This is a genomic window from Pseudomonas sp. IT-P260 (assembly GCF_949768395.1).
In the GTDB taxonomy this organism is placed as follows: domain Bacteria; phylum Pseudomonadota; class Gammaproteobacteria; order Pseudomonadales; family Pseudomonadaceae; genus Aquipseudomonas; species Aquipseudomonas parakoreensis.
In genome coordinates, this window is sequence record NZ_CATKPO010000041.1 from 223668 (window position 1) to 281338 (window position 57671).

55 protein-coding genes (2 of these 55 cut by a window edge) are annotated in these 57671 nt (G+C 59.6%); 7 read left to right on the forward strand and 48 right to left on the reverse strand.

Annotated features, from left to right (window positions below; genetic code table 11):
• The 16 genes from ACM6HV_RS22205 to ACM6HV_RS22280 form a co-directional block, all read right to left on the reverse strand.
• Nucleotides 1-1670: the 5' portion of a phage tail tape measure protein gene (locus tag ACM6HV_RS22205; RefSeq protein WP_414905302.1), read on the reverse strand. It extends 583 nt beyond the left edge of the window; only the first 1670 of its 2253 coding nucleotides appear in the window; its start codon is at nucleotides 1668-1670; the stop codon falls past the left edge of the window.
• Nucleotides 1671-1798: 128 nt separating this feature from the next.
• Entirely contained in the window at nucleotides 1799-2380 is a 582-nt protein-coding gene (locus ACM6HV_RS22210) for a phage tail assembly protein (protein WP_145597702.1), read from the reverse strand.
• Nucleotides 2381-2551: 171 nt separating this feature from the next.
• Nucleotides 2552-3058 (reverse strand): phage major tail tube protein, encoded by a 507-nt coding sequence (locus ACM6HV_RS22215; RefSeq protein ID WP_204895009.1) that lies wholly within the window; start codon nucleotides 3056-3058, stop codon nucleotides 2552-2554.
• Entirely contained in the window at nucleotides 3058-4224 is a 1167-nt protein-coding gene (locus tag ACM6HV_RS22220) for a phage tail protein (RefSeq protein ID WP_414905303.1), read from the reverse strand. The genes ACM6HV_RS22215 and ACM6HV_RS22220 overlap by 1 nt, the downstream gene beginning before the upstream one ends.
• 2 nt (nucleotides 4225-4226) lie before the next feature.
• Nucleotides 4227-4412, reverse strand: a complete 186-nt coding sequence (locus ACM6HV_RS22225; RefSeq protein ID WP_047291936.1) for a hypothetical protein — start codon at nucleotides 4410-4412, stop codon at nucleotides 4227-4229.
• 101 nt (nucleotides 4413-4513) lie between these two features.
• Complete coding sequence (locus tag ACM6HV_RS22230; RefSeq protein WP_047291934.1) at nucleotides 4514-4942, reverse strand: hypothetical protein; 429 nt, start codon at nucleotides 4940-4942, stop codon at nucleotides 4514-4516.
• A 1-nt stretch (nucleotide 4943) separates the two neighbouring features.
• On the reverse strand, nucleotides 4944-7334 hold the full coding sequence (locus ACM6HV_RS22235) for a phage tail protein (protein WP_414905304.1): 2391 nt from the start codon (nucleotides 7332-7334) through the stop codon (nucleotides 4944-4946).
• Nucleotides 7335-7970 carry a phage tail protein I gene (locus ACM6HV_RS22240; protein WP_414905305.1) on the reverse strand — a complete coding sequence of 212 codons (636 nt, stop codon included), beginning with the start codon at nucleotides 7968-7970 and terminating at the stop codon, nucleotides 7335-7337.
• Nucleotides 7967-8962 (reverse strand): baseplate J/gp47 family protein, encoded by a 996-nt coding sequence (locus tag ACM6HV_RS22245; RefSeq protein WP_414905306.1) that lies wholly within the window; start codon nucleotides 8960-8962, stop codon nucleotides 7967-7969. The genes ACM6HV_RS22240 and ACM6HV_RS22245 overlap by 4 nt, the downstream gene beginning before the upstream one ends.
• A complete protein-coding gene (locus tag ACM6HV_RS22250; protein ID WP_003222189.1) occupies nucleotides 8959-9291 on the reverse strand; it encodes a phage baseplate protein in 333 nt (110 codons plus the stop codon). The genes ACM6HV_RS22245 and ACM6HV_RS22250 overlap by 4 nt, the downstream gene beginning before the upstream one ends.
• A gap of 14 nt (nucleotides 9292-9305) precedes the next feature.
• The gene (locus ACM6HV_RS22255; protein ID WP_414905307.1) at nucleotides 9306-9914 is read right to left on the reverse strand and encodes a phage baseplate assembly protein V; all 609 of its coding nucleotides are present in this window, start codon (nucleotides 9912-9914) and stop codon (nucleotides 9306-9308) included.
• Nucleotides 9915-9917: 3 nt separating this feature from the next.
• A complete protein-coding gene (locus ACM6HV_RS22260; RefSeq protein WP_414905308.1) occupies nucleotides 9918-10439 on the reverse strand; it encodes a hypothetical protein in 522 nt (173 codons plus the stop codon).
• 72 nt (nucleotides 10440-10511) lie between these two features.
• Complete coding sequence (locus ACM6HV_RS22265) at nucleotides 10512-10853, reverse strand: phage holin family protein (protein ID WP_003222183.1); 342 nt, start codon at nucleotides 10851-10853, stop codon at nucleotides 10512-10514.
• 145 nt (nucleotides 10854-10998) lie between these two features.
• Nucleotides 10999-11436, reverse strand: a complete 438-nt coding sequence (locus ACM6HV_RS22270) for a tail fiber assembly protein (RefSeq protein ID WP_414905309.1) — start codon at nucleotides 11434-11436, stop codon at nucleotides 10999-11001.
• Nucleotides 11437-11657: 221 nt separating this feature from the next.
• Complete coding sequence (locus ACM6HV_RS22275) at nucleotides 11658-11966, reverse strand: hypothetical protein (protein WP_414905310.1); 309 nt, start codon at nucleotides 11964-11966, stop codon at nucleotides 11658-11660.
• Between the two features lie 27 nt (nucleotides 11967-11993).
• A complete protein-coding gene (locus ACM6HV_RS22280) occupies nucleotides 11994-12737 on the reverse strand; it encodes a helix-turn-helix transcriptional regulator (RefSeq protein WP_095138375.1) in 744 nt (247 codons plus the stop codon).
• Between the two features lie 200 nt (nucleotides 12738-12937).
• On the opposite strand from ACM6HV_RS22280, the gene mutS reads away from it, so the two are divergent.
• Both mutS and fdxA read left to right on the forward strand, forming a co-directional pair.
• Entirely contained in the window at nucleotides 12938-15520 is a 2583-nt protein-coding gene (gene mutS, locus ACM6HV_RS22285; protein WP_414905311.1) for a DNA mismatch repair protein MutS, read from the forward strand.
• 163 nt (nucleotides 15521-15683) lie between these two features.
• Nucleotides 15684-16007 carry a ferredoxin FdxA gene (fdxA, locus tag ACM6HV_RS22290; protein ID WP_003222178.1) on the forward strand — a complete coding sequence of 108 codons (324 nt, stop codon included), beginning with the start codon at nucleotides 15684-15686 and terminating at the stop codon, nucleotides 16005-16007.
• Between the two features lie 613 nt (nucleotides 16008-16620).
• Here fdxA and rpoS read toward each other — a convergent pair.
• The 8 genes from rpoS to ACM6HV_RS22330 form a co-directional block, all read right to left on the reverse strand.
• Nucleotides 16621-17628, reverse strand: a complete 1008-nt coding sequence (gene rpoS / locus ACM6HV_RS22295) for an RNA polymerase sigma factor RpoS (protein ID WP_095138373.1) — start codon at nucleotides 17626-17628, stop codon at nucleotides 16621-16623.
• A gap of 105 nt (nucleotides 17629-17733) precedes the next feature.
• Nucleotides 17734-18615, reverse strand: a complete 882-nt coding sequence (locus tag ACM6HV_RS22300; protein WP_115986308.1) for a peptidoglycan DD-metalloendopeptidase family protein — start codon at nucleotides 18613-18615, stop codon at nucleotides 17734-17736.
• A 212-nt stretch (nucleotides 18616-18827) separates the two neighbouring features.
• Entirely contained in the window at nucleotides 18828-19463 is a 636-nt protein-coding gene (locus ACM6HV_RS22305) for a protein-L-isoaspartate(D-aspartate) O-methyltransferase (protein WP_169841266.1), read from the reverse strand.
• 41 nt (nucleotides 19464-19504) lie between these two features.
• Nucleotides 19505-20254, reverse strand: a complete 750-nt coding sequence (gene surE / locus ACM6HV_RS22310; RefSeq protein ID WP_414905312.1) for a 5'/3'-nucleotidase SurE — start codon at nucleotides 20252-20254, stop codon at nucleotides 19505-19507.
• Nucleotides 20242-21300, reverse strand: a complete 1059-nt coding sequence (gene truD / locus ACM6HV_RS22315; protein ID WP_414905313.1) for a tRNA pseudouridine(13) synthase TruD — start codon at nucleotides 21298-21300, stop codon at nucleotides 20242-20244. The genes surE and truD overlap by 13 nt, the downstream gene beginning before the upstream one ends.
• Nucleotides 21297-21770, reverse strand: a complete 474-nt coding sequence (gene ispF, locus ACM6HV_RS22320; RefSeq protein WP_027611044.1) for a 2-C-methyl-D-erythritol 2,4-cyclodiphosphate synthase — start codon at nucleotides 21768-21770, stop codon at nucleotides 21297-21299. The genes truD and ispF overlap by 4 nt, the downstream gene beginning before the upstream one ends.
• A gap of 44 nt (nucleotides 21771-21814) precedes the next feature.
• Nucleotides 21815-22660: an S-formylglutathione hydrolase gene (gene fghA, locus ACM6HV_RS22325; protein ID WP_414905314.1), complete on the reverse strand. Its 846-nt coding sequence runs from the start codon at nucleotides 22658-22660 to the stop codon at nucleotides 21815-21817.
• A 66-nt stretch (nucleotides 22661-22726) separates the two neighbouring features.
• Entirely contained in the window at nucleotides 22727-23839 is a 1113-nt protein-coding gene (locus tag ACM6HV_RS22330; protein ID WP_027611042.1) for an S-(hydroxymethyl)glutathione dehydrogenase/class III alcohol dehydrogenase, read from the reverse strand.
• 118 nt (nucleotides 23840-23957) lie between these two features.
• Between ACM6HV_RS22330 and ACM6HV_RS22335 the strand changes: the two genes are divergently transcribed.
• Nucleotides 23958-24854, forward strand: coding sequence for a LysR substrate-binding domain-containing protein (locus tag ACM6HV_RS22335; RefSeq protein WP_414905315.1), 897 nt, complete (start codon nucleotides 23958-23960; stop codon nucleotides 24852-24854).
• A gap of 143 nt (nucleotides 24855-24997) precedes the next feature.
• Here ACM6HV_RS22335 and ispD read toward each other — a convergent pair whose 3' ends face one another.
• From ispD to rpsB, 23 genes are all read right to left on the reverse strand, one after another.
• Nucleotides 24998-25705: a 2-C-methyl-D-erythritol 4-phosphate cytidylyltransferase gene (ispD, locus tag ACM6HV_RS22340; RefSeq protein ID WP_414905316.1), complete on the reverse strand. Its 708-nt coding sequence runs from the start codon at nucleotides 25703-25705 to the stop codon at nucleotides 24998-25000.
• On the reverse strand, nucleotides 25702-25980 hold the full coding sequence (ftsB, locus tag ACM6HV_RS22345) for a cell division protein FtsB (protein ID WP_007964293.1): 279 nt from the start codon (nucleotides 25978-25980) through the stop codon (nucleotides 25702-25704). The genes ispD and ftsB overlap by 4 nt, the downstream gene beginning before the upstream one ends.
• Nucleotides 25981-26151: 171 nt before the next feature.
• Nucleotides 26152-27441, reverse strand: a complete 1290-nt coding sequence (eno, locus tag ACM6HV_RS22350) for a phosphopyruvate hydratase (RefSeq protein WP_041072316.1) — start codon at nucleotides 27439-27441, stop codon at nucleotides 26152-26154.
• A 156-nt stretch (nucleotides 27442-27597) separates the two neighbouring features.
• On the reverse strand, nucleotides 27598-28443 hold the full coding sequence (gene kdsA / locus ACM6HV_RS22355; protein ID WP_007954807.1) for a 3-deoxy-8-phosphooctulonate synthase: 846 nt from the start codon (nucleotides 28441-28443) through the stop codon (nucleotides 27598-27600).
• A gap of 4 nt (nucleotides 28444-28447) precedes the next feature.
• Nucleotides 28448-30079, reverse strand: a complete 1632-nt coding sequence (locus ACM6HV_RS22360; protein ID WP_003222153.1) for a CTP synthase — start codon at nucleotides 30077-30079, stop codon at nucleotides 28448-28450.
• Nucleotides 30080-30353: 274 nt separating this feature from the next.
• A complete protein-coding gene (gene tilS, locus ACM6HV_RS22365) occupies nucleotides 30354-31682 on the reverse strand; it encodes a tRNA lysidine(34) synthetase TilS (RefSeq protein WP_414905317.1) in 1329 nt (442 codons plus the stop codon).
• Between the two features lie 132 nt (nucleotides 31683-31814).
• Nucleotides 31815-32762: an acetyl-CoA carboxylase carboxyltransferase subunit alpha gene (locus ACM6HV_RS22370; protein WP_041072320.1), complete on the reverse strand. Its 948-nt coding sequence runs from the start codon at nucleotides 32760-32762 to the stop codon at nucleotides 31815-31817.
• Nucleotides 32763-32901: 139 nt separating this feature from the next.
• Nucleotides 32902-36423 carry a DNA polymerase III subunit alpha gene (gene dnaE, locus ACM6HV_RS22375; protein WP_086792161.1) on the reverse strand — a complete coding sequence of 1174 codons (3522 nt, stop codon included), beginning with the start codon at nucleotides 36421-36423 and terminating at the stop codon, nucleotides 32902-32904.
• A gap of 76 nt (nucleotides 36424-36499) precedes the next feature.
• Entirely contained in the window at nucleotides 36500-37126 is a 627-nt protein-coding gene (gene rnhB / locus ACM6HV_RS22380) for a ribonuclease HII (RefSeq protein WP_025110878.1), read from the reverse strand.
• Between the two features lie 8 nt (nucleotides 37127-37134).
• A complete protein-coding gene (lpxB, locus tag ACM6HV_RS22385; protein WP_414905318.1) occupies nucleotides 37135-38265 on the reverse strand; it encodes a lipid-A-disaccharide synthase in 1131 nt (376 codons plus the stop codon).
• A 2-nt stretch (nucleotides 38266-38267) separates the two neighbouring features.
• A complete protein-coding gene (gene lpxA, locus ACM6HV_RS22390) occupies nucleotides 38268-39044 on the reverse strand; it encodes an acyl-ACP--UDP-N-acetylglucosamine O-acyltransferase (RefSeq protein WP_047291883.1) in 777 nt (258 codons plus the stop codon).
• The gene (gene fabZ / locus ACM6HV_RS22395; protein WP_003222142.1) at nucleotides 39041-39481 is read right to left on the reverse strand and encodes a 3-hydroxyacyl-ACP dehydratase FabZ; all 441 of its coding nucleotides are present in this window, start codon (nucleotides 39479-39481) and stop codon (nucleotides 39041-39043) included. Before fabZ ends, lpxA begins: the two co-directional genes overlap by 4 nt.
• 106 nt (nucleotides 39482-39587) lie before the next feature.
• A complete protein-coding gene (gene lpxD / locus ACM6HV_RS22400; RefSeq protein WP_041072330.1) occupies nucleotides 39588-40643 on the reverse strand; it encodes a UDP-3-O-(3-hydroxymyristoyl)glucosamine N-acyltransferase in 1056 nt (351 codons plus the stop codon).
• A gap of 3 nt (nucleotides 40644-40646) precedes the next feature.
• Entirely contained in the window at nucleotides 40647-41150 is a 504-nt protein-coding gene (locus tag ACM6HV_RS22405; protein ID WP_003222140.1) for an OmpH family outer membrane protein, read from the reverse strand.
• Nucleotides 41151-41195: 45 nt separating this feature from the next.
• Entirely contained in the window at nucleotides 41196-43586 is a 2391-nt protein-coding gene (gene bamA, locus ACM6HV_RS22410) for an outer membrane protein assembly factor BamA (RefSeq protein WP_041072332.1), read from the reverse strand.
• A 74-nt stretch (nucleotides 43587-43660) separates the two neighbouring features.
• Entirely contained in the window at nucleotides 43661-45013 is a 1353-nt protein-coding gene (gene rseP / locus ACM6HV_RS22415; protein ID WP_414905319.1) for a sigma E protease regulator RseP, read from the reverse strand.
• Nucleotides 45014-45067: 54 nt separating this feature from the next.
• On the reverse strand, nucleotides 45068-46258 hold the full coding sequence (ispC, locus tag ACM6HV_RS22420) for a 1-deoxy-D-xylulose-5-phosphate reductoisomerase (RefSeq protein ID WP_145597660.1): 1191 nt from the start codon (nucleotides 46256-46258) through the stop codon (nucleotides 45068-45070).
• Nucleotides 46255-47061: a phosphatidate cytidylyltransferase gene (locus ACM6HV_RS22425; RefSeq protein WP_095667395.1), complete on the reverse strand. Its 807-nt coding sequence runs from the start codon at nucleotides 47059-47061 to the stop codon at nucleotides 46255-46257. The genes ispC and ACM6HV_RS22425 overlap by 4 nt, the downstream gene beginning before the upstream one ends.
• The gene (gene uppS / locus ACM6HV_RS22430) at nucleotides 47061-47816 is read right to left on the reverse strand and encodes a polyprenyl diphosphate synthase (protein WP_041072340.1); all 756 of its coding nucleotides are present in this window, start codon (nucleotides 47814-47816) and stop codon (nucleotides 47061-47063) included. The genes ACM6HV_RS22425 and uppS overlap by 1 nt, the downstream gene beginning before the upstream one ends.
• 13 nt (nucleotides 47817-47829) lie before the next feature.
• Nucleotides 47830-48387 carry a ribosome recycling factor gene (gene frr / locus ACM6HV_RS22435; protein ID WP_008019552.1) on the reverse strand — a complete coding sequence of 186 codons (558 nt, stop codon included), beginning with the start codon at nucleotides 48385-48387 and terminating at the stop codon, nucleotides 47830-47832.
• On the reverse strand, nucleotides 48384-49127 hold the full coding sequence (gene pyrH / locus ACM6HV_RS22440; RefSeq protein ID WP_011332683.1) for a UMP kinase: 744 nt from the start codon (nucleotides 49125-49127) through the stop codon (nucleotides 48384-48386). The genes frr and pyrH overlap by 4 nt, the downstream gene beginning before the upstream one ends.
• Nucleotides 49128-49339: 212 nt before the next feature.
• Nucleotides 49340-50203 (reverse strand): translation elongation factor Ts, encoded by an 864-nt coding sequence (gene tsf / locus ACM6HV_RS22445; protein ID WP_025110889.1) that lies wholly within the window; start codon nucleotides 50201-50203, stop codon nucleotides 49340-49342.
• Between the two features lie 203 nt (nucleotides 50204-50406).
• A complete protein-coding gene (rpsB, locus tag ACM6HV_RS22450; RefSeq protein WP_003222119.1) occupies nucleotides 50407-51144 on the reverse strand; it encodes a 30S ribosomal protein S2 in 738 nt (245 codons plus the stop codon).
• 373 nt (nucleotides 51145-51517) lie between these two features.
• On the opposite strand from rpsB, the gene map reads away from it, so the two are divergent.
• From map to ACM6HV_RS22470, 4 genes are all read left to right on the forward strand, one after another.
• On the forward strand, nucleotides 51518-52300 hold the full coding sequence (map, locus tag ACM6HV_RS22455) for a type I methionyl aminopeptidase (RefSeq protein ID WP_145597658.1): 783 nt from the start codon (nucleotides 51518-51520) through the stop codon (nucleotides 52298-52300).
• Nucleotides 52301-52341: 41 nt separating this feature from the next.
• Nucleotides 52342-55044, forward strand: coding sequence for a [protein-PII] uridylyltransferase (locus tag ACM6HV_RS22460; RefSeq protein ID WP_047291863.1), 2703 nt, complete (start codon nucleotides 52342-52344; stop codon nucleotides 55042-55044).
• Between the two features lie 207 nt (nucleotides 55045-55251).
• Nucleotides 55252-56451, forward strand: coding sequence for a succinyldiaminopimelate transaminase (dapC, locus tag ACM6HV_RS22465; protein ID WP_095667396.1), 1200 nt, complete (start codon nucleotides 55252-55254; stop codon nucleotides 56449-56451).
• A 261-nt stretch (nucleotides 56452-56712) separates the two neighbouring features.
• Nucleotides 56713-57360: a hypothetical protein gene (locus ACM6HV_RS22470; protein WP_414905320.1), complete on the forward strand. Its 648-nt coding sequence runs from the start codon at nucleotides 56713-56715 to the stop codon at nucleotides 57358-57360.
• A gap of 21 nt (nucleotides 57361-57381) precedes the next feature.
• Here ACM6HV_RS22470 and ACM6HV_RS22475 read toward each other — a convergent pair whose 3' ends face one another.
• On the reverse strand, nucleotides 57382-57671 hold the 3' end of the coding sequence (locus ACM6HV_RS22475; protein WP_041072355.1) for a Na+/H+ antiporter. It continues 1342 nt past the right edge of the window; the window shows 290 of its 1632 coding nt (coding positions 1343-1632); the start codon falls outside the window, past its right edge — the gene reads right to left on this strand; it ends in the stop codon at nucleotides 57382-57384.

The following is a 57671-nucleotide window of genomic DNA, read 5'->3' on the forward strand; positions in this document are numbered from 1 at the left end:
GCCATCTCGCCGACCATTTTCACGCGGGTTATCGCATCGTCAAACATCGGGGCGATTTTGGCCGTCATCGTGCTCAAACGTCCGCCTCGACCGGCGCCAGAGGAAGGAACACGAGACCGCGCGCTGGAAGATGCGCGTCGACCGGGGCGCTTTCTTTTAGGCCCCTCGCCGCCGCCGTCGTCACGGCCATTGATCACATCGGCAATATCAGCGGGCAATCGCGCCGTCGCCAGACGCAACAGTTTCGAGTTGACCGCATCCAGCACCGAGGCGACCCCGGTCTTCAGTACACCACCGACGAACGGCATGGCGGCCACACCGGCCAGCGTGAGGCCAGCCGCCAGGAACGGCAGTGCTTCAGCAGCTGAACTCAAGCCATTGACCACTGCCGTTAGCGACACTGCCAGCGCGTCAGTCACGGGCGCGAGTGCATTTCCCACCGCCGTCGACAAACGATTAAGACTCGCATCCAGCGCATTCCAGCGCCCTTGCGACGTATCGCCAAAGGCTTCGGCCGTTTTCGTCGCGGCACCGGCGCCGGAACCCAGTTCCGACGTTGCGTATTGGTGCTTGTCGGACACCCGAGTGAAGGCGGTCTTGACGTCGTCGGGCTTCTTCAGCAACTCAAGAATGCTGGTACTGCTCTCGCCAAACAGTGTCTTCGCCGTGGCTGCACGTTCGGGTACGGATTGTTTGCCAAGTGCTGCGAGTACCGAATCAATCGCACCCGGCGCATCCGTGCGCATCTTCTCACGCAATGATTCGGGGTCCAGGTGCAACCGGGTCATCGCCGAACGCTGTTCGGTTGACGCAGCATTTTCCTTGCCGAAGACCGAGGTAAAGCTCTTCAACGCCGTACTCGCAGCGTCCTTGTCGGCCCCGCTGTTCAACAGCGCAGTGGCAAATGCTGCAACCTGTTCCGGTGTCATTCCCGATGCAACAGCGCTCTCGCCAGAGCGTTGAACGACCGCGCCGATATCGGCAGGTTTAGCGTCCAGACCGCTGCTGCCCAGATAACTGACCGCATCGGCCAGATCCTGACCTTGGTATCGATCCAGCTTCAAGGAGGAACGCCAGACCGCAAGCATTTCCCCCGCGGCCTTGACGTCGAGCCGGAAGGCCGTGGCATTGATCGCCGCGTCGCCGGAGTACGCTCTCAGCTCTGTCGCTCGCTGATCACCCTTGGCGCCGTCGGCAATACCAGCTCGCGCCCCGACCTGCTGGATTTGCAACAGATCCGCACCCGTCGCGCCACTGGCTGCAACCGACCGCTGAGTCGCGAGTTCCAGCGTTTGCTCCGAATGCGCTTGAAGCTGGTCTTTGTTGAGTCCAATCAACTGATTGAGCTCAACCAGCGCCATCTCGTTAGCCATCGCCGGCTGCAGTTTTTTCGGGGGGGGACGCTGCTCGATTTCCGCCTTGAGTTTTGACTTCGGCTCACTGTTGGCGGCTGGCGGCGTCGCGATGACCTTGAACAACGACTGCTGGCTGACCAGCAGCTCGCGCAGCTTGATCTGCTCCTGCGTCAGCAACCGAATGTCCTGGCTTGCCAACGCCAGTCTCAGGTTCAGATCCTGCAGCGGTTTGCCGAGGTTATCGGGCAACGTAAATCCGCCGTTTGTGTTGCCGCTCTCACCGGCGTATGCGAGCGCATATTTACTCTCTGCCATGCCGCTCTACTCCTGTTTCACGCCAAGGCGAGTGATCGCTATGTCGTAGCGGCGCAACGCCTTTTCGGCGTCCCATTCCAGAATCTCCGCCTCACTTACCGGGTAAATGAGCGGGACGATATCGAGGATTACTTCGATGTCGCGTTCCGAAAGTAGGCCGCCGGCTGGTTTAAAAAATCGTCGATGCGCACCTGCAATTGGGTCCAGTCAGGGACGCTCAGTTGGGCCAGATCGGGGATCATCAGGCCGGTGCAATGCGCGGTGATGAATTCGGCGCGTTCCTTGGCCGTTTTCAGTTTCTTCATCACTTTGGTGGCGCGCAGTGCGGGCATTTCCAGTGACAGCGAGGTCACGGTGCGGCCGGTCACGGCGAGCGGTTGCAGCAGCTGCACTTCGTCAGGATCGTCGGACTTTTCCGCGTCCTCGACCTGTTCCAGAAAGTACGACGCCGGACGGGTCGACATCTCGTGCACGTACTGGGCGATGCTCACGTAGTCCGGGCGTTTGAGCTGGTCGAGCTCCTTGACCGACAGGCCGGTGGCGAGCAGCGCCAGTTCGAAGAACTGATCGTCTTCATCATCACCGGCGCGCTCCAGCGCTTCTTTTTGCGCGGCGTAGAACAGTGGCTTGAGCTGGATCTGCTCGATCTGCGCGCCGTCGTCGCCGGTGATTGGCGACAGCAGGTCATGCTGGGGTGGCATCCACGACATGTATGAATTCCTTGGTGATTCTTGAGGGGGGTGTTGCGCAAAGGGGCCAGTCACCCGGCCCAGTGTGGGAGCGAGCCTGCTCGCGAAAGCGGTCTTACAGCCACATAAGTAGCGAATGTGACGGCCTCTTCGCGAGCAGGCTCGCTCCCACAGGTTTTGCGGTGTAATGAGTTACGGCATCAGCACCGCACGGCGCGCATCACCGAGGATGTCAACGCCGTTGAGCACGAACTTCTGGGTGCGCACGTCGATGTCGATTACCGGGATGCCGTTTTCCAGGCGGTTGTAAGTGCGGCAGGACAGCTCCAGGTTGGTCTTGGGTTTTTCGCCCATTTTCACGGCGGTTTCTTCAAGAGATTTCAGCTTGCCGCCGACCGTGTGATAAGTGAACCAGGTGTTGCCGTCCTGATCCTGACCGGCTTCACGCACGTTCAGCAGGATGTCGTCGCCCAGCTTCACGCCCAGTGCGAGCATGACTTCGGCACCCAGGCCCTGCAGGGTCAGCTTGGCGTTGAGCGCTTTGCCGCCCTTGGCCATTTCTTCGACGATGAAACGGCCGCCACGCATTTCTTCCACGTCGAATTCGATCTTCGGTGGCGTGAATTCCTCAACGGTCGCCGACAACGGCAGGCCTTGCAGAGTGGCCGCGATGGCCTGTCTTACGCGGTTGGTAAACATTAGAGAACGTCCTCCAGGAACTGCTCGATGATTTCATCGCGGGCGTTGAGTTGATAAACCATGTGTTCGTTCGGCGCGTAGCGGCCGTAGTCGATGACCACGTACCAGGTACCGTTCTTGTACTTCTCGACGCTGTTGAGTTCCGGGTGCAGGTACACGCTGCCGCCAGGAATGGTTTCGTCGGCGACCAGGGTTTGCAGCCAGTCGTTGATGCGCTTGACCTCCTGATCCATGAACGACTTGGTCAGGTTCTTGGCCATGGCTTTCTGACCGGCCTTGACCAGCTTGCGGCTGATCGCATCTTCGAGGCCGACGTAGCTGATGAACTTGCCGGTGATCGAGCGGTTACCCAGCAGCGAGAAGCCGCCGAGCACCGTGCGGGCGTAGTAGCTGATACCGTAACGGTTGAGCAGATCGCCTTCGGTGGAAGTGTCGAGAATGTTGTACTCAACAACCCGGGACACGTCTTCGGCGTAGGTCACCTGGTTGCCCGGGCTTTCCCACTGCTTGACCTTGGCCAGCGCGGCAATCGCCAGGCTCGACGGTGCGAGGAACACGTTTTTCTTCGCCGCTTTCGAGTACACCACCGGCATGTTGTGCACCACCAGGCAGCGGTCGAAACCGAGGTCAGCGCCGCCCAGTTCCTGGCTGTAAGTCACTTGATCAGCGACCGAGGCGTCCTTGCCGTCCAGCACCACACGGGCCTTGATGCGCTTGCCGAACGAGGCGAACTCGCTGGCTACCGCTTTGGTGCCGGTGAAGCCCGGCGCGCCGATGATGGTCAGGTCTTCCGGGACACTGCCCAGTGCCGCCAGACCGAGCTTGCGGCCGGTGGTTGGATCGACACCGCCGATCACTGCGTTGACGGTGTCGGCCGGGGTCGCGCCCGCTTCGACGATCACTACGTAGACCGGCACCTTGACCACTTTGAGGATCTGGTAAACAGCGTGATACAGCGTGCCCTCTTCGGCACCGGTCGGATCGAGCAACGCGTGAGTGGTGAAGCTGTTGATGCGGAACGGGGCGTTACGCGGAATCAGCGGATCGGCTTTCGGCGCGGTGCCGACCAGACCGATGACGTTGTCACCCAGGCCACCCATGGCCTCGGGGGATTCGGTGGCATTGACGGTAATGCCGTTGTGCTCGAAGTTCAAAACCTCAGCCATGGTTAGTCAGCCTTCTTGGCAGCGGCCTTTTTGGCCTGGGTGGTAGGTGTTTTAAGTTCCAGTCGACCGGCGCTGTGCAGCGCACTGGCCTCGACGTCGAGCAGATCCAGGTCTTGACCGACGCTCGACCAGTGCCCACCGCCGGTGGGGAATGGAACGAGCACGGTGTAGGTTTGGCGGGTTGCCATTTTTCGTTTCTCCATAAACGGGAAAGCCCCTCGTGGGGAGGGGCTTTGGCGGGTGTTGAATGTATTGGGCGGACAAGAAAACGCCCCGGGGTGCGGGGCGTTTACTGAGGCTGCGCAGCGATCCAGGAGGGCACGACCGGACGCGATTCTGGCGATGGAAAAGCTGCCGATTGGGGCCAGTCGCGCAAGTTGCGAATGTAGATCAACAGTTCACTAAACTGCTCAGTTGTCAGCGATGCTGTCTGGTTCAGATCGAGTTGGTCGCGATGACGTTCGCGCAACCAAAGAACACTATTGATCTGTTTGTCTCGCCAACTGCGTTCCTGCTTTGCTCTCTCCTTTGAAGTCAATTCCGGCGGATCAATCAAGATCGGCAGTCCGTTTTCATCCTGACTTCGGACTTTTCCGAACTCGGGATTGGCAAAGACTTCCTGATAGAGGGCATCACTGATTTGAATTACGTCATCCGGCATCACCGAATGCACACGGTCCAAATAAGTGCAGTCTGTTGATTTGCTGTAATAACGCATTTTAGTTACCTATGGCCAGATAGCGGAGGTTCGTCGTCGCCACGTTACTCCAAGCGGTGAAGCCGGTCGTTACTGGACTTACACCCAAAGGATGAGCCCCCCCACCCCCATCAGTAGCTATCATTTGAAAGACGTTGTTACGGAAGGCAATTGGGAAAGTGAAGTTTGCGGATGTCCCCGGCATGTTCGCCAACCCCCATTGCAGCATCAAGCCACCGAGCCACGAGGGGAAAATGATGTATCCATTGGTGGCGAGGCTGATCTCGAATCCGAGGCGCAGTTTTTTTGGCGATACAATGACTGTATCGTCGGTTCCTGCGTTGGTTTGATTCTGGGTAGCGACTTTCGCTGTGCCTTGGTTGGTTTCAGTGGCCTGTTGCGACAGAACGGCCAGAGCCGCGATATCGATGCCTCCCTGATTGACCGCTGCGTTCCAGGCCTTGATGCACCACATGACGGCGAGGTTGCGGGGGCGGGTTTCAGTTCCGCCAGTGTTCACCGTATTCTGGGCGTTCACCATCTGCATAGTGGAACCGCTATCTACCGTGGAAAGAAATGCACCCACTGAGATACTCGCTGCCGCACCATTAATATTGCCTGCCTGCCAATTACCTGCGGGATCAAAGGTCGCAGCAGTGCCATCAAAATAGCGGTGGTTGTGCGCAGCAAATGCCTCTGCTTGAGTCGTGCCGACACCCCTTCCAGCATCCACACCACGCCCATGGTCCCAGCCACGCAGGAACTCACCGCGCGACTCCGGCAAGCGGAAGTTACCCGCCCCCTCGTTACCCTTGTTGTAAGTGGTACCGAGAAAAGCCGCCAGATCCGGATAAGTCGCAATGCTCTGTACGCTGCCATCCAGCTCCAGATAACCGGGAGCGACGATGCCTGTCGGGAATGCCAGAACAGCGCCCACCGGAACGGCGGATTTGAGCCGTTCGACTTCCTTCGCCAAGGCCGCTACATCGATGGTTCCCTGATTGATCGGGGCGTTCCAGGCTTTGATGCACCACATGACGGCGATGTTGCGGGGGCGTGCCTCCGCCCCACCCGATGCCTTTGTTACAACATCGTCCGTATTGTTGTATTGCTGGAGATAGTTCCGCCTGATGTCGCCGGCCATGAAAATATCGGCGATAACGTCGTAGGTCGTCCCGTGAATATGGGATTTGTTGTCGTCCGCCTGCCAACTACCAAGACCACGTCCAGCATCCACCCCACGCCCATGATCCCAACCACGCAGGAACTCACCACGCGCCTCAGGCAAGCGGAAGTTCCCAACCCCCTCATCCCCCTTATTGAACTTGCCGCCCAGATAAGCGCTCAAGTCCGGGTAAGTCGCGCTGCTCTTGACGCTGTTATCCAGCTCCAGAAAGCCCGGCGGCGGTGCATCCACCGGGAACGCGACAATCGAACCCACCGGCAACGCCGATGCCTTGGCAATCAACGCCTCAACTTCAGCCTTGGTGTAAGAATCCTTGATTCCAAAGCCGGCGAGGGTTTCTGGGTTAGCCCCGGCAGTCGCCCGACCATATTCATCAACCGTCAGACTCTTGTAAATCCCGGCCGCAATCCCGGTACGCCCGGCGAGCATCTTGAACGTGAGTGCGGTGGTACCAAGGGTAATCGGCGCATTGGTGGTCAGGTGCCACAGCGAATCGCCGTTCGCCGTACCCTCCTCGACCATGACCGTCAGGCCAGGCGTGACCTTGGCACTGGTATTGGCATCCGCCGCCCGCACCCAGTCGCCATTAGCGACGACCCACAGGCCGTTGTCCTTGGCCTGGGTCTGGTTCGCCAGCAGCACGCGGTCGCCAGCAATCACTGCGACACCGTCTATTTGCTGCGCACCGTTCAACACGATATTGGTGCTTGCGGCGACACGCACCGACTGCTTGCCATCGAGCTTGCCGAGTTCTTCGGCGAGGTAACTCATGACCCAAGCGCGGGTGGCTTTGACCACCGTGTCATCAATCAGCAACGTCACCAGCGACGCATTGCTGGTCTCGAAAATCGAGCGAATATAGAACTCTTTACCCGACCCCGACGTCGCCAGCACCGGCTTGAACGACTCCGGGTATTTGACGATGGCGTAGAGAATCCCGGTATCGGTCCACAGCCCCGCCTCACGCACATACCAGCCGCCAACGTCCGGCGGAATGGTCACTTCGGCGAGCAGCCAGCTCGGGTTCTTCTCGTCCTGAAACAGCGCATTGAGCGGCCCGCGCCAGACTTCGCGTGCAAGTGCCGTGGCGGTGGCGGCAGGGTTGTAGACCTTGCCATTGCCATCACCGACGGAAATCTGCGTCAGCTTGATCGGCGTGCCCGCAGCCTTGCACGCCGTTTCGTAGGCAATCCCTGCGTTGGTGAGCAGGGTGTAATAGTCAGCCATTCAGGCCCCCTGAGGATAAATAGTGGATGTTTCGACGGTGTACATCGCGGCAGCCATGAACGCCTCGCCAGAGGTTTCGAGCCCTTCGATGAACACCGGATAAACCGTCGTCAACTCTCCGCAGAAAGTCGCAGCGGCGATGCAATGACTGCCGAACGCGCTCAAGCCAACCGTTACCGACAGAATGTCCCGCTCGCTCTTGGCATCGGCCAGACGCCGGTCGAGACGGGCGTCGATTTCTGCGCTGTAAGGCTGGTCGCTGAAGGCGCGCACGCTGAAGCTGTAAGGCACGCCGGGCGGCGTCTGTTCGTACCAGGCGCGGACTTCGGGGCGCAGTTGCAAACCCTTGGCCGCGTTTTCCAGCGCCTTGCGAGTGCCGGCCTGGCGTGCGGTGGGCCAGGCCAGTTCGACGGTCAGGCGCTTTTCCGCTTCCGGTGCGCTGCTGCTCCATTCGGCGACGCCGCGATCCGCTGCCAGATACGGCAGGAACGCCACTGGTGTTTCGCTCGGATTCATCAGTTCGGGGAACGGCGGCGCGATGCGATCAAGCAGCGCACCGAAGCCCAGATCCAGCCCACGTTCGAGTGCCGAGCTGTTGGCCGGCAACAAGGTCGGGCGTTGTGTTGGCTCACTCATAGCGTCAGCACCTCGACCTCGACTGCCGTGCAGTACGGTGCCTGAAACGCAGTGCTCACGATCGGCGCCAGCGGTTCAAGAATCTGCAGTTGCACGGCGCCGGCGCTGTGCAGCGTGTAGTCGATCCAGCTCGGATCGACCCGCCCTTCCAGGCGATGGCAACTGTCGGCGTAGGCCTGCAATTGTTGCTGCGCGGCGACTTTGGTCAGGCCCGAGTCGGGGCCGGAATTGATCTTCGCCACCACGCGAATCTTGTAGCGGTGAATGTCGGCAGCCTTGACCGTGACCAGGTCGGTTTCCGGCCGCACATCAGGGCGGGCGAAGTGCTGACGCACGCCATCCAGCAACGCTGCAGACGGAGTGCCATCGCCGTCTCGCGACAGCACCGTGACCTGCACCTCGCCCGGCGCCGTGCGGCGACCGTTGCCGTCCTTGACCTGTGCAGCGAGGCCGTCCGGGTTGAAGGTGTAGGTGACGTTCACCACACCGCCATCGCTGGATTCGACCTTCACCGTTGGCCGTTCACCGAGGGTGAATACCTCGCGGCGATACTGCATTCGCGAGCCCGTTGCCGGGGCATGTGGCGCCAGGTAATAGCGCAACCGGGCGTCGTCGTCGCTTTCATAAATCGGTGGTATTGGCGGGAAGGCTGCCGGGTCGCCCGCGTCGAGCAACTGCCTTTCAAGGCCCATGTCCGCCAAGCGTGCGTCGAGGTTGCTGCCCGTCGCCCACCACGCCAGCATCTGCTTGATGCGGGCGTTGTATTTGCGTTCGTGGGTTTGCAGACGCACGCAGAAGGCTTCCAGCGCGAGGGTCAGCAGTTCGCTTTCGTTGTCGAGGCTGGTCTTGAGTTTCGCCGCGCTGTCCGGCGCTCGGGCGCCGACGTATTCGACGACGAAGGTCTTGAACTCGGCGAGCAGGTCTTCGAAGGCGTCGACGGTGATCAGCGCCGGTTCGGCCAATTGATTCTGGCCGGGGATCAACATGCTCATGTCACGACCTCGAATGTCTGTTGACGGTTTTTCCAGGTGCCGGCGAAGCGCAACAGCAGACCCGCGCCCTGGCGGCTGGCGACGATCACGCTCGGCTGAAAATCGCTGATCCCGTTCTGCGCGTTGTAGAACGCCTGAGCCGCGTGGCTCTGGGCCAGAAGCAGAACGTCGTCACCGAGGTTCTGCCCCAGCAGCGTGGGGATCAGCGAGCCATAAAGGGGCCTTTTTTGCCGGGTGCCCAGCGGTGTGGTCAGGGCCCGGGTCGCGCGCTGCACAAACTGCAGCCAGTCGTCGACCGTGGCCCCGGAGTCTCTATCGATTCCGATCATGGGAAGCTCTTGATTCAGGGGCTGATGACGCGGCCCTGGTGATCCACCAACGGGCCGCTGAAGTGCACGCCCGAGGCGTCAATGCTCAGGCCGACGGCGCCGAGTTGCAGGCTGATCAGCTGTGGCGTCATCGTCAGTTGTGCCGGGCCGATGCTCAGTGCAAGCGACTCGCGAGAGCCACTGAATGCGGCCGGGCCGTTTTGCCAATGCAGGGTGTGCGTGGCGTCGTCGTAACAGCTTTCAGTGCCGTCGACATAAACGCGGCGCGTCAGCGTCGGTACCGTCGCCGTCGGCGGAAATCGGTCACTGTTGAGGCCGAACAACGCCACGCTCTGCGCGCCGCTTTCACCGCTGCCGTAGTTGAGCAACAGACACTGCTCGCCCACGCTCGGAATCCGCGATTCGCTCTGCGCTCCGGCGCTCGGGTTGAAGAACTTGATGGCTGGTGTGAGCAGTCCACCGTGGCTGACCTGGCAAGTGTTGCTCGCCGCATCGACTGCCTGACACACGCCGATGCGACAGAAACTCTCGGCACGGCGGTGCAGGTCGTCGATCTCCGCTTCCATCTCCGCCAGCCGCTCGATGATCGGCCCCAGTTGCATGCGCAGTAATGCGTCGAACATCGGTCAGGCCTCCAGCGCGGTGTATTGGTCGGGGTCGTCGATGTTGCTGACTTCCCAGGTACGGGCGAATTTCGGCGTACCGAGCGGGTCGTCGAGCAGCGTCGGGCCGAGGTAGAGGGTCTGAGTGAAGGTCAGGGTCCATGCCTTGTATTGCTGGTCGGCGCGTGTGAGCACTGACGGCAAACCATCAATGTTCATCGGCAGATCACATTGAGCGCCGGGCAGGTTCCAACGGTTGTCGGTGATCAGGTTTTTCAGCACCGCGATCAGATCGCAGGCGGCAAAGGCACTGGCGGAAACTGCCGGAATGACTTGCAGCGATACGGTCATGACGTGGGCGATACGTCCGTCGGCGCCACGCACTCCGGGCGCATTACGGTCGAAGTCGATCAATGCCCAGGCCTGAACGCCGGGTGCTGTGAAGTCGTCGTGATTGCCGACCTGCAGATTCAGGCCGGCACTGTTGCGCAAGGTTGTCGCCATCGCCGTGAACAGCTGCGAAGGCTGCTGGATCGGTGCGGGCATGCATGACCTCCTTTTCAATTGTCCACGCGCAGCCCCGCCGCATCAGTTGCAGCGAGGCAGGAAAGTGTTGAGTTACTGGGGATCGCGCGGCGGGGGAACTTCGCAGACGCCGATGCGCTTGGCGGCCCAGCGTTCGTACAGACCGATGGCGACGTCGGCACCGGCCATGGCGGTCAGGCAACCGAAGGCACCGGCAGCCCAGATCGATAGCCCGGCGGCGTACAGCAGCATGATCGCCGAAACGCCGCAAATCATGCAGGCGCCGGAGCGCAGGGCGAGACGCCGCAGCAATGACCAGCCACGAGCGCCCTCCTTGTCGGCGCGCCACATTTCGCCGGACACCCCGCCCACTACTGCGAGGAGGATGACCAGCCAGATAGGCATGTCCGCCAACGCTTGTTGCTCGTTTGTCATGTCACGCCTCCTGGTTCTAGTTGATGAGTGTTGTGTGTTGGGTTCAAGCGATGTCTCTTCAGGTAGGCATTCCAAAAAGCCCGGCGCTGAGGCCGGGCTTTTCAGTAATGCGCTCCCAATGGCGGGGCTGACACACGAGATCGGATTAGAACGGAGCTACCGGCCAGTTGATCGCTGATGGATAGCCGGATTGTTTGTTCACGTCAGCGACATCGACGTAATACTGTTTGTAAGCCTGCAACAATGTTTGCTCTTCAGGCGAGGCAACACCTAGATCCAGCTTGTATTGCAAAGGGTTCACCTTCAGCCAATTAACCGCAACCGTGAGTAAATCCTGTATCTGTTTGGTCGCTAGATCGACGTACTCCTGATAAGTCAGCTCACTGAGGACCCAGTCAGTATAGGGATAGCCGGAAGTTGTGCCCTTCCATCCCACCTGAACACCCGGATAGTCTGTTGCGTCAACCCAATAGCCATTTACGCCATTTGGAAGCTCAGTGGGCTTCTCCTCAGCGTCCACGACTTGCAGAACCATGTTGACGGTTTGCCCATAATAAAATTGTACAAAAGCATATCGCGTCATTTTACTTCTCCTGACAACTACCAATATCGAGTGCGTTCTTGCGTTCTGCACACCTGCAGACCCGTGCAACTTTCGTCGCCGGAGCAGAAATCAGGCAGGCATTCCAAAAAGCCCGGCAATTACGCCGGGCTTTTCAGTAATGCGCTCCTTCGCCTTCCTTCAAATCCTGTATTCGAGAAGGAAGCTGACTTTTCGGCGCTACTGGCGCGGTACGAGTCCATTCAAATTGTTTTTCCGACCGCGGTCCCTGCCCGCCGGATAACTGCTCTTGGTGCTTTACGCTGCGCACCCGGGTCAGTTGCCAACCCTCTGAACCGTTGAGGCCGGTTCATCGCTGCCTGTTCTTGTGGAACTAAAGAGCTGTTGTTGCCAGCCGCTTTGTCGAGCGGCTTGGTGGCAAGAATATGCATGGATGCATATACAGTCAATGCATAAATGCATTTATTTATGCGCAAGAAATGCACCGACGCATGAAGGCCGCATAAATCAAGGCGTTGGGGGTTTTGTTCAGGCGAAAAAAAACCCGCCATGGGCGGGTTTTCTAAGAAGGGGATTGCCTATCGGGCGTACATGCCCCACCAGAAGACGTGACCGAGGATGACGATCTGCTCTTCCTGCATGTCCTGGAAACTGTAGTCCTCGTCCGGATGTTCATCGCGGTTGAAGCTGCGCAGACGGATCCCCGTCGGCAGGCGGTAGAGTTGCTTCACGCGCAATTGACCGTTGTGATTGATCGCGTACAGGTCGCCATCGATGATGTCGCCGATCCCGCACTTGCCGGCATTGACTCCGACCGTGGCGCCGTCCCGCAATACCGGCATCATGCTGTTACCGCGCACTGTCACGCATTTGGCCTGGTCGAACTGCACACCGTTGTGGCGCAGGCTGCGCTTGCCGAAGCGCAGGCTAGAGCGTTCGCTCTCTTCGATGACGAATCTTCCTGATCCAGCAGCCAATTCAACCTCACGAAGGAAGGGCACCGACACCTCGTCGTCATCGACAGGGGTATCGTCGTCCCACAGGCTTATGTCCTTGAGTTCCGCATGCACGTCATCGCGCGCGCCACCGGTCGCGGTCGCGACATCGGCGCGACCGCGCAATTGATCAGTGCTCACATTGAAGTATTCGGCGATCTTCGAGATGTGTTTATCCGAAGGATCGACGATCTTCCCGCTGAGAATCCGCGAGAGCGTTGATTGAGGCACGCCGGTGCGACGGTGGAGCTCCGTGGGGGAGATCCCGTGCTGATCGAGCAGTGCTCTTAAGACGGAGGATACGTTGCGTTTTTGCATAACGCGCATAGTGCTTGAAGTTTTTTCCGAAGACAAATGCTGATTTGCATAAATCGTGCATAAATCACAATTAACCGCAGAAAGTGTCAGCGGGCCGTCATGCCTGCGTCGAGCCGACCGCCCATGGTAACCTTGCGCCCATCGCGGAAAAGCCCGGCGGTTGCCCTCGCTTTTGCCCTACATCATTTAACGAGTTACCTGACAATCCGATGAATAAAGCCGTCTCCGACCTGTCCTCCCACACCCCGATGATGCAGCAGTACTGGCGCCTGAAGAATCAGCACCCGGATCAGCTGATGTTCTATCGCATGGGCGACTTCTACGAGATCTTCTATGAAGACGCGAAGAAGGCTGCCAAGTTGCTCGACATCACCCTGACCGCGCGCGGTCAGTCGGCGGGCCAGGCGATTCCGATGTGTGGAATTCCCTATCACGCGGCGGAAGGTTACCTGGCGAAACTGGTCAAACTCGGCGAGTCGGTAGTGATCTGCGAGCAGGTCGGCGATCCCGCCACCAGCAAGGGCCCGGTGGAACGTCAGGTGGTGCGCATCATCACCCCGGGTACGGTCAGCGATGAGGCGTTGCTGGATGAACGGCGCGACAACCTGATCGCGGCGGTACTGGGCGACGAGCGCCTGTTCGGTCTGGCGGTGCTGGACATCACCAGCGGCAATTTCACGGTGCTGGAGATCAAGGGCTGGGAGAACCTGCTGGCGGAACTGGAGCGGGTCAACCCGGTGGAACTGCTGATTCCGGACGACTGGCCAAAAGACCTGCCGGCGGAAAAACGCCGTGGTGTGCGTCGTCGCGCGCCGTGGGATTTCGAGCGCGATTCGGCGTTGAAAAGTCTCTGCCAGCAGTTTTCCACGCAAGACCTGAAAGGCTTCGGTTGCGAAACCCTCACCCTGGCCATCGGCGCCGCTGGTTGCTTGCTGGCCTATGCCAAGGAAACCCAGCGCACCGCCCTGCCCCATCTGCGCAGCCTGCGTCATGAGCGTCTGGACGACACCGTGGTGCTCGACGGCGCGAGCCGCCGCAACCTCGAACTCGATACCAACCTGGCTGGCGGGCGCGACAACACGTTGCAATCGGTGGTCGATCGTTGCCAGACCGCGATGGGCAGCCGCCTGCTGACCCGTTGGCTGAACCGTCCACTGCGTGATTTGACCGTGCTGCTGGCGCGACAGACCTCGATCACTTGCCTGCTCGACGGCTACCGCTTCGAAAAACTCCAGCCGCAGCTCAAGGAAATCGGCGACATCGAGCGGATTCTGGCGCGGATCGGCCTGCGCAACGCGCGCCCCCGTGACCTCGCTCGCCTGCGCGATGCTCTCGGTGCCCTGCCGCAACTGCAAGTAGCGATGACCGACCTCGAAGCGCCGCACCTGCAGCGCCTGGCAGCCACCACCAGCACCTATCCGGAACTGGCGGCGCTGCTGGAAAAAGCCATTATCGACAACCCGCCTGCGGTGATCCGCGACGGCGGCGTGTTGAAAACCGGTTACGACAGCGAACTCGACGAGCTGCAATCGTTGAGCGAGAACGCCGGCCAATTCCTGATCGACCTCGAAGCCCGGGAAAAGGCCCGCACCGGCCTGGCCAACCTGAAAGTCGGCTACAACCGCATTCACGGCTACTTCATCGAACTGCCGAGCAAGCAGGCGGAATCGGCTCCGGCAGACTACATCCGTCGCCAGACACTCAAGGGCGCCGAGCGTTTCATCACGCCGGAGCTGAAAGAATTCGAAGACAAGGCGCTGTCAGCCAAGAGCCGCGCCTTGGCCCGCGAGAAAATGCTCTACGAGGCGTTGCTGGAAGATCTGATCAGCCAACTGCCACCGCTGCAGGACACGGCCGGCGCGCTGGCCGAACTGGACGTGCTGAGCAACCTTGCCGAACGTGCGCTGAACCTTGATCTGAACTGCCCGCGCTTCGTCAGCGAGCCGTGCATGCGCATCACCCAAGGGCGCCACCCGGTGGTTGAGCAGGTGCTGACCACGCCGTTCGTGGCCAACGATCTGAGCCTGGATGACAACACCCGGATGCTGGTGATCACCGGCCCGAACATGGGTGGTAAATCCACCTACATGCGCCAAACCGCATTGATCGTACTGCTGGCGCATATCGGCAGCTTTGTCCCGGCGGCCAGTTGCGAGCTGTCGCTGGTGGACCGGATCTTCACCCGGATCGGCTCCAGCGACGACCTGGCCGGCGGCCGTTCGACCTTCATGGTCGAGATGAGCGAAACCGCCAACATCCTGCACAACGCCACCGAACGCAGTCTGGTGCTGATGGACGAAGTCGGTCGCGGCACCAGCACCTTTGACGGTCTGTCGCTGGCATGGGCCGCTGCCGAGCGCCTGGCACATCTGCGTGCCTATACTTTATTTGCCACACACTATTTCGAACTGACCGTGTTGCCGGAAGCCGAGCCGCTGGTGGCCAACGTGCACCTCAACGCGACCGAGCACAACGAGCGCATCGTATTCCTGCACCACGTGTTGCCAGGGCCTGCCAGCCAAAGCTACGGCCTGGCCGTGGCGCAATTGGCCGGCGTGCCGAGTGAAGTGATCGTGCGTGCCCGCGAACACCTGAGCCGACTGGAAGACACCGCATTGCCGCATGAGGCGCCAAAGCCTGCCGTCAAAGGCAAGCCTGTCGTCCCGCAGCAAAGCGACATGTTTGCCAGCCTGCCACATCCGGTACTGGACGAATTGGCGAAAGTGGATCTCGATGACCTGACCCCGCGTCGAGCACTCGAATTGTTATATGCACTTAAGAACCGGATCTAAGCAGCAAAGAACCGGATATAACGCAAACGGCTTCAAGCTGTTAGAATCTCGCGCGGTTCGGGATGCTGCCGGTTAATAGCCTGGCTGGCAGACATCGCTCCCGAACCTGGCGACCCCAACCGTGAAGGGGCTACGCTGCCGCCGCCTGAGGAGAAAAATAGAAATGACCTTCGTCGTCACCGACAACTGCATCAAGTGCAAGTACACCGACTGCGTAGAAGTCTGTCCGGTGGACTGCTTTTACGAAGGCCCGAACTTCCTGGTGATTCACCCGGACGAGTGCATCGACTGCGCCCTGTGCGAACCGGAATGCCCGGCCGTGGCCATTTTCTCTGAGGACGAAGTTCCAGAGGATATGCAGGAGTTCATTCAACTCAACGTTGAATTGGCTGAAATCTGGCCGAACATCACCGAGAAGAAAGAATCGCTGCCGGATGCCGAAGAGTGGGATGGCGTCAAAGGCAAGATCAAAGACCTCGAACGCTGATCTGTCGCGCGTTACCAAAAGGCCCCTTGCGGGCCTTTTTGCTTTTTCGGATTCTACTTTTCTACAGGCAAAAAAAGGGGCGGTTTGACCCGCCCACATTTTTTCCCTATTCCCTGTATTCCTTTTCATCGTCCTGATGAATCGCGTCCTGCGATGTCCGTTCCCCTCTTCCTTGAAGGGCGTGTCTGTCCGTCGACACAGTGCTGATACTAAAGAGTTCCCCGCCGGGAGCAATCGGCCTCGCGGGCTGAAAATCGCTGTAATAAGCACTTCACATTACAAAATAAGCTTATTAATCAACTAGTTAAATACTCCAGCCCTGAGCAATCGACGTCTGCCGTCCTGCAAAAATAGGGAACGCTTACGAAAGAGTAAGCCAAGGCTTACACCGCGAGACTACAAACGATGGAAATGCTAACCGTATGTCCGGCAGTGAACGTTGTGGCGAGGGAGCTTGCTCTCGCTTGAGTGCGCAGCGCTCATGAACCATTGGCGTTGCTGCGCAACCCGTCGGGAGCAAGCTCCCTCGCCACAGACAGTATTCAGCCAAGATCCGAGCAATAAAAAAGCCCCGAACCAGTCGGGGCTTTTTATGGGCAGGCGTCAGAGGCGCTTACTGAAACAGCGACTCGCTCGACAGGCCATTCTTCTCAAGGATTTCGCGAAGGCGCTTGAGGCCCTCAACCTGGATCTGCCGCACCCGCTCCCGGGTCAGGCCGATCTCCAGGCCTACGTCTTCCAGCGTACTGCTCTCATGGCCGCGCAGGCCGAAGCGGCGTACGACCACCTCGCGCTGCTTGTCGGTCAGTTCCGAGAGCCATTGATCGATGCTCTGCGACAGGTCGTCGTCCTGCAGCAGTTCGCATGGATCGGTCGGACGGTCATCCGTCAGGGTGTCCAGCAGGGTTTTATCCGAATCCGGACCCAGCGAGACGTCGACCGAAGAAACCCGCTCGTTCAGGCCGAGCATGCGCTTGACCTCGCCCACCGGTTTTTCCAGCAGGTTGGCGATTTCTTCGGGTGAGGGTTCGTGATCGAGCTTTTGCGTCAGCTCTCGTGCGGCCCGCAGGTACACGTTGAGCTCCTTGACCACATGGATCGGCAACCGGATGGTCCGGGTCTGATTCATGATCGCACGCTCGATGGTCTGACGAATCCACCAGGTGGCGTAAGTCGAGAAGCGGAAGCCGCGCTCGGGATCGAACTTTTCCACTGCGCGGATCAAGCCGAGGTTGCCCTCTTCGATCAGATCCAGCAGCGACAACCCCCGATTGACGTAACGCCGGGCGATCTTCACGACCAGCCGCAGGTTACTTTCAATCATGCGCTTGCGCCCCGCCGGATCGCCACTTTGCGACAGACGCGCAAAATGAACTTCTTCCTCGGGGGAGAGCAGTGGAGAAAAGCCGATTTCGTTGAGATACAGCTGCGTGGCATCGAGTGCCCGGGTGTAATCGATGTACTTGTGTTGTTTAAGTGAAGCGGAGTGTTTGGATCTGGAACGAACGGAAGGTGGAGCAGCCCCTTCATCATTCGACATCGAATCCGAATCGATGCCGGCCTCCATAAGGAGAACCTCATCGTCGATGTCAAACTCCGGCACTTCTTTACTGAGAGCCATTGTTATAGTCCTTTGGTGAGTTCGACCCCAAGCTCAAGCGACGCCTTTATCCTTGGCAGCGCTGGAGCCTGTCCCCTCTACGCGACGGAACAGGCTGGCCTCAAATCAACGTCTGGGCAGGAACTGCAGCGGATCTACTGGCTTACCTTGTCGGCGAATCTCAAAATGCAGTTTCACCCGGTCTGTACCCGTTGACCCCATTTCGGCAATTGTCTGTCCGACCTTGACCTGCTGCCCCTCCCGTACCAACAGCCTGCGGTTATGTCCGTAGGCACTGACGTAGGTTTCGCTGTGTTTGATGATGACTAATTCGCCGTAGCCCCTTAAGCCACTCCCGGCGTAAACCACCGTCCCATCAGACGCAGCTAAAACAGGCTGTCCCAAATCTCCGGCGATATCAATTCCTTTATTCAAACTACCGTTTGAAGAGAATTTTCCAATCAGAATGCCATTAGATGGCCATCCCCAGCCGGTCGGGGCCGGGCCCGGTGGAGGCATCGGAGCCGGGGTCGATTTGTTCGCGACGGACGGTGCAGCCCCCGCAGAACCTGCCTTTGAGCCGGTCACCGTGGTGGTCGTGGTGCCATTCGCCTGACGCCGGATTACCGTGGTTTTGCTTGAAGACGATGGTGAGGAACTGCTGTTGCTCACCACCGCCGTCGGCGTTGAACCGGTGCGACCGTCGAAGCGAATTGTCTGACCCGGGTGGATCGTATACGGCGTAGGAATATTGTTCCGGGCCGCGAGGGCTTTGTAGTCCCAGCCGTAGCGAAAAGCGATGGAAAACAGCGTATCGCCCGGACGGACTACATACTGCCCGGTCGTGACGGCAGGACGCTGAGCCGCTGCACTGTTGCGATCGACCACCCGCACATTGCCCGATTTGGTGCTGGAGCAACCGACCAGCAAGGTGCTCAATACAAGGCCAGTCACCAGGCGCTGAAAGCTCGTGTTACCCATACGCTGCGCAATGACTGTGAGACTCACCCGCCGCTCCCTTTGTGGTGGCTGAAATATGTGGAATGCCGAACCGCGGCAAGTAGTGTCGCAAGTATAACGGGCTGAACAGGCTTTACCGTTAAAGATGCGAAAACGCGACACGCACACGTTTGCCCGTGGATATTTCGTCGCGTTTAAACCATCGCTGCCGGTGTAAGACACAGGCCAGCGCAAGGAATTCAGCGCCCGTAAACAAATGCTCAGGCCAGCGGGCCATTGAGCAACGGCACGAAGCGCACCGCCCCCAGAACGTGACGGGAAAAGCCGTGTTCTTCGCGCACGATCAGCATCAGTTGCTGCACTTCCCCCGAGCCGACCGGAATCACCATCCGCCCACCCGGTGCCAGTTGATCGAGCAAGGCCTGCGGTACATCGGTCGCGACTGCGGTGACGATGATGCCGTTGTATGGCGCCAGCGCCGGCCAGCCTTCCCAGCCATCGCCCCAGCGAAACACCACATTGCGCAGGTTGAGTTCGACCAGGCGCTCCTTGGCCCGATCCTGCAAGACCTTGATGCGCTCGACCGAAAATACCCGCTCAACCAGTTGCGACAGCACGGCTGTCTGATACCCCGAACCGGTACCGATCTCCAGCACCTTGTCCAGCGGCCCCGCCTCCAGCAGCAGCTCGCTCATGCGCGCCACCATATAAGGCTGGGAGATGGTCTGGTTGTGGCCGATCGGCAGTGCGGTGTCTTCGTACGCGCGGTGCGCCAGCGCTTCATCGACAAACAGATGACGCGGCGTACGGCGAATCACTTCCAGCACTTTGGCGTTGGACAGGCCTTCTTCATATAAACGCTGGATCAGACGTTCACGGGTGCGTTGCGACGTCATGCCGATGCCGCTGCGCAGCCTGTCTTCGTGTTCACGAGCCATCAGCGCAGTCCCTCCAGCCAGCCATCGAGACTTCTGAAGGCATCATTGAAGGTGCGGTCGAGCTGCAATGGCGTGATCGACACATAACCCTGCATCACTGCATGAAAGTCGGTGCCCGGGCCGCCGTCTTCGGCGTCGCCGGCAGCGGCAATCCAGTAACCGGCCTTGCCACGCGGGTCGACCACTTTCATCGGCGCTGCCGCGCGGGCGCGATGACCCAGACGGGTCAGTTGAATGCCGCGAATATGGTCGATCGGCAGATTGGGAATGTTCACGTTCAACACCGTGCGCGGAGGCAGGTCCAGCCCGGCGTGGGCTTCGACCAGTTTGCGCGCGAAATGTGTTGCTGTCGCCAGATTGTCCACTTGCCGCGAACACAGCGAAAAGGCGAACGAAGGACGCTCGAGAAAGCGCCCTTCGAGGGCTGCTGCCACCGTGCCGGAATACAGCACGTCATCGCCCAGATTGGCACCGAGATTGATCCCGGAAACCACCATGTCCGGCTCGCGCTCCAGCAGGCCGTGGAGGCCCAGATGCACGCAGTCGGTCGGTGTTCCGTTGAGGCTGATGAAACCATTGGCCAGGTATTGCGGGTGCAGCGGACGGTCGAGCGTCAGCGAACTGCTGGCGCCGCTTTTGTCCTGCTCCGGGGCGATAACCACGCATTCGGTGTAATCCGCCAGCGCAGCATAAAGCGCGGCGAGACCGGGTGCGGTTACCCCATCGTCGTTAGAAATCAGAATACGCATGGGCTGTCCGTCTGCCCCACCGGCACCAGATCAACGAGTTCGCGCACCAATACGGTGGCGAAGCATCCGGCCGGGAGGACGAATTCCAGTTGCAGAATGTCAGGCTGGGGATAATGCCACGACAACCCGCCAATGGGCAGCCGCAGGATGCGACGTTCGTGGCTCATTCCGGCATTGATCAACCAATCGCGCAGATCCGCCTCGCGAGCTGCAATCCCCTGCTCCAGATCATGGACAGCGCCGGCGGCCGGTGAGTCACCTTCGCCCCACTGCGGACCGGTCGGGTGCAGGTCGAGAATCGCCAGGCGCGGATCGCTGCATTCGGCCTCACCCGCCGGGAAGAAGCTGCGGCTGTCGGTGAACGCCAGCAGATCGCCGACTTGCGCCTGCTGCCAGGTGCCATCGGCCACCCGCGCCGCCAGCACTTGATTGAACAGAAAACTGCGCGCCGTCGACAGCAGCCGCGAGCGCACATTGCGCTGCTCCGGCAACGCCTTGCGCGCCGCCCAGGCACGCGCATCAACGACGTTGCCGCCGTCATGGCCGAAACGCTGGGCGCCAAAATAATTGGGAATGCCTTGTTTGGCGATCAGTTGCAGACGCTGTTCGATTGCGTCCTTGTCGCCGGCAAACTGGGTCAGGCGCAAGGTGAAACCGTTGGCCGAATGCGCGCCGCGTTGCAGCTTGCGCTTGTGCCGCGTGGTCTTGAGGATCTTCAGCGTGTCGTTTTCCGCCGCCGACAGATCCGGATCAGCCTTGCCCGGCAGTTGCACACTGAACCACTGACGGGTCAGCGCCTGACGATCCTTGAGCCCGGCATAACTGACGGTACGCAAGGGCACGCCAGCTGCTTTGGCAATCCGCCGCGCTGCCTCTTCGGTGTTCAGACCGCGTTTTTCCACCCAGATCCACAGGTGTTCGCCATCGCCGCTGAACGGGATGTCGAGCACCTCATCGACCTGAAAATCTTCGGCGATGGCTTTCAGAACCGCAGTGCCGAGGGGTTCGCCATAGGCGCGCGGGCCGAGCAGTTGCAGTTCGTTCATGCGCGAAGCAACAAGGCAACGGAATGCACGGCAATGCCTTCTTCGCGACCGACAAAGCCGAGCTTTTCGGTGGTGGTAGCTTTCACGTTCACTTGATCCAGTTCAACTTGCAGATCGGCGGCGATCAACGCACGCATCGCTTCGATATGTGGGGCCATTTTCGGTGCCTGGGCGACGATGGTGTTGTCGACGTTGCCGACTTTCCAGCCCTTGGCGTGGATCAGCGCAACCACATGACGCAGCAGCACGCGGCTGTCGGCGCCCTTGAATTGCGGGTCGGTGTCCGGAAAGTGTTTGCCGATATCACCCAGCGCAGCCGCGCCGAGCAAGGCATCGCTCAAGGCGTGCAGCAGGACGTCACCGTCGGAGTGAGCGAGCAGCCCGAAGCCGTGTGCGATACGCACGCCGCCCAGAGTAATGAAATCGCCTTCAGCGAAACGGTGCACATCGTAGCCGTGGCCAATACGCATAAAAAAAACGCCCCGATTTTTGTCAGGGCGTGATTCTACCTGCATTAACCGCGCAGGGCGCGTGCGTGATGCTGCAAGTGGTCATCTATGAAGCTTGAGATGAAGAAATAGCTGTGGTCGTAGCCCGGTTGCAGGCGCAACGTCAGCGGATGACCCGCTTGTTTTGCCGCTTGTTGCAGGGCCTGGGGCTTGAGCTGGTTTTCGAGGAAGTCGTCGCGATCACCCTGATCGACCAGTAACGGCAGTTTTTCGCCGGCCTCGGCAATCAGCGCGCAGGCATCCCATTCTTTCCACTTCGAACGGTCTTCACCCAGATAGCGCGAGAACGCTTTCTGCCCCCACGGGCAATCCATCGGATTGTTGATCGGCGAAAACGCCGAGACCGACTGGTAACGCCCCGCATTGCGCAGCGCACAAACCAAAGCGCCGTGGCCGCCCATTGAATGGCCGCTGATGCTGCGTTTGTCCGACGCCGGGAAATGCGCTTCAACCAATGAAGGCAATTCCTGCACGACATAGTCATGCATCCGATAGTGCCGCGCCCATGGTTCCTGCGTGGCATTCAGGTAGAACCCGGCACCGAGGCCGAAATCCCAGGCGCCATCCGGATCACCCGGCACATCCGGGCCGCGCGGACTGGTGTCCGGCGCGACGATGATCAGGCCAAGTTCGGCGGCCATGCGCATCGCGCCGGCCTTTTGCATGAAGTTCTCGTCGGTGCAGGTCAGACCGGACAGCCAGTAAAGCACTGGCAACTTGCCGCCCTGCTCCGCTTGCGGCGGCAGGTACACGGCAAACACCATGTCGCAACCAAGCACGTCGGAACGGTGGCGATAGCGCTTGTGCCAACCGCCGAAACTTTTCTGACAGGAGATGTTTTCCAGACTCATGTAAAGACTCCTACGCGACCCCGGTTACAAACCCTTCAAGGTCTGTAGCCGGGACGTCGCGATTGATCAGAAATGAATGACGGTGCGGATGCTCTTGCCTTCGTGCATCAGATCAAAGGCCTTGTTGATGTCTTCCAGACCCATGGTGTGGGTAATGAAGGTATCCAGCGGGATCTCGCCGCTTTGCGCCATGTCGACGTAGCTTGGCAACTCGGTACGGCCACGTACGCCGCCGAATGCCGAACCGCGCCAGACGCGCCCGGTCACCAATTGGAATGGACGGGTCGAAATTTCCTGACCGGCACCGGCCACGCCGATGATCACCGACTCGCCCCAGCCCTTGTGGCAGCATTCCAACGCCGCGCGCATCAGTTGCACGTTGCCGATGCACTCGAACGAGAAGTCGACGCCGCCGTCGGTCATGTCGACGATCACTTCCTGGATCGGACGATCGAAGTCTTTCGGATTGACGCAATCGGTGGCACCCAATTGCTTGGCGATTTCGAACTTGGCCGGGTTGATGTCGATGGCGATGATCCGCGCGGCCTTGGCTTTCACCGCACCAATGACGGCCGAAAGACCGATGCCGCCCAGACCGAAAATCGCCACGGTGTCACCCGGCTTGACCTTGGCGGTGTTGATCACCGCACCGATACCGGTGGTCACGCCGCAACCGAGCAAGCAGACCTTTTCCAGCGGCGCATCCTTGGCGATTTTCGCCACGGAGATTTCCGGCAGTACGGTGTATTCCGAGAAGGTCGAAGTACCCATGTAGTGGAAAATCGTTTGGCCCTTGTAGGAAAAGCGCGAAGTGCCGTCCGGCATCAGACCTTTGCCCTGAGTAGCGCGAATCGCCTGACACAGGTTGGTCTTGCCCGACTTGCAGAATTTGCACTGGCCGCATTCCGGGGTGTACAGCGGAATCACGTGGTCACCGACGGCGACCGAGGTGACGCCCTCGCCGATCGCTTCAACGATTGCGCCACCTTCGTGGCCAAGGATCGACGGGAAGATGCCTTCCGGGTCTGCGCCGGACAGGGTGTAGGCGTCAGTGTGGCAAACCCCGGAAGCCACCACGCGCAGCAACACTTCACCGGCCTTGGGCATGGCCACATCGACTTCTACGATTTCCAGCGGCTTCTTGGCCTCGAAGGCAACGGCGGCGCGCGACTTGATCATGCTGACTCTCCAGTGAATCCATTGATTAAAAAAAACCAGACCGGCAGTGTAGTACAGCGCGATCTGATGAATAATCCGGACCAAAGCAAAACATTATTGCCATACAGGGATAATCCCGATGTCGGAAAATCGCTGGGAAGGCATCGACGAGTTCGTCGCCGTTGCCGAATGCAGCCAATTCACCGCCGCAGCAGAGCGTCTTGGGGTTTCGTCCTCGCACATCAGTCGACAAATCGTACGACTGGAAGAGCGCTTGCAGACGCGTCTGCTTTATCGCAGTACCCGCCGCGTGACGTTGACCGAAGCCGGACAAACTTTTCTGCAGCATTGCCAACGCCTGCAGGACGGTCGCGAAGAAGCCCTGCGCGCTGTTGGCGATCTGACCAGCGAGCCCAAAGGCATGCTGCGCATGACCTGTGCCGTGGCCTATGGCGAGCGGTTCATCGTGCCGCTGGTGACACGTTTCATGGGGCAATATCCGCAATTGCGCGTCGACATCGAGTTAACCAACCGCCAGCTCGACCTGGTGCATGAGGGGCTGGATTTGGCGATCCGTTTGGGCCGGCTACAGGATTCGCGATTGGTCGCCACTCGCCTGGCGCCGCGCCGGATGTATCTGTGCGCGTCTCCGTCCTACGTGGAACGGTATGGCCGCCCACACAGTTTGTCGGAACTGAGCCGCCACAATTGCCTGATCGGCAGCTCGGATCTGTGGCAACTGGAACAGAACGGGCGGGAATGTTCCCAACGTGTTCAGGGAAACTGGCGCTGCAACAGTGGGCAGGCGGTACTGGATGCGGCGCTGCAAGGGGTCGGCCTGTGTCAGTTGCCGGACTACTACGTGCTGGAGCATTTGCACAGCGGGGCGCTGATTTCGCTGCTGGAGGCGCATCAGCCACCGAATACGGCGGTGTGGGCGTTATATCCGCAGCAGCGGCATCTGTCGCCGAAGGTGCGCAAGCTGGTGGATTTCTTGAAGGAAGGGTTGGCCGAGCGGCCGGAGTACCGGGGCTGAGTTATGGGTTGCTTGAACGATCGCCTTCGCGAGCAGGCTCGCTCCCACAGGGGATCGGCGGTGCATGCAAATTCGGGGTCAGGCGCAAATCAAATGTGGGAGCGAGCCTGCTCGCGAAGGCAATCTGACAGGCTCCACAGCAATCAGCGGCGATTGGCCCAGCGCTGACGCAACCACTCCAGATCTTCCGGCCGGGTGACTTTAAGGTTGTCCGCCCGCCCTTCGATCAAACGCGGTGCCAGACCAGCCCACTCCATCGCCGAGGCTTCATCGGTAATCACCGCATCCGCCACCAGACTGTCAGCCAACGCCCGATGCAAGGCACCGAGGCGGAACATCTGCGGTGTGTAGGCTTGCCAGATCACGCTGCGATCCACGGTTTCGAGCACACGACCGTGCTTGTCGACCCGCTTCAAGGTGTCGCGCGCCGGCACGGCCAGCAGACCGCCGACGGCATCGTCCGCCAGCTCAGCCAGCAATTTGTCGAGGTCGTCTCGGCTCAGATTCGGGCGCGCGGCATCGTGCACCAGCACCCAGTCTTCATCGTCGGCACCTTGCGCATGCAAATGCAGCAAGGCATTGAGCACCGACCCGGAACGCTCCGCGCCGCCCTCGACCCGCTGAATCCGCGAATCGCTGGCGCAGGCAAGGTGCGGCCAATAAGGATCATCAACCGCCAGACTGACCACCAGGCCCTTGAGGCTCGGGTGATCGAGGAAACAGCCGAGGCTGTGTTCGAGAATTGTCCGTCCGCCCAGTTGCAGGTACTGCTTGGGACGGTCCGCGGCCATTCGGGCACCGACGCCCGCGGCAGGAATCACGGCCCAGAAGGCCGGCAGGGAATCGATCATTGCGCGAGCTGGTAAAGGGTTTCACCGTCCTTGACCATGCCCAGCTCATGGCGAGCCCGTTCTTCAACGGTCTCCATGCCTTTCTTCAATTCGCTGACTTCAGCGTCCATCACCCGATTGCGCTCCAGCAGGCCTTCGTTCTCGGCGTGCTGATCAGCAATCTGCTGCTTCAGCTCGGCGACCTGCGCCAGACTGCCATTGCCCACCCACAGGCGGTACTGCAGACCGGCCAGCAGCAAGAGCAAAACGAGAAACAACCAGTAAGGACTGCGCATCGAATATCAGGTATCCAGTGAAAAAAGACAGCCACGCGAAAACTTTGAAACGTCTGATAGCACGAAGCCTGGAAGATCCAGGCTTGTGCATATAAGGCATCAGATTAGTGGCAAATCCATCGCTGTCACGACTTTTTCGACACAATCCGGTGTCTTTTTACCATCTACAGCTTAACCGCGGAACTCGGCGCGACCGTTGTACTTGGCTTTGCCATTCAACTGCTCTTCGATACGCAGCAGTTGGTTGTACTTGGAAACGCGGTCGGAACGGCACAGCGAACCGGTCTTGATCTGGCCAGCCGAGGTGCCAACGGCCAGGTCGGCAATGGTCGAATCTTCGGTTTCGCCCGAACGGTGCGAGATCACGGCGGTGTAACCGGCGGCCTTGGCCATCTGGATGGCTTCCAGGGTTTCGGTCAGGGTGCCGATCTGGTTGAACTTGATCAGGATCGAGTTGGCGATCTTTTTATCGATGCCTTCTTTCAGGATCTTGGTGTTGGTCACGAACAGGTCGTCGCCGACCAGTTGGGTTTTCTCGCCGATCTTGTCGGTGAGGATCTTCCAGCCAGCCCAGTCGGACTCGTCCAGACCGTCTTCGATCGAGATGATCGGATAACGTTCGGTCAGGCCTTTCAGATAATCGGCGAAACCTTCAGCGGTGAACACCTGGCCTTCGCCGGACAGGTTGTACTTGCCGTCTTCGAAGAACTCGCTGGCAGCGCAGTCCAGCGCCAGGGTCACGTCAGTGCCCAGCTTGTAACCGGCGTTGGCTACGGCTTCGGAGATCACTTTCAACGCGTCTTCGTTGGATGCCAGGTTCGGTGCGAAACCGCCTTCGTCGCCAACGGCGGTGCTCAGGCCACGGGCCTTCAGCACGGCTTTGAGGTGATGGAAAATCTCGGTGCCCATGCGCAGCCCTTCCGAGAAGGTCTTGGCGCCAACCGGCTGCACCATGAATTCCTGGATGTCGACGTTGTTATCGGCATGCTCGCCACCGTTGATGATGTTCATCATTGGCACCGGCATCGAGTACACACCCGGGGTGCCGTTCAGGTTGGCGATGTGTGCGTACAGCGGCAGGTCCTGGTCCTGTGCAGCCGCCTTGGCCGCAGCCAGGGACACGGCGAGGATGGCGTTGGCGCCCAGGGTTGCCTTGTTTTCGGTACCGTCGAGCTTGATCATCGCGTGGTCGAGGGCTTTCTGGTCGCTTGGGTCGGTGCCCAGCAGCAGATCGCGGATCGGACCGTTGATGTTGGCTACCGCCTTGAGCACACCCTTGCCCAGGTAACGGCTCTTGTCGCCATCACGCAGCTCGAGCGCTTCACGCGAGCCAGTGGATGCACCGGACGGCGCGCAAGCGCTGCCGATGATGCCGTTGTCGAGAAGCACGTCCGCTTCCACGGTGGGATTGCCACGGGAGTCGAGGACTTCACGACCTTTGATGTCGACGATTTTTGCCATTGTTGTAAACACTCCAAAGTTGACGAAAACGACGCAGCTAGAGGAAATCTTTTTACCGTCGGCAAGTGGTGTGCAGCGGGCAGCTTGCAGACGACAACGCACATGCCCGAGGGCATGTGCGACAAATCGTGCGGTACTTTACCGGAGAAATGAGCGTTACGCGGTTTCTACCGTCGGAAAACTCTTCACCAGTTCGTCCAAGGCTTTGAGCTGGGCCAGGAATGGCTCCAGTTTGTCCAGACGCAAGGCGCAAGGGCCGTCGCATTTGGCGTTGTCCGGATCCGGATGCGCTTCGAGGAACAGACCGGCCAGCGACTGGCTCATGCCCGCCTTGGCCAGATCGGTGACCTGGGCGCGGCGACCGCCGGCGGAGTCGGAACGACCGCCAGGCATTTGCAGCGAGTGGGTCACGTCGAAGAATACCGGGTACTCGAACTGCTTCATGATGCCGAAGCCGAGCATGTCGACCACGAGGTTGTTGTAGCCGAAGCTCGAACCACGCTCGCAGAGGATCAATTGATCGTTACCCGCTTCCACACACTTGTTCAGGATGTGTTTCATTTCCTGAGGCGCGAGGAACTGGGCTTTCTTGATGTTGATCACCGCGTTGGTCTTGGCCATCGCGACGACCAGATCGGTCTGACGCGACAGGAAGGCCGGCAGCTGGATGATGTCGCAGACTTCAGCGACGACCGCGGCCTGATCAGGCTCGTGGACGTCGGTGATGATCGGCACGCCGAAGGCTTGCTTGATGTCCTGGAAGATGCGCATGCCTTCTTCCAGGCCAGGGCCGCGATACGAGGTCACAGAAGAGCGGTTGGCCTTGTCGAAGCTGGCCTTGAACACGTAAGGGATACCGAGTTTCTCGGTAACCTTCACGTACTCCTCGCAAACCTGCATGGCCATGTCACGGCTTTCCAGCACGTTCATGCCGCCGAACAGCACCATGGGTTTGTCGTTGGCAATCTCGATGTCGCCGACGCGGATGATCTTCTGTGCCATCGGGTTACGCCTTCTTCTGGTGTTGAGCCAACGCTGCTTTTACGAAACCGCTGAACAGCGGGTGACCGTCACGAGGCGTCGAGGTGAACTCGGGGTGGAACTGGCAAGCGACGAACCATGGATGATCCGGCGCTTCAACCACTTCAACCAGCGCGGCGTCAGCGGAGCGACCGGAGATTTTCAGGCCGGCTTCGATGATCTGTGGCAGCAGGTTGTTGTTCACTTCGTAGCGGTGACGGTGACGTTCAACGATCACGTCCTTGCCGTAGCAATCGTGCACCTTGGAGCCGGCTTCAAGCAGGCATTCCTGAGCGCCGAGGCGCATGGTGCCGCCCAGGTCGGACGCTTCGGTACGCACTTCAACCGCGCCGGTGGCGTCTTCCCACTCGGTGATCAGACCCACGACCGGATGGCCGCTGGCGCGATCGAACTCGGTGGAGTTGGCGTCTTTCCAGCCCAGCACGTTACGGGCGAACTCGATGACCGCCACTTGCATGCCCAGGCAGATGCCCAGGTACGGAACCTTGTTTTCACGAGCGTACTGAACGGCAGTGATCTTGCCTTCCACGCCGCGCAGACCGAAGCCGCCCGGAACGAGGATCGCGTCAACGCCTTCGAGCAGCGCAGTGCCCTGATTCTCGATGTCTTCGGAATCGATGTAGCGCAGGTTGACCTTGGTACGGTTGGTGATGCCGGCGTGACTCATCGCTTCGATCAGCGACTTGTAGGCGTCCAGCAGTTCCATGTACTTGCCGACCATCGCGATGGTGACTTCGTGCTCTGGATTGAGCTTGGCATCGACGACCTTTTCCCACTCGGACAGGTCGGCGCCGTTGCATTGCAGGCCGAAACGTTCGACGACGAAATCGTCCAGACCCTGAGCGTGCAGCACGGCCGGGATCTTGTAGATGGTGTCGACGTCTTCCAGGGAGATCACCGCACGCTCTTCAACGTTGGTGAACAGCGCGATCTTGCGACGCGACGACACATCCACCGGATGGTCGGAGCGGCAGATCAGCACGTCAGGCTGCAGGCCGATCGAACGCAGCTCTTTAACCGAGTGCTGGGTTGGCTTGGTCTTGGTTTCGCCAGCGGTGGCGATGTACGGAACCAGGGTCAGGTGCATTAGCATCGCGCGCTTGGAACCGACTTCCACACGCAGTTGACGGATGGCTTCGAGGAACGGTTGGGATTCGATGTCGCCAACGGTACCGCCGATTTCCACCAGGGCCACATCGGCATCGCCGGCACCCTTGATGATGCGACGCTTGATTTCGTCGGTGATGTGCGGAATCACCTGGATGGTTGCACCCAGGTAATCACCACGGCGCTCTTTGCGCAGCACGTGCTCGTAGACACGGCCGGTGGTGAAGTTGTTGTTCTGGGTCATGGTCGTGCGGATGAACCGCTCGTAATGGCCCAGGTCCAGGTCGGTCTCGGCGCCGTCGTGGGTGACGAACACTTCACCGTGCTGGAACGGGCTCATGGTGCCCGGGTCGACGTTGATGTACGGATCCAGCTTAAGCATGGTGACCTTAAGCCCCCGCGCCTCCAGGATGGCCGCCAATGAAGCCGAGGCAATGCCTTTCCCCAATGAAGAAACAACACCGCCCGTGACGAATATGTAGCGCGTCATGAAAAACCCTAGAAGTCTGCGTTAAAGCGGTACGAGCCGCCGGGGAAAGCGAAGGAAGGCCGAAGCCCCCGATCACCTGCATTAATCACAGTGCACCTTTCAAAAAAACCGCCGCGTTGGGACAGACCGGCAGATGAAACACCGGTACGTTGCTCGCTACACATTTTTTGGAATCGCCCAGCAAAGACTGCTTGGTAATCGGCAACTCCTGCAATTCAGGCGAATCCACAGAAGTTGTATCAAGAAGGGAGCGTAGTCTACCGGAATGCCCCTTTCATCTCAAACCTTGATCTTCGTCTGTTGGCTGCCAATGCAATTTCCAGCCGTCCAGCCCCTGCCCGTCAAGGCCCGGCAGGTTCGCCACGGCGAGCAATTCTGCGCCGCGAAACAGCAGCGGCAATCTGCCACGGACGAAGCCCGGCACTGCGCGCTCATTGAGCAGGCGCTTGAGATCGCGGTGCCCGCGATCGGCCAGGTGCATGACTTCGCCGCCCTGCCGATAGCCAATCCGCAACGGCCCGATGGGAGTCTGCCCGCTGAACATGACACGCCCGTTATTCGCCAAGGGTAGCGGCATCGATGGGTCATGCCAGTCAACGCTGACCGCTGGCACACACAGCCAGTCGCCGCTCAACCACCATATCCGACCTGCGCTGCGATGGACCTCGCCATCGGCCAGACGCCAGACCGGGGATGCATCGCTGGCAGCGCCGCACAGGTTGTCCCAACCCGACCAATGGTCAGTATCGGGCAGCCGGGTCAGCGGTGCGAGCCAGTGGCTGAGTGCATTGCGCTGACGAGCGGCGGACAAATTCGCCAGCGGCGCCAACTCCAGCGACGGCAGGGCCAGCCATGAAAACCCGCTCGGCGTGGCGGCTTGTGCCAGATCGAGCTGCGCCAGCTCATCGAGCAGGCCTTGCGCCTCACGCAGGTGCGCCGCGCTGCGCGCCATGCTCGCCTGCGCTTGCGGCCAGCGCGCGGTGAGCAGCGGCAGCACCTGATGGCGCAGATAGTTGCGCGAGAACTGTCGATCCTGGTTTGACGGGTCTTCGATCCAGTGCAACTGATGCGCACGGGCGTACGCCTCAAGCTCGGCACGCGTGACATCGAGAAGAGGCCGCAACAGCGTGCCCTGACCCAACGGCCGCTGCGCCGGCATCGCCGAAAGTCCGCGAACGCCGGCACCGCGCATCAGGCGAAACAACAGGGTTTCCGCCTGATCATCACGGTGCTGCGCGGTCAGCAGCACGTCATCCGCTTCGGTCAGCGACATGAACGCCGCGTAACGCGCCTCCCGCGCCGCCCGCTCCAGGCTGGCGCCGGTTTGCACCGTCACCCGCATCACGTGCAGCGGCACACCCAGCGCATCGCAGACCGACTGACAATGCGCCGGCCACGCATCGGCCGCAGCCTGGAGGCCGTGGTGGATATGGATGGCGCTGAGCGCAGGGAATGATTCGGTTTTTGCCAGATCGGCAAGCAGGTGCAGCAGGACGGTGGAGTCGAGACCACCGGAAAACGCGACGCGCCAATGAGCGGCGTCGCGCCAAAGCTCAAGGTTGCGCAAAAGCCGTGAAGGCAAATCAATCATGGACTGACCCATACCTTTCTCTTTGCCCCAAACAACTGTGGGAGCGAGCCTGCTCGCGAAGACGGTTTAACATTCAACTCATTCGTCGAGTGTCATACCGCTTTCGCGAGCAGGCTCGCTCCCACATGGGTATCGCGCTTCGACTTAGAGACCGTAGCTCATCAGACGATCGTAACGGCGCTTGAGCAGCGCTTCGTTGTCGAACTTCTTCAGCATCGCCAGTTGCGAGCTCAGTTCGGCACGGATCGACGCAGCGGCAGCGGCCGGATCACGATGGGCGCCGCCCAGTGGCTCGCCGATCACCTTGTCGACGATACCCAGACCTTTCAGGCGCTCGGCGGTGATGCCCATCGCCTCGGCAGCGTCCGGCGCTTTTTCGGCGGTTTTCCACAGGATCGAAGCGCAACCTTCCGGCGAGATCACCGCGTAGGTCGAGTACTGCAGCATGTTCAACTGATCGCAGACACCGATCGCCAACGCACCGCCGGAACCACCTTCACCGATCACGGTGGCGATGATCGGGGTTTTCAGGCGCGCCATCACGCGCAGGTTCCAGGCGATGGCCTCGCTCTGGTTGCGCTCTTCGGCGTCAATACCCGGGTAGGCGCCCGGGGTGTCGATGAAGGTCAGGATCGGCATCTTGAAACGCTCGGCCATTTCCATCAGACGGCAAGCCTTGCGGTAGCCTTCCGGACGCGGCATACCGAAGTTGCGGCGTACCTTCTCGCGCACTTCGCGACCCTTCTGGTGACCGATGACCATCACTGGCTGGTCTTCCAGACGGGCCACGCCACCCACAATGGCGGCGTCGTCGGAGAAGTGACGGTCACCGTGCAGTTCGTCGAACTCGGTGAAGATGTGCTCGATGTAATCAAGGGTGTACGGGCGTTTCGGGTGGCGCGCCAGGCGAGCGATCTGCCAGCTGGTCAGCTTGCCGAAGATGTCTTCGGTCAGCGTGCGGCTCTTGTCCTGCAGGCGGGAGATCTCATCGCCGATATTCAGCGAATTGTCATTACCGACCAAGCGCAACTCTTCGATCTTGGCTTGCAGGTCGGCGATCGGCTGTTCGAAATCTAGAAAATTCGGGTTCATAGGCGTCCGTCTTGGGTCGTGTCCCAAATGAGCTTGGGCCGGCCGGTTGTCTATTCGCGCCCTACCTTAAGGGAGAGGCGCGCTGAGGTCGAGATTAAAAATTCAGGTTGTGGGCAAGCGCAATGATGGCACTTGCCGGTCAACGGTATTGGAGGAAGACGTTGTCTCGCCCGAACTGGTCACGCAGGGCTTGAATCAACGCATCTGCAGGGTCGATTCGCCACGTCTCGCCGAACTGCAGCAAGGTCTTCGCATCGGGACTGGTGTACTCCATGGTGATCGGGCACGCCCCGCGGTGACGCTTGAGCAGTTCACCCAACCAGCGTAGCTGATCGCCTTTCAAATCCTGAGTGTGCAGTTTCAGGCGCAGGCTTTCGGCCAGATTGGTCCGTGCATCCTCCATGCTCATCACCCGCTTGACCCGCAGGCGCAGGCCGCCGGAGAAATCGTCGTTGCTGACTTCGCCTTCGACCACCACCATCGCGTCGGTCTGCAACAGCGACTGCGCAGAATGGAACGCATCGGCAAACAGCGACGCCTCGATCCGTCCCGAGCGGTCATCGAGGGTGATGAAGCCCATCTTGTCGCCCTTTTTGTTCTTCATCACGCGCAGGGCAATGATCATCCCGGCCACGGTTTGCGTGTCGCGTGCCGGTTTCAGGTCGATGATGCGCTGACGGGCGAAGCGGCGAATCTCGCCTTCATATTCGTCGATCGGGTGACCGGTGAGGTACAGGCCCAGGGTGTCTTTCTCACCCTTGAGGCGTTCCTTGAGGGTCAGCTCCTTGGCCTTGCGGTGCGTTGCATAGACGTCGGCATCTTCCTCGACGAACAGCCCGCCGAACAGGTCGGCATGGCCGCTGTCGCGGGTGCGCGCTGTCTGTTCGGCCGACTTGATTGCCTCTTCCATCGCCGCCAGCAGCACGGCGCGGTTGCGGTCGATGTTGGCCTGATAAGCCTTTTGTTCATCGTGGAAGTACGGGCCGAGGCGATCCAGCGCGCCGCTGCGGATCAGACCGTCCAGCGTGCGTTTGTTGATGCGCTTGAGGTCAACCCGGGCGCAGAAGTCGAACAGATCCTTGAACGGACCGGCCTGACGGGCCTCGGTGATCGCTTCCACCGGGCCTTCACCGACGCCTTTGATCGCGCCCAGGCCGTATACGATGCGGCCTTCGTCGTTCACCGTGAACTTGAACTCCGAAGTGTTCACGTCCGGCGCGTCGAGGCGCAGCTTCATCGTGCGCACTTCCTCGATCAAGGTCACGACCTTGTCGGTGTTGTGCATATCCGCCGAAAGCACCGCCGCCATGAACGGCGCCGGGTAATGAGCTTTCAGCCAAGCGGTCTGGTATGACACCAGGCCGTAAGCGGCGGAGTGGGACTTGTTGAAGCCGTAACCGGCGAATTTCTCCACCAGGTCAAAAATGTTACCGGCAAGATCCGCATCGATATTGTTCGACGCACAACCTTCAATGAAACCGCCGCGCTGCTTGGCCATTTCCTCGGGTTTCTTCTTACCCATCGCCCGACGCAGCATGTCCGCACCACCGAGGGTGTAACCGGCCATGACCTGGGCGATCTGCATCACCTGTTCCTGATACAGGATGATGCCGTACGTCGGCGCCAGTACCGGCTGCAAACCTTCGTACTGGTAATCCGGGTGCGGATAAGCAAGTTCTGCACGACCGTGCTTACGGTTGATGAAGTCATCCACCATGCCGGACTGCAACGGGCCCGGACGGAACAGGGCCACCAGTGCGATCAAGTCTTCGAGACAGTCAGGCTTGAGCTTTTTGATCAGCTCTTTCATGCCTCGGGATTCGAGCTGGAACACCGCGGTGGTTTCAGCTTTTTGCAACAGCTGATAAGTCGGTTTGTCATCCAGCGGGATGAACGCGATGTCCAGCGGCGGCTCGTTGACCTTGGCGCGGTCGCGGTTGATGGTTTTCAGCGCCCAGTCGATGATCGTCAGGGTCCGCAAGCCGAGGAAGTCGAACTTCACCAGACCGGCCGCCTCGACGTCGTCCTTGTCGAACTGGGTCACCAGGCCATCGCCGGCCTCGTCGCAATAGATCGGCGAGAAATCGGTCAGCTTGGTCGGGGCGATTACCACACCACCGGCGTGTTTGCCGACGTTACGCACCACGCCCTCGAGCTTGCGCGCCATCTCCCAGATTTCCGCCGCTTCCTCATCGACCTTGATGAAGTCGCGCAGGATCTCTTCCTGCTCGTAGGCTTTTTCCAGGGTCATGCCGACTTCGAACGGAATCATCTTCGACAGACGATCCGCCAGGCCGAATGACTTGCCCTGGGCTCGCGCCACGTCGCGCACCACCGCCTTGGCGGCCATGGAACCGAAGGTGATGATCTGGCTTACCGCGTTGCGACCGTATTTCTCGGCCACGTAGTCGATCACCCGGTCACGACCGTCCATGCAGAAGTCGACGTCGAAGTCGGGCATCGAGACCCGCTCCGGGTTAAGGAAACGTTCGAACAGCAGATCGTATTCCAGCGGGTCGAGGTCGGTGATCTTCTGCACATAGGCCACCAGCGATCCGGCACCCGACCCACGGCCCGGGCCCACCGGCACGCCGTTGTTCTTGGCCCACTGGATAAAGTCCATCACGATCAGGAAGTAACCGGGGAAGCCCATCTGGATGATGATATCCAGCTCGAAATTCAGCCGGTCGACGTAGACCTGACGCTTGGCCTCATAGTCTTCGGTGGTGTCCTTGGGCAGCAATACGCTGAGGCGGTCCTCCAGACCGTCGAACGACACCTTGCGGAAGTATTCGTCGATGGTCATGCCATCAGGAATCGGGTAGTCAGGCAGGAAGTGCTTGCCCAGCTTCACGTCGATGTTGCAGCGCTTGGCGATCTCGACGGTGTTTTCGATCGCGTCGGGAATGTCGCTGAACAGCTCGGCCATTTCCTCGGCGCTTTTGAGGTATTGCTGGTCGCTGTAATTCTTCGAGCGCCGCGGATCGTCGAGGGCGCGGCCCTCACCGATGCACACGCGGGTTTCGTGGGCAGCAAAGTCTTCCTGCTTGATGAAGCGCACATCGTTGGTCGCCACCAGCGGCGCGCCGAGCTTGTCGGCCAAGGCCACGGCGCCGTGCAATTGCTCTTCGTCGTTGGGGCGATTGGTGCGCTGGATTTCCAGATAGAAACGGTCAGGGAACACCGCCATCCACTCGCGCGCCAAAGTCTCGGCTTCGGCCGGGTTACCGCCAATCATGGCCATGCCGATCTCGCCTTCCTTCGCGGCGGACAGCATGATCAGGCCTTCGTTGGCCTCGGCGACCCATTCGCGCTCGATGATGATCATGCCGTTACGCTGGCCGTCGATGAAGCCGCGCGAGATCAGCTCGGTGAGATTGCGATAACCCTTGGCGTTCATCACCAACAGACTGATCCGGCTCAATGGCCCGTCCGGATCCTTGTTCGACAGCCACAGGTCGGCGCCGCAGATCGGCTTGATGCCGGCGCCCATGGCGTTTTTATAGAATTTGACCAGGGAACACATGTTGTTCTGATCGGTGACCGCCACGGCCGGCATGTTCATGCCGGTCAGCGCCTTGACCAGTGGCTTGATCCGCACCAGCCCGTCGACCAGGGAGTATTCAGTGTGCAGGCGTAGATGAACGAATGAAGCCGGCATAGTGATCCTGTCCAGTTACATAGAGACAACAAGGCCCGGATTGTACCGGGCCTCGAACAAAACATCAGCCTTGCGCCTAAACCTGCGTCAGACCTTCCAGCGCCTCGTAAGCCTGTCGCACCGGGGCGAACGAGCGCCGGTGAATCGGTGTCGGGCCCAGCCGTGCCAACGCTTCCAGATGAACGGGCGTCGGATAGCCTTTATGGCCGCCGATGCCGTACCCCGGGTAGATCAATTCGAATGCCGCCATTTCCCGGTCGCGGCTGACTTTGGCCAGAATCGACGCGGCAGCGATGGCCGGCACCTTGCCGTCGCCCTGCACCACCGCTTCGGCGCGCATCGGCAGTTTCGGGCAGCGGTTACCGTCGATCATCGCCAGTTTCGGCTGCACATGCAGTCCGGCCACCGCGCGCTGCATGGCAAGCATGGTCGCGTGCAGGATGTTCAGCTCGTCGATTTCCTCGACTTCGGCGCGGGCGATGCACCAGCTCAGGGATTTCTCGATGATCTCGTCGTAAAGCTTCTCGCGCCGGGCTTCGGTGAGCTTCTTCGAGTCGTTGAGACCGAGGATCGGCCGGTTTGGATCGAGGATCACCGCCGCCGTCACCACCGCGCCGCACAACGGGCCGCGACCGACTTCGTCGACACCGGCCACCAGTTCTTCGACTTCGGCGACCAATGTGAAATCCAGGCCCATTTGCATCGTCTTGCTCATTGTTTCCGACCGATCAGGTTAAGGACGGCATCCGCCGCCTGATTGGAAGCGTCCCGCCGCAACGTGCGGTGGATCTCGTCGAAGCCTCGGGTCTGCTCTTCGCCGCCGTCGATCAATGGCAACAAGGTCTGCGCCAACGCCTCGACTGTCGCATCATCCTGCAACAGTTCCGGCACCAAGAGCCGTTGGGCCAGCAGGTTCGGCAGCGACACGTACGGGCTCTTGACCATGCGCTTGAGAATCCAGAAGGTCAGCGGCGCCAGGCGATACGCAACGACCATTGGCCGCTTGTACAGCAACGCCTCAAGCGTCGCCGTGCCCGAAGCGATCAGCACCGCGTTGCACGCCGCCAGGGCCAGGTGCGATTTGCCATCGAGCAGGGTGACCGGCAAGTCGCGACCAACCAGCAGCTCTTCGAGCTGAGCGCGACGCTCGGCATTGGCGCACGGGATGACGAAACGCAGCCCCGGGCGCATGGCCCGCAGACGCTCGGCCGTATCCAGGAACAGCGCACCGAGACGGCCGACTTCGCCACCACGACTGCCGGGCATCAACGCGACCAGCGGCCCGTCGGGCAAGCCGAGTTCGGCACGCGCTGCGGCGCGATCGGCCTGCAGCGGAATGGTATCGGCCAGTGTATGACCGACGAACCGCACCGGCACGCCCTGCTCTTCGTAGAATTTTGCTTCAAATGGCAACAGGGTGAGCATCAGATCGCAGCCTTCGCGAATCTTCAGCACACGCTTCTGACGCCATGCCCACACCGACGGGCTGACGTAGTGCACGGTCTTGATCCCGGCCTGACGCAGCTTGAGTTCGATATTGAGGTTGAAATCCGGGGCATCAATGCCGATGAACACGTCCGGCTTCTCGGCGATCAGCGTGGCGATCAGGTCCTTGCGGCGCTTGAGCAACTCGCGCAGCCGCCCGAGCACCTCCACGAGTCCCATGACCGAAAGGCGTTCCATGGGGAAATACGACGTCAGGCCTTCAGCCTGCATCAACGGACCGCCGACACCGATAAACTCGACTGCCGGATGCTGCGCCTTGAGGGCGCGCATCAAACCGGCGCCCAAAATATCCCCGGAAGCTTCGCCCGCCACCAGCGCAATACGCAGATTGGCCATGATCAGCGGGTGATGCCGCGAGTCGAGGACTGGATCGAATCACGGAACAGCGCGACTTCCGGGAATTGCGCAGCAGGTTCGACCAGTTCGGCCAGCGCTTGCTCCACGGTCAGCCCCTGGCGATACACCGTTTTATAGGCGCGGCGCAGCGCATGAATCGCGTCTTCACTGAAACCGCGGCGGCGCATGCCTTCGAAATTCATGCTGCGCGCTTCGGCGGGGTTGCCGAATACGGTGACGAACGCCGGAACGTCCTTGCCGATGGCAGTGCCCATCCCGGAGAAGCTGTGCGCGCCGATATGGCAATACTGATGAACCAGGGTGAACCCGGACAGGATCGCCCAGTCGTCAACGTGCACATGCCCGGCCAACGCGGTGTTGTTGACCAGAATGCAGTGGTTGCCGATGACGCTGTCATGCCCGATGTGGGCGTAGGCCATGATCAGGTTGTGATCGCCCAGCGTGGTTTCCGAACGGTCCTGCACGGTGCCACGGTGAATGGTTACGCCTTCGCGGATGACGTTGTGGTCACCGATCACCAGACGGGTTTCTTCACCTTTGTACTTCAGATCGGGCGTGTCTTCGCCTACCGAGGAAAACTGGTAGATGCGGTTGTGCTTGCCGATGCGGGTCGGGCCTTTGAGGACCACGTGCGGCCCGATCACAGTACCCTCGCCGATTTCCACACCTGCGCCGACGATCGACCACGGGCCGACTTCGACGCCGTCAGCCAGAACGGCCGACGGATCGATGATTGCACGAGGGTCAATCAAACTCATAGCTTGCGTTCCGCACAGATGATTTCCGCCGAGCAGACCGGCTTGCCGTCGACCGAGGCCTGGCATTCGAATTTCCAGATCTGACGCTTGCAACTGATGAACTTGGCTTCAAGGATCAACTGGTCGCCCGGCAGCACTGGCTGGCGGAAACGCAGTTTGTCGGAACCGACGAAATAGTAAAGGGTGCCGTCGGCCGGTTTTACGTCAAGCATTTTGAAACCGAGGATCCCGGCAGCCTGGGCCATCGCTTCGATGATCAGTACGCCCGGCATGATCGGGTGCGCCGGGAAGTGGCCGTTGAAGAATGGCTCATTGATGCTGACATTCTTGTAGGCGCGAATGCGCTTGCCTTCAGTGTCCAGTTCCACCACCCGGTCCACCAGCAGGAACGGGTAACGGTGAGGCAGGTATTCGCGAATCTCGTTGATGTCCATCATTTCGGGGGGAAGCCTATGTAAAGATTGGGAGCGCGACTGACGCGCACTCCTCTAGCAAATCAAGGAGGCAGTCTAGAGGCTGTGCACACTTGATATGGAAATGGTATCAGCCATCAGATGAAGCATTGCTGCCGGGGGTCACTTCCCCGACGCGCTTTTCCAGCTGCTTCAAACGTCGCGCGAGGTCATCGAGCTGACGGATACGGGCCGCGCTCTTGCGCCATTCGGCCGCCGGTTGCATGGCTGTGCCGGACGAATAGGCACCCGGCTCGGTAATCGAGTGGGTCACCATGGTCATCCCGGTCAGGAAAACGTTGTCGCAAATATCGATGTGCCCAACCAGGCCGACACCACCGGCGAGCATGCAATGCTTGCCGATTTTGGTGCTGCCGGAGATACCGACACACGCCGCCATGGCGGTGTGATCACCGACCTGGACGTTGTGCGCGATCTGGATCTGGTTGTCGAGCTTCACGCCGTTGCCAATCACGGTATCTGCCAGCGCACCACGGTCGATGGCGGTGTTCACGCCGATCTCGACATCGTCGCCGATGGTCACGCCGCCGATCTGGGCGATCTTCTGCCAGATACCTTTCTCGTTGGCAAAACCGAAACCTTCACCACCGAGCACGGCACCGGACTGGATCACTACGCGCTTGCCGATGCGCACGTCGTGGTACAGCGTCACCCGCGGAGCGAGCCAGCCGCCCTCACCGATTTCACTGCGGGCACCGATGACGCAATGGGCGCCCAACGTAACCTGCGCACCGATGCGCGCACCCGCCTCGATCACCACGAACGGGCCAATGCTGGCGCTTGGATCAACCACCGCATCCGGCGCAATCACCGCTGTGGGATGAACACCCGCAGTGGCTTTCGGTTTAGGATCGAACAGGTGCGAGATGCGTGCATAAGCCAGGTAAGGATCCGGCACCACCAGTGCGTGACCGGCAAAACCGTCGGCATCAGCCTCCTTGAGCAATAGCGCTGCCGCCTGGGAACTTGCCAGGTATTTGCGATATTGAGGATTTGCCAGAAAGCTCAACTGAGCTGGGCCAGCCTCCTGCAAGGTGGCTAGCCCAGTAATTTGCGTCTCGGGGTCGCCACGCAGGGTGGCGCCGAGGAACTCGGCCAACTGGCCGAGCTTGATAGTCACGGTCATGGGTTACTTCAGCTGATTCATGCGCTCGATAACCTGGCGCGTGATGTCGTACTGAGGTTTGACATCAATCACTGCGCCACGCTCGAACACCAGGTCAAAACCACCTTTCTTGATGACTTCTTCCACTGCGCTATCCAGTTTCGGCTTCAGCTGCTTGAGCATTTCGCGGTCGGCAACTGCCTTGGCTTCGTTCAGTTCCTTGGACTGGAACTGGAAGTCACGGGCCTTTTGCTTGAACTCAAGCTCCAGACGCTCACGCTCGCCCTGCTGCATCTTGTCGCCACCGGCCATCAGACGGTCCTGAATGCCTTTGGCGCTGCTTTCCAGCGTCTTGAGCTTGGTCAGTTGCGGACCGAACTTCTTCTCGGCGTCCACCGCGTATTTCTTGGCCGCATCGGACTCCAGCAATGCCATCTGATAGTTCAAAACGGCGATTTTCATGTCGGCGAACGCCGGGCCTGCCACCAGTACGGAGGCCAGGAGAACCAATTGAGTCAACTTACGCACGATGCACTCCTACAAAATCCATTGTCGTTATCTTGGGTCAGACGCTTAGAACGTCTGGCCGAGGGAGAATTGGAACACTTGAGTTTCAGCGTTATCCGGTTTCTTGACCGGCATCGCCAGAGCAAAACTCAGAGGACCCAGTGCGGTGACCCAGGTCACACCCACACCAACGGAACTGGCCATATTGCTCAGGCTGATGTCGTTGCACTGTGTGTCTGACGTGGAGCCTGCTGTCGCGTTTGTCGTCTTCTGGCACTTGGAATCGAATACGTTACCCACATCCCAGAATACCGAAGTCCGCAGGGAGCGCTGATCCTTCACGAATGGCAGCGGGAACAGAACCTCGGCACCACCCTGGATCAGCACGTTACCACCAAATGGCAACGGATCCTGGTCCGGGTCAGCGATGGTACCTACGTTACCGGTCTTGTCGAAACCACGACTCGGCGTACTACGAGGACCCAACGTGCTGTCCTTGAAACCGCGAACCGAGTTGAAACCACCAGCATAGTAGTTTTCATAGAACGGCAAGCCATCGGTCGAACCATAGCCGTCGCCATATCCCAGCTCGGTGTGCAGACGCAGGGTGTAGTTCTCGGTGATCGGCTGGAACAACTGACCACGGTAGTCGAGTTTGTAGAACGACAGGTCGCTGCCTGGAATCGTGGTTTCCAGTGTCAGGCTCTGGGAACGGCCACGGGTCGGCAATACACCCTTGTTCAGGGTCGATTCGGACCAGCCGGCCGACGCCTTGAAGTTCAGGTACTGATCGCCTTCCTTGTTCACGAAGTCGAAGATCTCGTCAACGGTGTACTGACCGGTCTTGATCTTGTCCTGCTGTGCGGACAGACCGAAGGTCAGACGCGAAGTCTCGCTGATCGGATAGCCAACGTTGACGCCGGCACCCAGGCTGTCTACCGCATAGCTGGCTACATCGATGTTGAGATCTTTGTAGTCGGTGGTGCGATAGAACGCGTTGTAACCCAGGCTCACGCCATCGGCGGTCCAGTAGGGGTCAACGTAGCCGAAGTTGTAGCGGCTCTGGTATTCGCTGCGAGTCAGGCCCACGCTCACACGGTTACCGGTACCCAGGAAGTTGTTCTGGGTGATCGAACCACCGAGGATCAGACCGGCGCTCTGGGCGAAACCGACGCTGGCGGTGATCGAACCGGAAGCTTGTTCTTCAACGGCGTAGTTCACGTCCACCTGGTCGTCGACACCCGGTACAGCCGGCGTCTCGACGTTCACTTCCTTGAAGAAGCCCAGACGTTCAAGACGGGTCTTGGACTGGTCGATCAGGTAGGTCGAAGCCCAGCCACCTTCCATCTGACGCATTTCACGACGCAGCACTTCGTCTTCGGACTTGGTGTTGCCACGGAAATTGATACGGTTGACATAGGCACGCTTGCCCGGATCAACGGCGAACAGGATGTCCACGGTGTGATCGTCGTCATGCGGCTGAGGAACGCCATTGACGTTGGCGAAGGTGTAGCCCTCGTTACCCAGGCGACGAGTAATCAGTTCGGAAGTGGTGGTCATCAGCTTGCGCGAGAACACCTGGCCTTTCTGCACCAGCAACAGCGACTTGACCTGGTCTTCAGGGACTTTCAGGTCACCGCTGAGCTTGACGTCACGTACGGTGTACTTCTCGCCTTCGGTGATGTTGACGGTGATGTAGACGTGCTTCTTGTCCGGGGTGATGGACACCTGGGTCGAAGCGATATCCATGTTGATGTAACCACGGTCCAGGTAGTAGGAACGCAGACGCTCCAGGTCACCGGACAGCTTTTCACGGGCGTACTTGTCATCGTTCTTGAAGAACGACAGCCAGTTGGTGGTTTTCAGCTCGAACAGGTCGATCAGGTCGTCATCAGGGAAGACCGTGTTACCGACCACGTTGATGTGCTGGATCGCGGCCACGGTGCCTTCGTTGATCTTCACTTTCAGCGCCACGCGGTTGCGCGGCTGCGAGACCACTTCGGTATCGACGGTCGCCGAGTAACGGCCCTGGGCAACGTACTGACGCTGCAACTCGTTACGGACACCTTCAAGGGTGGCGCGCTGGAAGATTTCACCTTCGGACAGACCGGACTGCTTCAGGCCTTTCATCAGGTCTTCGGTAGAGATCGCCTTGTTGCCCTCGATCTCGATACTGGCGACCGACGGACGTTCGACGACCGTGATCACCAGAACGTTGCCTTCGCGGCCCAGCTGGATATCTTGAAAGAAACCGGTTTTGAACAACGCACGAGTGGATTCCACCAGGCGACGATCATCCGCCTGCTCGCCGACGTTCAACGGCAAGGCACCAAAGACGCTACCCGCGGAGACCCGCTGGAGGCCATTGACGCGAATATCAGAGATAGTGAAGGACTCGGCGTGAACTTCGGCGATCATCAATACGGTGAGAACCGCAGTTAGCAGCAGACGTTTCATGAAGTCCTTTCTTATTCCAACTGGCAATAAACAAACTGCCGCAAAATGCGGCAGATTCGCAATTCAGCGAAGCTTTACAGTCGACCCAGATCATTGACCAGAGCAAGCAACATCACTCCGACCACCAAACTGATACCGATCTGCACCCCCCAACCTTGCACCCGATCCGACAAGGGGCGACCACGCACCCACTCAATCAGATAAAACAACAAATGCCCCCCATCCAGTACAGGAATGGGCAGCAAATTCAGAACCCCCAGGCTAATACTCAGATAAGCAAGGAAATTCAGGAAATCAGCAACGCCCGACTGGGCAGAAGCGCCCGCCACTTTAGCAATGGTTATCGGCCCACTCAAGTTTTTTACCGAGAGCTCGCCAAACAGCATTTTCTTCAACGAGTCCAGCGTCAGCACGCTCATGGTCCAGGTACGACGGGCACCCTCGCCAATCGCGGCCAACGGACCATAACTGACCTCGCGAATCATTTCCGGCGGCCAGTCCACGGCTTTTACGCCCGCCCCGAGATAACCGCTTGGCGACTTGCTTTCGCCGCGCGCCGCCAGGGTCACCGGGACGTCGATTTGAGCACCATTGCGCTCGACTTTCAGCATGATTTTGGTATCAGGACGCGTACGGACAGTGTCGACTACCTGCTGCCAGTCATTCAGCGCCTGTCCGTCGAGCGCCAGCAGGCGATCACCGGTTTTCAGACCGGCGGCTTGCGCCGGGCCTTTTGGATCGAGTTCAGCCAGTACTGGCGGCAAAGCCGGGCGCCACGGGCGAATACCCAGCGAGCGAATCGGATCGGGCTCGTCAGCACCTTTGAGCCAATGGTCCAGCGCCAGCTCACGCGGCGTGTCGACGGTCGAACCCTGCTCGCGCACGAGCAATTGCAGGGAGCCGCTTTCCCCGAGTCGACGCACCAGTTGCAAATTGACGGCAGCCCAACCGGACGTTGGCTCACCATCGATGGCGACGATTTCCTGACCGGCATTCAAACCAGCCTTGGCCGCGATGCTGCCAGACTCGACGGCACCGATCACCGGACGGATCTGCTCGCTGCCGAGCATGGCCAGCACCCAGAAAAACACCAGGGCCAGCAGGAAGTTGGCAATCGGTCCCGCCGCCACAATGGCGATGCGCTGGCGCACCGATTTACGATTGAAGGATTGATGAAGCTGATCGGCCGGGACTTCGCCTTCACGCTCATCGAGCATCTTGACGTAGCCGCCCAGCGGAATCGCGGCGACGACAAATTCAGTGCCCTGCTTGTCGTGCCAACGCAACAGGGGCATGCCGAAGCCCACGGAAAAACGCAGAACCTTGACGCCACAGCGACGCGCGACCCAGAAATGGCCGAACTCGTGAAAGGTGACCAGCACACCCAAAGCGATCAGGGTGCCGGCAATCATATAGAGCGCGCTCATCTACTTTCTCCGCAATCCTGTTCAGTGCCGCGTGACGCCATGGTACTGCAATGGCTATCGGTCGTGACGACTCAGCCACTGCCCGGCCAGAGCCCGCGCTTTCGCGTCTGCGGTAAACACCGCGTCCAGATCCTCCAGCGCAACCACGGGCTCGAGGTTCAGCACGTCCTCGATGATACTCGCGATTTCCAGATAACCCACCCGTCCGTCGAGAAACGCGGCGACCGCCACTTCGTTGGCCGCATTGAGCATCGCCGGCGCACTGTTACCCGCCTCGGCTGCCTGTCGCGCCAGGCGCAGGCAAGGAAAACGCTCTTCGTCGGGCGCCTCGAAGTCCAGGCGCGCAATGGCAAACAGATCCAAGGGCGCTACACCCGAGTCGATACGCTCAGGCCAGGCCAGTGCATTGGCAATCGGCGTGCGCATGTCGGGATTGCCCAACTGCGCCAATACCGAGCCATCCACATAGTCGACCAGCGAGTGAATCACACTCTGCGGATGAATCACCACCTCGACCTGCGACGGCTTGGCGTCGAACAGCCAGCAAGCCTCGATCAACTCCAGGCCCTTGTTCATCATGCTGGCCGAGTCCACCGAGATCTTGCGACCCATCGACCAGTTCGGGTGCGCACACGCCTGATCAGGCGAAACGTGCGCCAGCTCGCTCAACGGCGTCTGGCGGAAAGGCCCGCCCGAAGCCGTGAGCAGAATCCGTCGCACGCCGACTGTACTCAGGCCACGGGAAAAATCCTGCGGCATGCACTGGAAGATCGCGTTGTGCTCGCTGTCGATCGGCAGCAGCACCGAGCCGCTCTTGTGCACGGCCTGCATGAACAGCGCGCCGGACATCACCAGCGCCTCTTTATTGGCCAGCAGGATCTTCTTGCCAGCCTCCACCGCCGCCAGCGTCGGGCGCAGGCCCGCGGCACCGACGATAGCCGCCATCACGGCATCCACTTCAGGCGCGGAAGCGACCTGACACAGGCCCTCCTCCCCCACCAATACACGAGTGGACAGACCAGCAGCACGCAGATCGTCCTGCAAACCGCGCGCCGCCGCCGCTTCCGGCACGACTGCGAATTGCGGCACATGGCGCACGCACAAGGCCAGCAACTCGCTCAGGCGCGTGAAGCCGCTCAGGGCGAACACCTGATAGCGCTCAGGATGACGCGCGATGACGTCGAGGGTGCTCAGGCCAATCGAACCGGTAGCCCCCAGAACAGTGATCTGTTGAGGACGGCTCACGGTGCAGCCATCCACAGCAAGACAGCGAAAATCGGGATCGCAGCGGTCAGGCTGTCGATGCGATCAAGCACGCCGCCATGGCCTGGCAGCAGGTTGCTGCTGTCCTTGATGCCGGACTGGCGCTTGAACATGCTTTCGGTGAGGTCGCCCACCACCGAAATGAATACGATCAATGCCGCGCCGATCAGCCCTTTGAGCAGCTCAGCCACCGTCCAGTCGCGAACCAGACCGACGATCGCGGTGATCAACAGACTCAGCGCCAAGCCACCGTAAACGCCTTCCCAGCTTTTGCCCGGACTGACTTGCGGCGCCAGTTTGCGCTTGCCGAAAGCACGGCCGGAGAAATAAGCACCGATGTCGGCGCCCCAGACCAGCACCATCACCGCCATGATCAGCCAGTTGCCCAGCGGGTACTGTTTGATCTGCACCAGACCTTGCCAAGCCGGCAGCAGGATCAGCAAGCCGATCACCAGTTTGGTGGCCGCTGTGGACCAATGCTCGCTCGAGCGTGGATACGTCAGCACCAGGTAAGTCGCCACCGCCCACCACAATACCGAAGCGCCCAACACCCAAGGGGCAAGGCCCGGCAGGACGTACATGACGAACAGCATCAGTGCGACGACAGCGGCAAAGCCGACACGGAACGACTGCGCGGTAAAGCCAGCCAGACGCGCCCATTCCCAGGCACCCAGGCTCACGACCAGACCGATGAACAGCGCAAAACCGGAACCCTCGAGCAGGAAAAAACCGCACAGAGCGATCGGCAGCAGGATCAGCGCAGTGATGATTCGTTGTTTAAGCATTAAACCCGGGCTCCAGCTTCGACCTGTTCGCTCGTTTTACCGAAGCGACGCTGGCGCGAAGCGAAATCGGCCAGCGCAGTGCGCATGGCTTCGTGTTTGAAGTCCGGCCAGAACAGGTCGGAGAAGTACAACTCGGCGTAAGCCAGTTGCCACAGCAGGAAGTTGCTGATGCGGTGCTCGCCACCGGTGCGGATACACAAGTCCGGCAGCGGCAGATCGCCGGTCGCCAGACAGGTTTGCAACAGCTCCGGAGTGATGTCTTCCGGACGCAGATGCCCGGCCTGAACTTCACGCGCCAGACGCTGCGCAGCCTGGGCAATATCCCACTGACCGCCGTAGTTGGCGGCGATCTGCAGAATGAAGCGGTTGGCACCCGCGGTCATGGCCTCGGCCTCGCGCATCGCCGCCTGAAGCTCAGGATGGAAGCGCGAGCGATCACCGATGATGCGCAAGCTGATGTTGTTGTCGTTGAGGCGCTTGGCCTCACGACGCAGGGCCTTGAAGAACAGATCCATCAAGGCACTGACCTCATCGGCCGGGCGCTGCCAGTTTTCACTGGAAAAGGCGAACAGGGTGAGCACTTCGACCTTGGCCTCGGCGCACACCTCGATTACCGCCCGCACAGCATCCACGCCGGCTTTATGCCCGGCGACACCCGGCATAAAGCGTTTTTTCGCCCAGCGATTATTGCCATCCATGATGATCGCGACATGGCGCGGCACCGCGGACGGCGCAGACTGCTTGGTCTTTTCCATTGAAACGCGACCCTTATACGGCCATCAGGTCTTTTTCTTTCTCTGCCAGCTTCGCGTCGATTTCAGCCACGAACTTCTTGGTCAGATCGTCGATCTCGCCAGTCGCGCGACGCTCTTCGTCTTCACTGATCTCTTTTTCCTTGACCAGGTCCTTCAGCGAGCTGTTCGCGTCACGACGAATGTTGCGCACGGCAACACGCGCGTCTTCAGCAACGTCACGCGCTTGCTTGGTGAAGCCACGACGGGTTTCTTCGGTCAGGGCCGGCATGCTGATGAGCAGCAACTCGCCGAGGTTGGTCGGGTTCAGGTTCAGACCTGCACTGCCGATCGCCTTGTCGACGGCGCCCAGCATGTTGCGTTCGAACGCAACGACTTGCAGGGTACGGGCGTCTTTGACAGTGATGTTGGCCACTTGCTTGATCGGGGTGTCAGCGCCGTAGTACGGCACCATCACACCTTCCAGGATGCTTGGGTGCGCCTGACCGGTACGGATGCGACCGAAGTTGTGGGACAGCGATTCCACCGACTTCTGCATGCGCTCTTTGGCGTCTTTCTTGATTTCGTTGATCATTGTTGAACTTCCTCGATCAGGGTTCCTTCAGCGCCGCCATGTACGATGTTCAGCAGGGCGCCGGGCTTGTTCATGTTGAATACGCGCAGCGGCATCTTGTGATCGCGGCACAGGCAAATAGCTGTCAGATCCATCACACCCAGCTTGCGATCCAGCACTTCATCATATGTCAGATGATCGAACTTCTCGGCATGCGGATCCTTGAATGGGTCGGCAGTGTAGACGCCATCGACCTTGGTCGCTTTCAGCACGACGTCGGCATCGATTTCGATGGCTCGCAGGCAGGCTGCCGAATCCGTGGTAAAGAACGGATTACCGGTACCGGCCGCGAAAATTACCACGTCCTTGGAGTTCAGGTGGCGCATGGCTTTGCGGCGATCATAGTGATCGGTCACGCCAACCATGGAAATGGCCGACATCACGATGGCCGAGATATTGGCACGTTCCAGCGCGTCGCGCATGGCCAGGGCGTTCATCACAGTGGCCAGCATGCCCATGTGGTCGCCTGTCACCCGATCCATGCCGGCCTTGCTCAAGGCCTCGCCACGAAACAGGTTGCCACCGCCGATCACCAGACCGACCTGTACGCCGATGCCGACCAGCTGGCCGACTTCCAGCGCCATGCGATCCAGTACTTTTGGATCGATCCCGAACTCTTCCGAGCCCATCAGGGCCTCGCCGCTAAGCTTGAGTAGAATGCGTTTATAGCGAGCCTGATAACCACTGCCCTGCTGAGCCATTGCGAATCTCTCCTGCGGCGTATTTAAAAAATTCTGTGCAAGCTGTTTTACAGCTGCCGTTCACTCTAGCTTGGCGCTGCTTCAGCGCCATCGGAACCTGGCTTTGTAAGTCAGTTCCCAGTGGAAACCAATTAAAAATTGGCAACCCCATCTGAAAAGAGGCTGCGCGCGTAAGCGGGCAGCCTCTTTCGGGCGACAGTTGAAAAACCGTCTTATTGCTTGGCGGCAGCCAGCTGGGCAGCAACTTCTTCAGCGAAGTTGTCGACCGGCTTCTCGATGCCTTCGCCTACTTTGAAGTAGGTGAAGGAAACGATTTCTGCGCCGCCTTTCTTGGCCAGCTCGCCAACCTTGATTTCAGGGTTCTTGACGAACGCTTGCTCAACCAGGCTCGCCTCTGCCAGGAACTTGCTGATACGGCCTTTGACCATGTTCTCAACAATGTTTTCTGGCTTGCCTTTGATCTTCTCTTCGTTCAGCTGCAGGAACACAGCCTTTTCACGCTCGATCGCTTCAGCCGAAACCTGCGAAGGCAGCAGGAACTCAGGGTTGCTTGCAGCTACGTGCATCGCGATGTCTTTGGCCAGCTCGACGTCGCCGCCTTTCAGAGCCACAACAACACCGATCTTGTTGCCGTGCAGGTAGGAACCTACAACGTCACCTTCGATACGGGTCAGACGACGGATGTTGACGTTTTCGCCTACTTTGGCAACCAGCGCTTCGCGAGCGGCTTCTTGAGCAGCGATCAGCGGAGCAGCGTCGGTCAGCTTGTCAGCGAAGGCTTTTTCTACGCTGGCAGCAACAAAGTTTTTGAAGTCGTCTTGCAGAGCCAGGAAGTCGGTCTGCGAGTTCACTTCCAGGATAACGGCAGCTTTACCGTCGTCCTTGATTGCGATTGCGCCTTCAGCGGCAACGTTGCCAGCCTTTTTCGCAGCCTTGATCGCGCCCGAAGCACGCATGTCATCAATGGCTTTTTCGATGTCGCCGTCAGCCTTTTCCAGGGCTTTCTTGCAGTCCATCATGCCTTCGCCGGTACGCTCGCGCAGTTCTTTAACCAACGCTGCAGTAATTGCTGCCATTTTCAAATTCCTCTTGGATAGGTTTTCAACCATTCCACCCGATCGAACGGGCGTTCAATTCTTCCCGAAACACCTTGTAGCTGCTGCACGTTACAAATGCAGGAGGTGCGCTGCCACACGTGGGCGCCAACAAACGGTTTTCGAGGTGGCAAAAAGGGGGCCAAGCCCCCTTTTTGCTTACTGAGTCAACGCCAGGGCGTCGATTACTCAGCTGCAGCCTGAGTTTCTTCAGCTGCGAATTCAACAGTGCCGCCAGCAACATTGTTGCGACCACGGATCACTGCGTCAGCCATCGAACCCATGTACAGCTGGATAGCGCGGATTGCGTCATCGTTGCCTGGGATGATGTAGTCAACGCCTTCCGGGCTGCTGTTGGTATCGACAACGCCGATGACCGGGATGCCCAGCTTGTTGGCTTCGGTGATCGCGATGCGCTCGTGGTCAACGTCGATCACGAACAGTGCGTCTGGCAGACCGCCCATGTCCTTGATGCCGCCCAGGGAGCGATCCAGCTTTTCCAGGTCACGGGAGCGCATCAGCGCTTCTTTCTTGGTCAGCTTGGCGAAAGTACCGTCTTCGGCTTGAACTTCAAGGTCACGCAGACGCTTGATGGAAGCACGAATGGTTTTGAAGTTGGTCAGCATGCCGCCCAACCAGCGGTGGTCGACGTACGGCGAACCGCAACGTGCTGCTTCTTCAGCAACGATCTTGCCAGCGGAACGCTTGGTGCCGACGAACAGAATCTTGTTTTTGCCCTGGGCCAGACGCTCTACGAAAGTCAGAGCTTCGTTGAACATTGGCAGGGTTTTTTCAAGGTTGATGATGTGAATCTTGTTACGCGCGCCGAAAATGTACTTGCCCATTTTCGGATTCCAGTAACGGGTTTGGTGACCGAAGTGCACACCGGCCTTCAGCATATCGCGCATGTTGACTTGGGACATGATAGTTCCTTAATAAGTCGGGTTTGGCCTCCACGTATCCCAATGACCAACCAGTGGCATAAAGCCAAAGGCACCCAGGTCATCGTGTCGACACGTGTGTGGATTTAAGCTTCTCGGGGCATCCCCGGAAAGCGGCGCATTTTATACCACAGGGTGCGCAGAAACGGAACCCGGAATCTGTATTCGCACCAGGGACATGGGTGCAGCCCCCTTGGAATCGCCGTCAGGCACACCATTGTATAGAGAGAGACGATGTACGCAGGCGCGGATTTGCGCCTTTCGTCTGTTAGAATCGGGTTTTTCAGGGTCGCAAAACGTACACCTGCCACCCTATCCGTATCAGCAAGCGCCGCCGAGCGCAGAGAGAGCCTGTATGACCGTCAACCTCAAAACCCCCGAGGACATCGCTGGCATGCGTGTCGCCGGCAAACTGGCCGCCGATGTGCTGGAAATGATTGCCGAACACGTCAAACCGGGCGTGACTACCGATCAACTGAACCAGATCTGCCACGACTACATCGTCAATGTGCAGCAGGCCATCCCGGCCCCGCTTAACTACAAGGGTTTTCCGAAGTCGATCTGCACCTCGATCAACCATGTGGTCTGCCACGGCATTCCAAACGATAAGCCGCTGAAAAACGGTGACACCCTGAACATCGACGTCACCGTGATCAAGGACGGCTACCACGGCGACACCAGCCGCATGTTCCACGTTGGCGAAGTGCCTGTCTGGGCCGAGCGCCTGTCGCAGGTCACTCAGGAATGCATGTACAAGGCAATCGAGATCGTCAAGCCCGGCTGCCGCCTCGGCGACATCGGTGAAGTCATCCAGAAGCACGCGGAAAAGAACGGCTTCTCGGTGGTTCGCGAGTTCTGCGGCCACGGCATCGGCAAGGTGTTCCACGAAGAACCGCAGATCCTGCACTACGGCCGCGCCGGCACCGGCATGGAACTGAAGGCCGGCATGACCTTCACCATCGAGCCGATGATCAACCAGGGCAAAGCCGACACCAAGGTGCTGGGCGACGGCTGGACCGCGATCACCAAGGACCGCAAGCTCTCGGCGCAGTGGGAACACACCCTGCTGGTGACCGACACCGGCTACGAGATCTTCACCCTGCGCGCCGACGACACGATCCCGCGCATCTCGGCCTGACCCCTAGAACGCTCCCACCTTTATAGAAGGAAAGCCAATCGATGCCGCAGGTGGATCCCGAACTCTTCGACCGCGGCCAGTTCCAGGCTGAACTGGCCCTGAAAGCGAGTCCTATCGCGGCGTTCAAAAAGGCGATCCGCCAGGCGCGCGAGGTCCTCGACACGCGTTTTCGCAATGGCCGCGACATCCGCCGCCTGATCGAAGACCGCGCATGGTTCGTCGACAACATCCTGCAAAAGGCCTGGGAGCAGTTCAACTGGAGCGAAGACGCCGACATCGCGCTGGTCGCGGTCGGTGGCTATGGCCGGGGCGAGTTGCATCCCTACTCTGACATCGACTTGCTGATCCTGCTGGACAGCGCTGATCACGAAGTTTTCCGCGACTCCATTGAGCGTTTTCTGACGCTGCTGTGGGACATCGGCCTGGAAGTCGGCCAGAGCGTACGCTCGGTCGATGAATGCGCCGAGGAAGCCCGTGCCGACCTGACCGTGGTCACCAACCTGATGGAAAGCCGCACCATCTGCGGCCCCGAGCGCCTGCGTCAGCGCATGCTTGATGTCACCAGCACGGCCCACATGTGGCCGGCCAAGGAGTTTTTCCTGGCCAAGCGCGCCGAACAGAAGGCCCGTCACCACAAGTACAACGACACCGAATACAACCTGGAACCCAACGTCAAAGGCTCGCCCGGCGGCCTGCGGGATATCCAGACGATTCTGTGGGTGGCCCGGCGTCAGTACGGCACCCTGAACCTGCGCGCCCTCGCCGGCGAAGGTTTTCTGGTCGAGAGCGAAAACGCCCTGCTGGCGTCATCCCAGGAATTTCTGTGGAAAGTGCGTTACGCCCTGCACATGCTCGCCGGTCGCTCCGAAGACCGTCTGCTGTTCGATCATCAACGGACCATTGCCGGTCTGCTCGGCTTTGAAGGCGACGACGCCAAACAGGCGGTCGAAAACTTCATGCAGCAATATTTCCGCGTGGTGATGAGCATCGCCCAGCTCAGCGACCTGATCATCCAGCATTTCGAGGAAGTCATCCTCGCCCCGGAAGACGAAGCACCGCCGCAGCCGATCAACTCGCGCTTCCAGTTGCACGACGGCTACATCGAAGCGCGCAACGACAACGTGTTCCGTCGCACGCCGTTCGCCATGCTCGAGATTTTCGTGTTGATGGCCCAGCAGCCGGAAATCAAAGGTGTGCGCGCCGACACCATTCGTCTGCTGCGCGAGAACCGGCACCTGATCGACGACAATTTCCGCAACGATATCCGCAATACCAGCCTGTTCATCGAGCTGTTCAAGTGCAAGATCGGCGTGCACCGCAACCTGCGCCGGATGAACCGCTACGGCATCCTCGGGCGTTATCTGCCGGAGTTCGGCTTTATCGTCGGGCAAATGCAGCACGACCTGTTCCACATTTATACGGTCGATGCGCACACGCTGAATCTGATCAAACACCTGCGTAAATTGCAGTACACCCAAGTGTCGGAAAAATTCCCGCTGGCCGCCAAACTCATGGCCAAACTGCCCAAGCCTGAGCTCATTTACATGGCCGGCCTGTACCACGACATCGGCAAGGGCCGGCATGGCGATCACTCGGACATCGGCGCGGTCGATGCCGAAGCGTTCTGCCAGCGCCATCAGTTGCCGCTGTGGGACAGCCGCCTGATCGTCTGGCTGGTGCAGAATCACCTGGTGATGTCGACCACCGCGCAGCGCAAGGATCTGTCCGATCCGCAGGTGATCCATGATTTCGCGCAGATCGTCGGCGACGAAACCCGTCTGGACTACCTGTACGTGCTGACGGTTGCCGACATCAACGCGACCAACCCGACGCTGTGGAACTCCTGGCGCGCCAGCCTGTTGCGCCAGCTCTATACCGAGACCAAACGCGCTCTGCGCCGTGGCCTGGAAAACCCGGTGGATCGCGAAGAGCAGATCCGCCAGACCCAGAGCGCCGCACTGGACATCCTCGTGCGTGGCGGCACCGATCCGGACGACGTCGAGCAGTTGTGGGCACAACTGGGCGATGACTATTTCCTGCGTCACACCGCTGGCGACGTGGCCTGGCACAGTGACGCTATCCTGCAGCAACCGGCCGATGGCGGCCCGCTGGTGCTGATCAAGGAAACCACCCAGCGCGAGTTCGAGGGCGGCACGCAGATCTTCATCTATGCGCCGGATCAACACGACTTCTTCGCCGTGACCGTGGCCGCGATGGATCAGCTCAACCTGAACATTCATGACGCCAGGGTCATCACCTCAAGCAGCCAGTTCACCCTCGACACCTATATCGTGCTCGACAACGACGGTGAATCCATCGGCGACAACCCGACACGGATCAAACAGATTCGCGACGGTTTGACCGAAGCGCTGCGCAACCCGGACGACTACCCGACGATCATCCAGCGCCGGGTACCGCGCCAGCTCAAGCACTTCGCCTTCGCGCCGCAGGTAACGATCCACAACGACGCTCAGCGTCCGGTCACGGTGCTGGAACTCACCGCCCCTGATCGCCCGGGCCTGCTGGCGCGGGTCGGCGGGATCTTCCTCGAGTTCGACCTGTCGCTGCAGAACGCCAAGATTGCGACCCTGGGCGAACGCGTGGAAGACGTGTTCTTCATCACCGACGCCCACAACCAGCCGCTCTCCGACCCGCTGCTGTGCAGCCGCCTGCAGGACGCAATCGTCGAGCAACTGAGCGTCAATCAGGAACCGGATATCAAGCTTTCGCGCATCAGTATTTGAATCAGCAAACTACCCCTGTGGAGGCAGATATAGCTGCCGGGGCTTTTGTGGTGAGGGGATTCATCCCCGATGGGTTGCGAAGCAGCCCCGAACCGGCAATCGCGGAGTATCCGTTACACCGCACGCGATGGTTTTGCGGCTGCTGCGCAGCCGATCGGGGATAAATCCCCTCGCCACGGAGTTCTCTCCACATTGAACGAGGCCCCCATGAACAACGCTCTGAACCAGCTCCAGCCTTACCCGTTCGAAAAGCTCCGCGCCTTGCTCGGCAGCGTGACGCCGAACCCGGACAAACGCCCGATCGCCCTGTCGATCGGCGAGCCGAAACACCGTTCGCCAAGCTTTGTCGCCGAAGCGCTGGCGAACAATCTGGATCAGATGGCGGTGTACCCGACCACCCTCGGCATCCCGGCCCTGCGCGAAGCCATCGCCGGCTGGTGCGAACGTCGTTTCGGCGTACCAAGCGGCTGGATTGATCCGGCGCGCAACGTGCTGCCGGTCAACGGCACCCGCGAAGCGCTGTTCGCCTTCACCCAGACCGTGGTCAATCGCGGTGACGATGCACTGGTGGTCAGCCCGAACCCGTTCTATCAGATCTACGAAGGGGCAGCGTTCCTCGCCGGCGCCAAGCCGCACTACCTGCCGTGCCTGGACGAAAACGGCTTCAACCCGGATTTCGACGCGGTCTCGCCCGACATCTGGAAACGCTGCCAGATCCTGTTCCTGTGTTCGCCGGGCAATCCGACCGGCGCGCTGATCCCGGTCGATGTGCTGAAAAAACTCATCGCCCTGGCGGACGAACACGACTTCGTGATCGCCGCCGACGAGTGCTACAGCGAACTGTACTTCGACGAACAGACCCCACCGCCGGGCCTGCTCAGCGCGTGTGTCGAACTGGGTCGCAAGGACTTCAAGCGTTGCGTAGTGTTCCACAGCCTGTCCAAGCGCTCCAACCTGCCGGGGCTGCGTTCCGGTTTCGTCGCGGGCGACGCCGATGTCCTCAAAGGCTTTTTGCTCTACCGCACCTACCACGGCTGCGCGATGCCGGTGCAAACCCAACTGGCCAGCGTTGCGGCGTGGAATGACGAAGTGCATGTGCGCGCCAACCGTGCGCTGTACCGCGAGAAATTCGACGCTGTCTTGGCGATCCTCAGCCCGGTGATGGACGTGCAGCGTCCGGACGGCAGTTTCTATCTGTGGCCGAACGTACAAGGTGACGACGCGGCGTTCTGTCGCGACCTGTTCGAACAGGAACACGTGACCGTGGTGCCAGGCTCGTACCTGTCCCGCGAGGTAGACGGTGTGAATCCGGGCGCCGGTCGAGTGCGCATGGCCCTGGTTGCGCCACTGGCTGAATGCGTCGAGGCCGCAGAGCGGATTCGCGCGTTTGTCTCTCGCCAGTCGTAAGTGTCTTTACCGTGCCAGTTCCGCTGGCACGGTAACCGGTCATAAAACCGTACATATATTCAATTTACCGACTCCAGCTCAGTCACTAGCATCCCTCATTCAAAACAACTTTCCGGGAACAGTAAGCAACCCGAGAAGTTAAACCTGAAGAATGAAAACATGGATGTTCCGTAATGCAATCAACCTGGCTTCAGCCAAACAAACAATTCGAACACACACGCATCTCCCGCAACATTAAATGCACTTGGGAGATTCAAAAACATGTGGGCTAAAAACAATCCGGCAAAATTCTGGACTCCCGGCAGCACACTTCGCATCGCGTTCCTCAACGGTACGCAGGCATTCAAGGACGAAACGATCGCCGCCGCCAGCAACTGGTTGCCGCACATCAACTTGAAGTTCGATTTCGTCGAAGGTGAAGAAGGCGATATCCGCATACTCAGTCAACCGGGAACGTTTTCCTCTCTGATCGGTACCGATGCTCTCTTACATCCCGATGAGCCGACCATGAGACTTTGGCCCCACGCGCCCAGTCAGGCACGCTACTTCGCGGCCAATGTCATGCATGAATTCGGTCACATGCTCGGTGCAGAACATGAACAGACCAACCCCACGGCAAACATTCCCTGGGACAAACCGGCCATTTATAAACAACACGGAATAACTGCCGACCCGGAAGAAGACAACTACCAGGCCAGCGTGACGCGCAAACGACTGCACGATTGGTACTTTGACGTCGGCAATCCCGACGAAAGCATTTATTCAGAGTACGACCAGAAGTCGATCATGCACTATCCCGTCAGCCAGTCCTGGACACTCGGTGACTTCCAGATCTTCATCAATCTGGGTCTCAGCGAACAGGATAAAACCTTCATGTCGAACGCTTACCCCTACCCCGAGAGTCAGTGAACGTGTCAGGTCCGTATCGGACTATTTGACCTGCCCCAGATTTGCCTCGCTCAAATCAAGCTCGCTCAATACTTCTCTGAGCACGTCATCACCAATCTGGTGATGGCGGCTCAGGCTATACAACTCAAGGCGTTGCGCCCGCAGCGCCTTGAGTCGCAAACGGCGCTCCAGCAGATCCATCTGGAACGCCAGCGCCTGGGCTTCAGCCGAATCGTTGAACACCTCAAGCTGATGCCGGTACTCGGACATGATCCGCGCCTTGAGTTCGGCCGAGAGTGCTGCCTGAGCAGCGTCCTGCGGCGCAACCTCTT

Coding starts and splice junctions, on each gene's coding strand:
- ACM6HV_RS22265 (WP_003222183.1), bottom strand. CDS start 10,853: ATGACAAACGAGCAACAAGCGTTGGCGGACATGCCTATCTGGCTGGTC.
- ACM6HV_RS22305 (WP_169841266.1), bottom strand. CDS start 19,463: ATGACGTCGCAACGCACCCGTGAACGTCTGATCCAGCGTTTATATGAA.
- surE (WP_414905312.1), bottom strand. CDS start 20,254: ATGCGTATTCTGATTTCTAACGACGATGGGGTAACCGCACCCGGTCTC.
- ACM6HV_RS22360 (WP_003222153.1), bottom strand. CDS start 30,079: ATGACGCGCTACATATTCGTCACGGGCGGTGTTGTTTCTTCATTGGGG.
- fghA (WP_414905314.1), bottom strand. CDS start 22,660: ATGAGTCTGGAAAACATCTCCTGTCAGAAAAGTTTCGGCGGTTGGCAC.
- ACM6HV_RS22460 (WP_047291863.1), top strand. CDS start 52,342: ATGCCGCAGGTGGATCCCGAACTCTTCGACCGCGGCCAGTTCCAGGCT.
- rpoS (WP_095138373.1), bottom strand. CDS start 17,628: ATGGCTCTCAGTAAAGAAGTGCCGGAGTTTGACATCGACGATGAGGTT.
- rpsB (WP_003222119.1), bottom strand. CDS start 51,144: ATGTCCCAAGTCAACATGCGCGATATGCTGAAGGCCGGTGTGCACTTC.
- uppS (WP_041072340.1), bottom strand. CDS start 47,816: ATGGAAAAGACCAAGCAGTCTGCGCCGTCCGCGGTGCCGCGCCATGTC.
- tsf (WP_025110889.1), bottom strand. CDS start 50,203: ATGGCAGCAATTACTGCAGCGTTGGTTAAAGAACTGCGCGAGCGTACC.
- ispD (WP_414905316.1), bottom strand. CDS start 25,705: ATGATCGATTCCCTGCCGGCCTTCTGGGCCGTGATTCCTGCCGCGGGC.
- dapC (WP_095667396.1), top strand. CDS start 55,252: ATGAACAACGCTCTGAACCAGCTCCAGCCTTACCCGTTCGAAAAGCTC.
- ACM6HV_RS22370 (WP_041072320.1), bottom strand. CDS start 32,762: ATGAACCCGAATTTTCTAGATTTCGAACAGCCGATCGCCGACCTGCAA.
- ACM6HV_RS22250 (WP_003222189.1), bottom strand. CDS start 9,291: ATGATCGGAATCGATAGAGACTCCGGGGCCACGGTCGACGACTGGCTG.
- eno (WP_041072316.1), bottom strand. CDS start 27,441: ATGGCAAAAATCGTCGACATCAAAGGTCGTGAAGTCCTCGACTCCCGT.
- ACM6HV_RS22280 (WP_095138375.1), bottom strand. CDS start 12,737: ATGCGCGTTATGCAAAAACGCAACGTATCCTCCGTCTTAAGAGCACTG.
- tilS (WP_414905317.1), bottom strand. CDS start 31,682: ATGGGTCAGTCCATGATTGATTTGCCTTCACGGCTTTTGCGCAACCTT.
- rseP (WP_414905319.1), bottom strand. CDS start 45,013: ATGAGCGCGCTCTATATGATTGCCGGCACCCTGATCGCTTTGGGTGTG.
- fabZ (WP_003222142.1), bottom strand. CDS start 39,481: ATGATGGACATCAACGAGATTCGCGAATACCTGCCTCACCGTTACCCG.
- ACM6HV_RS22245 (WP_414905306.1), bottom strand. CDS start 8,962: ATGAGCATGTTGATCCCCGGCCAGAATCAATTGGCCGAACCGGCGCTG.
- lpxB (WP_414905318.1), bottom strand. CDS start 38,265: ATGGCCAATCTGCGTATTGCGCTGGTGGCGGGCGAAGCTTCCGGGGAT.
- pyrH (WP_011332683.1), bottom strand. CDS start 49,127: ATGGCTCAGCAGGGCAGTGGTTATCAGGCTCGCTATAAACGCATTCTA.
- dnaE (WP_086792161.1), bottom strand. CDS start 36,423: ATGCCGGCTTCATTCGTTCATCTACGCCTGCACACTGAATACTCCCTG.
- mutS (WP_414905311.1), top strand. CDS start 12,938: ATGAATAAAGCCGTCTCCGACCTGTCCTCCCACACCCCGATGATGCAG.
- ACM6HV_RS22215 (WP_204895009.1), bottom strand. CDS start 3,058: ATGTTTACCAACCGCGTAAGACAGGCCATCGCGGCCACTCTGCAAGGC.
- ACM6HV_RS22330 (WP_027611042.1), bottom strand. CDS start 23,839: ATGATCAAGTCGCGCGCCGCCGTTGCCTTCGAGGCCAAGAAGCCGCTG.
- ACM6HV_RS22260 (WP_414905308.1), bottom strand. CDS start 10,439: ATGCCCGCACCGATCCAGCAGCCTTCGCAGCTGTTCACGGCGATGGCG.
- ACM6HV_RS22270 (WP_414905309.1), bottom strand. CDS start 11,436: ATGACGCGATATGCTTTTGTACAATTTTATTATGGGCAAACCGTCAAC.
- lpxA (WP_047291883.1), bottom strand. CDS start 39,044: ATGAGTTTGATTGACCCTCGTGCAATCATCGATCCGTCGGCCGTTCTG.
- lpxD (WP_041072330.1), bottom strand. CDS start 40,643: ATGACCGTGACTATCAAGCTCGGCCAGTTGGCCGAGTTCCTCGGCGCC.
- ACM6HV_RS22230 (WP_047291934.1), bottom strand. CDS start 4,942: ATGCGTTATTACAGCAAATCAACAGACTGCACTTATTTGGACCGTGTG.
- ACM6HV_RS22210 (WP_145597702.1), bottom strand. CDS start 2,380: ATGTCGTGGATGCCACCCCAGCATGACCTGCTGTCGCCAATCACCGGC.
- bamA (WP_041072332.1), bottom strand. CDS start 43,586: ATGAAACGTCTGCTGCTAACTGCGGTTCTCACCGTATTGATGATCGCC.
- ACM6HV_RS22470 (WP_414905320.1), top strand. CDS start 56,713: ATGTGGGCTAAAAACAATCCGGCAAAATTCTGGACTCCCGGCAGCACA.
- ACM6HV_RS22225 (WP_047291936.1), bottom strand. CDS start 4,412: ATGGCAACCCGCCAAACCTACACCGTGCTCGTTCCATTCCCCACCGGC.
- ACM6HV_RS22425 (WP_095667395.1), bottom strand. CDS start 47,061: ATGCTTAAACAACGAATCATCACTGCGCTGATCCTGCTGCCGATCGCT.
- frr (WP_008019552.1), bottom strand. CDS start 48,387: ATGATCAACGAAATCAAGAAAGACGCCAAAGAGCGCATGCAGAAGTCG.
- ispF (WP_027611044.1), bottom strand. CDS start 21,770: ATGCGTATTGGCCACGGCTACGATGTGCACCGTTTCGCTGAAGGCGAT.
- truD (WP_414905313.1), bottom strand. CDS start 21,300: ATGAACGAACTGCAACTGCTCGGCCCGCGCGCCTATGGCGAACCCCTC.
- ftsB (WP_007964293.1), bottom strand. CDS start 25,980: ATGCGCAGTCCTTACTGGTTGTTTCTCGTTTTGCTCTTGCTGCTGGCC.
- ACM6HV_RS22220 (WP_414905303.1), bottom strand. CDS start 4,224: ATGGCTGAGGTTTTGAACTTCGAGCACAACGGCATTACCGTCAATGCC.
- ACM6HV_RS22335 (WP_414905315.1), top strand. CDS start 23,958: ATGTCGGAAAATCGCTGGGAAGGCATCGACGAGTTCGTCGCCGTTGCC.
- ACM6HV_RS22240 (WP_414905305.1), bottom strand. CDS start 7,970: ATGAGTGAGCCAACACAACGCCCGACCTTGTTGCCGGCCAACAGCTCG.
- map (WP_145597658.1), top strand. CDS start 51,518: ATGACCGTCAACCTCAAAACCCCCGAGGACATCGCTGGCATGCGTGTC.
- rnhB (WP_025110878.1), bottom strand. CDS start 37,126: ATGCAAATGGGCCTGGATTTCACATTGGTCGCCGAAGTCGAAGAACTG.
- ACM6HV_RS22275 (WP_414905310.1), bottom strand. CDS start 11,966: ATGGCGGGTTTTTTTTCGCCTGAACAAAACCCCCAACGCCTTGATTTA.
- ACM6HV_RS22235 (WP_414905304.1), bottom strand. CDS start 7,334: ATGGCTGACTATTACACCCTGCTCACCAACGCAGGGATTGCCTACGAA.
- fdxA (WP_003222178.1), top strand. CDS start 15,684: ATGACCTTCGTCGTCACCGACAACTGCATCAAGTGCAAGTACACCGAC.
- kdsA (WP_007954807.1), bottom strand. CDS start 28,443: ATGGCACAGAAGATCATCCGCGTCGGCGACATCGAGATTGCCAACGAC.
- ACM6HV_RS22255 (WP_414905307.1), bottom strand. CDS start 9,914: ATGTTCGACGCATTACTGCGCATGCAACTGGGGCCGATCATCGAGCGG.